The 57671-nt window shown below is 63.7% G+C and carries 52 protein-coding genes (1 of these 52 running past the window's edge); 37 read left to right on the plus strand and 15 right to left on the minus strand.

Annotation, left to right across the window (positions count from 1 at the left end; all coding sequences use genetic code 11):
• Window positions 1–654: sigma-70 family RNA polymerase sigma factor (locus ACW73L_RS04435; RefSeq protein ID WP_498920234.1), on the plus strand; the 654-nt coding region annotated here is incomplete at its 5' end.
• Window positions 655–1308: 654 nt separating this feature from the next.
• Here the strand turns inward: ACW73L_RS04435 and ACW73L_RS04440 are convergent.
• Window positions 1309–2505, minus strand: a complete 1197-nt coding sequence (locus ACW73L_RS04440) for a glycosyltransferase family 4 protein (protein WP_498920236.1) — start codon at window positions 2503–2505, stop codon at window positions 1309–1311.
• 262 nt (window positions 2506–2767) lie between these two features.
• On the opposite strand from ACW73L_RS04440, the gene ACW73L_RS04445 reads away from it, so the two are divergent.
• The 4 genes from ACW73L_RS04445 (at window position 2768) to ACW73L_RS04460 (ending at window position 4632) form a co-directional block, all read left to right on the plus strand.
• Window positions 2768–2938 carry a rubredoxin gene (locus ACW73L_RS04445; protein ID WP_498920237.1) on the plus strand — a complete coding sequence of 57 codons (171 nt, stop codon included), beginning with the start codon at window positions 2768–2770 and terminating at the stop codon, window positions 2936–2938.
• A gap of 409 nt (window positions 2939–3347) precedes the next feature.
• Complete coding sequence (locus tag ACW73L_RS04450) at window positions 3348–3683, plus strand: hypothetical protein (RefSeq protein ID WP_498920239.1); 336 nt, start codon at window positions 3348–3350, stop codon at window positions 3681–3683.
• Between the two features lie 160 nt (window positions 3684–3843).
• On the plus strand, window positions 3844–4167 hold the full coding sequence (locus ACW73L_RS04455) for a hypothetical protein (protein ID WP_498920240.1): 324 nt from the start codon (window positions 3844–3846) through the stop codon (window positions 4165–4167).
• A gap of 303 nt (window positions 4168–4470) precedes the next feature.
• Window positions 4471–4632 (plus strand): hypothetical protein, encoded by a 162-nt coding sequence (locus ACW73L_RS04460; protein WP_498920242.1) that lies wholly within the window; start codon window positions 4471–4473, stop codon window positions 4630–4632.
• Between the two features lie 661 nt (window positions 4633–5293).
• Here ACW73L_RS04460 and ACW73L_RS04465 read toward each other — a convergent pair.
• The 3 genes from ACW73L_RS04465 to ACW73L_RS04475 form a co-directional block, all read right to left on the minus strand.
• Window positions 5294–6160, minus strand: coding sequence for an IS4 family transposase (locus tag ACW73L_RS04465; protein ID WP_498920244.1), 867 nt, complete (start codon window positions 6158–6160; stop codon window positions 5294–5296).
• 21 nt (window positions 6161–6181) lie between these two features.
• The gene (locus ACW73L_RS04470) at window positions 6182–6565 is read right to left on the minus strand and encodes a transposase domain-containing protein (RefSeq protein WP_498920699.1); all 384 of its coding nucleotides are present in this window, start codon (window positions 6563–6565) and stop codon (window positions 6182–6184) included.
• Window positions 6566–6767: 202 nt separating this feature from the next.
• Window positions 6768–7856, minus strand: a complete 1089-nt coding sequence (locus tag ACW73L_RS04475; RefSeq protein ID WP_498920246.1) for an Aq_1264-related membrane protein — start codon at window positions 7854–7856, stop codon at window positions 6768–6770.
• Window positions 7857–8155: 299 nt separating this feature from the next.
• Here ACW73L_RS04475 and ACW73L_RS04480 point away from each other — a divergent pair, with 299 nt between their 5' ends.
• The 13 genes from ACW73L_RS04480 to glmS all read left to right on the plus strand — a co-directional run bounded on the left by ACW73L_RS04480 (window position 8156) and on the right by glmS (window position 20020).
• On the plus strand, window positions 8156–8941 hold the full coding sequence (locus ACW73L_RS04480) for a ParA family protein (protein ID WP_498920701.1): 786 nt from the start codon (window positions 8156–8158) through the stop codon (window positions 8939–8941).
• A 5-nt stretch (window positions 8942–8946) separates the two neighbouring features.
• The gene (locus ACW73L_RS04485) at window positions 8947–9801 is read left to right on the plus strand and encodes a ParB/RepB/Spo0J family partition protein (protein ID WP_498920247.1); all 855 of its coding nucleotides are present in this window, start codon (window positions 8947–8949) and stop codon (window positions 9799–9801) included.
• 80 nt (window positions 9802–9881) lie between these two features.
• Window positions 9882–10244: an ATP synthase subunit I gene (locus ACW73L_RS04490; RefSeq protein WP_498920249.1), complete on the plus strand. Its 363-nt coding sequence runs from the start codon at window positions 9882–9884 to the stop codon at window positions 10242–10244.
• A 9-nt stretch (window positions 10245–10253) separates the two neighbouring features.
• Window positions 10254–11030, plus strand: coding sequence for a F0F1 ATP synthase subunit A (atpB, locus tag ACW73L_RS04495; RefSeq protein WP_498920250.1), 777 nt, complete (start codon window positions 10254–10256; stop codon window positions 11028–11030).
• Between the two features lie 38 nt (window positions 11031–11068).
• Window positions 11069–11314, plus strand: coding sequence for a F0F1 ATP synthase subunit C (atpE, locus tag ACW73L_RS04500; RefSeq protein WP_129884306.1), 246 nt, complete (start codon window positions 11069–11071; stop codon window positions 11312–11314).
• A 51-nt stretch (window positions 11315–11365) separates the two neighbouring features.
• On the plus strand, window positions 11366–11839 hold the full coding sequence (locus ACW73L_RS04505) for a F0F1 ATP synthase subunit B (RefSeq protein ID WP_129884307.1): 474 nt from the start codon (window positions 11366–11368) through the stop codon (window positions 11837–11839).
• A 6-nt stretch (window positions 11840–11845) separates the two neighbouring features.
• Window positions 11846–12382, plus strand: coding sequence for a F0F1 ATP synthase subunit delta (locus ACW73L_RS04510; RefSeq protein WP_498920253.1), 537 nt, complete (start codon window positions 11846–11848; stop codon window positions 12380–12382).
• 14 nt (window positions 12383–12396) lie between these two features.
• Window positions 12397–13938, plus strand: a complete 1542-nt coding sequence (gene atpA / locus ACW73L_RS04515; RefSeq protein ID WP_129884309.1) for a F0F1 ATP synthase subunit alpha — start codon at window positions 12397–12399, stop codon at window positions 13936–13938.
• Between the two features lie 11 nt (window positions 13939–13949).
• Window positions 13950–14813 carry a F0F1 ATP synthase subunit gamma gene (gene atpG / locus ACW73L_RS04520; RefSeq protein WP_129884310.1) on the plus strand — a complete coding sequence of 288 codons (864 nt, stop codon included), beginning with the start codon at window positions 13950–13952 and terminating at the stop codon, window positions 14811–14813.
• 39 nt (window positions 14814–14852) lie between these two features.
• Complete coding sequence (atpD, locus tag ACW73L_RS04525; protein ID WP_498920255.1) at window positions 14853–16235, plus strand: F0F1 ATP synthase subunit beta; 1383 nt, start codon at window positions 14853–14855, stop codon at window positions 16233–16235.
• 21 nt (window positions 16236–16256) lie between these two features.
• A complete protein-coding gene (locus ACW73L_RS04530; RefSeq protein WP_139556167.1) occupies window positions 16257–16676 on the plus strand; it encodes a F0F1 ATP synthase subunit epsilon in 420 nt (139 codons plus the stop codon).
• Between the two features lie 136 nt (window positions 16677–16812).
• The gene (glmU, locus tag ACW73L_RS04535) at window positions 16813–18186 is read left to right on the plus strand and encodes a bifunctional UDP-N-acetylglucosamine diphosphorylase/glucosamine-1-phosphate N-acetyltransferase GlmU (protein WP_498920257.1); all 1374 of its coding nucleotides are present in this window, start codon (window positions 16813–16815) and stop codon (window positions 18184–18186) included.
• Window position 18187: 1 nt separating this feature from the next.
• On the plus strand, window positions 18188–20020 hold the full coding sequence (glmS, locus tag ACW73L_RS04540) for a glutamine--fructose-6-phosphate transaminase (isomerizing) (RefSeq protein WP_498920258.1): 1833 nt from the start codon (window positions 18188–18190) through the stop codon (window positions 20018–20020).
• 350 nt (window positions 20021–20370) lie between these two features.
• Here the strand turns inward: glmS and ACW73L_RS04545 are convergent, their stop codons facing one another.
• On the minus strand, window positions 20371–21078 hold the full coding sequence (locus tag ACW73L_RS04545) for a DUF4410 domain-containing protein (protein ID WP_498920259.1): 708 nt from the start codon (window positions 21076–21078) through the stop codon (window positions 20371–20373).
• Window positions 21079–21866: 788 nt separating this feature from the next.
• Here ACW73L_RS04545 and ACW73L_RS04550 point away from each other — a divergent pair.
• Together ACW73L_RS04550 and ltrA are read left to right on the plus strand one after the other, a co-directional pair.
• A complete protein-coding gene (locus tag ACW73L_RS04550) occupies window positions 21867–22874 on the plus strand; it encodes an IS110 family RNA-guided transposase (RefSeq protein WP_498920261.1) in 1008 nt (335 codons plus the stop codon).
• 787 nt (window positions 22875–23661) lie between these two features.
• Window positions 23662–25218 carry a group II intron reverse transcriptase/maturase gene (ltrA, locus tag ACW73L_RS04555; protein ID WP_498920263.1) on the plus strand — a complete coding sequence of 519 codons (1557 nt, stop codon included), beginning with the start codon at window positions 23662–23664 and terminating at the stop codon, window positions 25216–25218.
• 195 nt (window positions 25219–25413) lie between these two features.
• On the opposite strand, the gene ACW73L_RS04560 is transcribed toward ltrA, so the two are convergent.
• A complete protein-coding gene (locus ACW73L_RS04560) occupies window positions 25414–25920 on the minus strand; it encodes a pilin (RefSeq protein ID WP_498920265.1) in 507 nt (168 codons plus the stop codon).
• A gap of 415 nt (window positions 25921–26335) precedes the next feature.
• On the opposite strand from ACW73L_RS04560, the gene ACW73L_RS04565 reads away from it, so the two are divergent.
• The gene (locus tag ACW73L_RS04565; RefSeq protein ID WP_498920267.1) at window positions 26336–28474 is read left to right on the plus strand and encodes a hypothetical protein; all 2139 of its coding nucleotides are present in this window, start codon (window positions 26336–26338) and stop codon (window positions 28472–28474) included.
• A 157-nt stretch (window positions 28475–28631) separates the two neighbouring features.
• Here ACW73L_RS04565 and ACW73L_RS04570 read toward each other — a convergent pair whose 3' ends face one another.
• On the minus strand, window positions 28632–29009 hold the full coding sequence (locus ACW73L_RS04570; RefSeq protein ID WP_498920703.1) for an Rpn family recombination-promoting nuclease/putative transposase: 378 nt from the start codon (window positions 29007–29009) through the stop codon (window positions 28632–28634).
• On the minus strand, window positions 29010–29141 hold the full coding sequence (locus ACW73L_RS04575; RefSeq protein WP_498920269.1) for an Rpn family recombination-promoting nuclease/putative transposase: 132 nt from the start codon (window positions 29139–29141) through the stop codon (window positions 29010–29012).
• Window positions 29142–29242: 101 nt separating this feature from the next.
• Between ACW73L_RS04575 and ACW73L_RS04580 the strand changes: the two genes are divergently transcribed.
• Window positions 29243–29968 (plus strand): hypothetical protein, encoded by a 726-nt coding sequence (locus ACW73L_RS04580; RefSeq protein WP_498920271.1) that lies wholly within the window; start codon window positions 29243–29245, stop codon window positions 29966–29968.
• Window positions 29969–30376: 408 nt separating this feature from the next.
• Here ACW73L_RS04580 and ACW73L_RS04585 read toward each other — a convergent pair whose 3' ends face one another.
• A complete protein-coding gene (locus tag ACW73L_RS04585; protein WP_498920273.1) occupies window positions 30377–30970 on the minus strand; it encodes a Uma2 family endonuclease in 594 nt (197 codons plus the stop codon).
• 314 nt (window positions 30971–31284) lie between these two features.
• Between ACW73L_RS04585 and ACW73L_RS04590 the strand changes: the two genes are divergently transcribed.
• Window positions 31285–31728 (plus strand): hypothetical protein, encoded by a 444-nt coding sequence (locus tag ACW73L_RS04590; RefSeq protein ID WP_498920275.1) that lies wholly within the window; start codon window positions 31285–31287, stop codon window positions 31726–31728.
• Between the two features lie 1102 nt (window positions 31729–32830).
• Here the strand turns inward: ACW73L_RS04590 and ACW73L_RS04595 are convergent.
• Together ACW73L_RS04595 and ACW73L_RS04600 are read right to left on the minus strand one after the other, a co-directional pair.
• Entirely contained in the window at window positions 32831–33649 is an 819-nt protein-coding gene (locus ACW73L_RS04595; RefSeq protein WP_498920276.1) for a hypothetical protein, read from the minus strand.
• 1180 nt (window positions 33650–34829) lie between these two features.
• A complete protein-coding gene (locus ACW73L_RS04600) occupies window positions 34830–37307 on the minus strand; it encodes a response regulator (protein WP_498920278.1) in 2478 nt (825 codons plus the stop codon).
• Window positions 37308–37605: 298 nt separating this feature from the next.
• On the opposite strand from ACW73L_RS04600, the gene ACW73L_RS04605 reads away from it, so the two are divergent.
• Genes ACW73L_RS04605 through ACW73L_RS04620 form a run of 4 tightly spaced genes read left to right on the plus strand, consistent with a single transcriptional unit; the run spans window position 37606 to window position 43302 of the window.
• Window positions 37606–39963: an ATP-binding protein gene (locus tag ACW73L_RS04605; RefSeq protein ID WP_498920279.1), complete on the plus strand. Its 2358-nt coding sequence runs from the start codon at window positions 37606–37608 to the stop codon at window positions 39961–39963.
• Entirely contained in the window at window positions 39960–42251 is a 2292-nt protein-coding gene (locus ACW73L_RS04610) for an ATP-binding protein (RefSeq protein WP_498920281.1), read from the plus strand. The genes ACW73L_RS04605 and ACW73L_RS04610 overlap by 4 nt, the downstream gene beginning before the upstream one ends.
• Window positions 42248–42691, plus strand: a complete 444-nt coding sequence (locus ACW73L_RS04615) for a response regulator (protein ID WP_139556146.1) — start codon at window positions 42248–42250, stop codon at window positions 42689–42691. The genes ACW73L_RS04610 and ACW73L_RS04615 overlap by 4 nt, the downstream gene beginning before the upstream one ends.
• On the plus strand, window positions 42688–43302 hold the full coding sequence (locus ACW73L_RS04620) for a biliverdin-producing heme oxygenase (protein ID WP_498920283.1): 615 nt from the start codon (window positions 42688–42690) through the stop codon (window positions 43300–43302). The genes ACW73L_RS04615 and ACW73L_RS04620 overlap by 4 nt, the downstream gene beginning before the upstream one ends.
• Window positions 43303–43363: 61 nt before the next feature.
• Here the strand turns inward: ACW73L_RS04620 and ACW73L_RS04625 are convergent, their stop codons facing one another.
• Window positions 43364–44389: a lytic transglycosylase domain-containing protein gene (locus ACW73L_RS04625; RefSeq protein ID WP_498920285.1), complete on the minus strand. Its 1026-nt coding sequence runs from the start codon at window positions 44387–44389 to the stop codon at window positions 43364–43366.
• A gap of 301 nt (window positions 44390–44690) precedes the next feature.
• Here ACW73L_RS04625 and ACW73L_RS04630 point away from each other — a divergent pair, with 301 nt between their 5' ends.
• From ACW73L_RS04630 to ACW73L_RS04640, 3 genes are all read left to right on the plus strand, one after another.
• Window positions 44691–45389: a hypothetical protein gene (locus tag ACW73L_RS04630; protein WP_498920286.1), complete on the plus strand. Its 699-nt coding sequence runs from the start codon at window positions 44691–44693 to the stop codon at window positions 45387–45389.
• 119 nt (window positions 45390–45508) lie between these two features.
• On the plus strand, window positions 45509–45913 hold the full coding sequence (locus tag ACW73L_RS04635) for a DUF4332 domain-containing protein (RefSeq protein WP_129884333.1): 405 nt from the start codon (window positions 45509–45511) through the stop codon (window positions 45911–45913).
• 36 nt (window positions 45914–45949) lie between these two features.
• Window positions 45950–46345, plus strand: coding sequence for an MAPEG family protein (locus tag ACW73L_RS04640; protein ID WP_498920288.1), 396 nt, complete (start codon window positions 45950–45952; stop codon window positions 46343–46345).
• A gap of 31 nt (window positions 46346–46376) precedes the next feature.
• Here the strand turns inward: ACW73L_RS04640 and ACW73L_RS04645 are convergent, their stop codons facing one another.
• Window positions 46377–48068 carry a M14 family metallopeptidase gene (locus ACW73L_RS04645; RefSeq protein WP_498920290.1) on the minus strand — a complete coding sequence of 564 codons (1692 nt, stop codon included), beginning with the start codon at window positions 48066–48068 and terminating at the stop codon, window positions 46377–46379.
• A gap of 249 nt (window positions 48069–48317) precedes the next feature.
• Here ACW73L_RS04645 and ACW73L_RS04650 point away from each other — a divergent pair, with 249 nt between their 5' ends.
• The 5 genes from ACW73L_RS04650 to ACW73L_RS04670 all read left to right on the plus strand — a co-directional run bounded on the left by ACW73L_RS04650 (window position 48318) and on the right by ACW73L_RS04670 (window position 53654).
• Window positions 48318–49157 (plus strand): L,D-transpeptidase family protein, encoded by an 840-nt coding sequence (locus ACW73L_RS04650; RefSeq protein WP_498920292.1) that lies wholly within the window; start codon window positions 48318–48320, stop codon window positions 49155–49157.
• A gap of 325 nt (window positions 49158–49482) precedes the next feature.
• A complete protein-coding gene (locus ACW73L_RS04655; RefSeq protein WP_498920294.1) occupies window positions 49483–50871 on the plus strand; it encodes an L-serine ammonia-lyase in 1389 nt (462 codons plus the stop codon).
• A 104-nt stretch (window positions 50872–50975) separates the two neighbouring features.
• The gene (mltB, locus tag ACW73L_RS04660) at window positions 50976–52115 is read left to right on the plus strand and encodes a lytic murein transglycosylase B (protein WP_498920295.1); all 1140 of its coding nucleotides are present in this window, start codon (window positions 50976–50978) and stop codon (window positions 52113–52115) included.
• Window positions 52116–52678: 563 nt separating this feature from the next.
• The gene (locus ACW73L_RS04665) at window positions 52679–53227 is read left to right on the plus strand and encodes a hypothetical protein (RefSeq protein ID WP_129884338.1); all 549 of its coding nucleotides are present in this window, start codon (window positions 52679–52681) and stop codon (window positions 53225–53227) included.
• Between the two features lie 184 nt (window positions 53228–53411).
• Window positions 53412–53654 carry a DUF6489 family protein gene (locus tag ACW73L_RS04670; protein WP_498920296.1) on the plus strand — a complete coding sequence of 81 codons (243 nt, stop codon included), beginning with the start codon at window positions 53412–53414 and terminating at the stop codon, window positions 53652–53654.
• Between the two features lie 121 nt (window positions 53655–53775).
• On the opposite strand, the gene ACW73L_RS04675 is transcribed toward ACW73L_RS04670, so the two are convergent.
• The gene (locus tag ACW73L_RS04675; RefSeq protein WP_498920298.1) at window positions 53776–54993 is read right to left on the minus strand and encodes an amidohydrolase family protein; all 1218 of its coding nucleotides are present in this window, start codon (window positions 54991–54993) and stop codon (window positions 53776–53778) included.
• A 209-nt stretch (window positions 54994–55202) separates the two neighbouring features.
• On the opposite strand from ACW73L_RS04675, the gene ACW73L_RS04680 reads away from it, so the two are divergent.
• Window positions 55203–56162 carry a helix-turn-helix transcriptional regulator gene (locus tag ACW73L_RS04680; RefSeq protein ID WP_498920300.1) on the plus strand — a complete coding sequence of 320 codons (960 nt, stop codon included), beginning with the start codon at window positions 55203–55205 and terminating at the stop codon, window positions 56160–56162.
• Window positions 56163–56438: 276 nt separating this feature from the next.
• Complete coding sequence (locus tag ACW73L_RS04685) at window positions 56439–57509, plus strand: 3-deoxy-7-phosphoheptulonate synthase (RefSeq protein WP_498920302.1); 1071 nt, start codon at window positions 56439–56441, stop codon at window positions 57507–57509.
• 108 nt (window positions 57510–57617) lie between these two features.
• Here the strand turns inward: ACW73L_RS04685 and ACW73L_RS04690 are convergent, their stop codons facing one another.
• Window positions 57618–57671, minus strand: partial view of a cysteine rich repeat-containing protein gene (locus ACW73L_RS04690; RefSeq protein ID WP_498920303.1) — the 3' portion only. 195 nt of this gene lie beyond the right edge of the window; the window shows 54 of its 249 coding nt (coding positions 196–249); its start codon lies off the right edge, out of view — the gene reads right to left on this strand; its stop codon occupies window positions 57618–57620.

Raw genomic sequence — 57671 nt, forward strand, 5'->3', positions numbered from 1 at the left:
GGCCTGGACCTGCTGGACCTGATCGAAGAAGGCAACCTGGGCTTGATGCATGCGGTCACCAAGTTCGAGCCCGAGCGGGGCTTCCGGTTCTCCACCTACGCCGCGTGGTGGATCCGCCAGGAGATCGAGAAGGGGCTGATGAACCAGTCGCGGACGATCCGCCTGCCGATCCATGTGGTGAAGGAACTGAACACCTATCTCCGCGCCTACCGCGAGCTGGCCATGAAGCTGCCGCGGGATCCGGAGCCGAAGGATGTCGCTGCCCACGTCGGCGCGTCGGTCGAAGCCGTAGAGCAGCTGCTGCACCTGAACGAGAAACTGACCTCGCTGGACACGCCGGTGAAGCTGGGCTCCGACCAGATGATGGTCGACACGGTCGAGGACGAGGCCCAGATTGACGTCACCGAGCAATTGCACGAGACGGCGATCGAGCGTCAGCTACCGGTCTGGCTGGCCAGCCTGACGCCGGTGCAGCAAGAGATCCTGAGCCGTCGTTTCGGTCTGAACGGCGGCGACGGCGAGACGCTGGAGGCCATCGGCGCCACGGTCGGGATGCCGCGTGAGAAAGTGCGCCAATTGCAGAACGCCGCGCTGAAGCAACTGAAGCGGCTGGCGCAGGAACAGGGCTATGACGCCGAGGTGCTGTTTCACTAAAACAAGGAGGGTGTGGCGCCTACTGGCGCAGCTATCACCGAAGTATGTGACTGACGCGCCCCCACTGCTGGGATGCGCGGTAGACGGGATGCCCGGGCCGAGTTAGGCCTGCAGTGTGCCACCGCACACGTCCCAACAAGCGGCCACGAACCTCTCAAGACTACGGATTTCATCATGTTTAAACATTTTGCCAATCAGCTCGGAATGATCATCGAACGGCTGTTCGAGGCGGCGCTGGGAGCGATTGCACCCGCGTTGCAACACAAGACAAAACAACGGTGATCAGGATACGGCTGTCAGCGCATCCTCGCGCCGTGGGATAAGTCGCTAGCGCTGGCCCTGACGAGAGAGCGATGACACCGCCCTCTTGCCGTTCCCGGCCTGGCCCGTCACCGATGGTCTCGCATCAGATGCCGACAACCCGGGCATCTGGGTGCGGTGAGGTGGCTCAGCCAGACCAGCAGCGCAAAAGGTAAGAAGCAGACCATCGCCAGGAATCGCAGGCTCTTGACCAGCCCTTCCCGTTGACATGCATCGCAGTCACGACAAACGAAGTGTCTTGGCATTGTGGTATCTGTAGCGGGTCGATCGGTGACTGCATGCGTGGCCGATGGGGCACCGTGTCTGACGGCGATAGACCGGGACAGCCTCGGTTCATGGCCTTGGGAATAGGAAGACGAACCCCAGGGTAACGATCAAAAAGGGGTAAGCGAACACCGGTTCAGGAGCAAGAAACGCCTGTCCCAGCACGCCGACCGCGCAGAACAGAACATTGAGGCTCAGCAGCGTCAGCGTCGTGCAACTGGGCGTCCTGCCGGAATCGAGCAGGAGGTGATGCAGGTGATCGCGGCCGTCCGTGAACGGGCTGACGCCATGGCGTAATGGCCGTTGCACCATTACGCGCAGGGTATCCAGGACGGGGAGTCCGACGATCCAGAGGAGAGCGGCTGGCGTGACGACGCGGTCTGTGCCCTGACTGAACTGGATGGCGTACCACGCCAGTCCGGTGCCGAGCAGCATGCTGCCACCATCCCCCAGGAAAGCCTTGGCGCGCGGGTTGACCGGGTGTCGGGCATTGACGGCGAGAAAGCCGACCAGGGCCGCGATAAACAGGGTGAGTTCGGGCGGCACCACGCCGCGAGTTAACCAGCACGCAAAGCCAAGAGCACCCAGACTCGTGGCGACCAAGCCGCCCGCAAGGCCGTCCACGCCATCGGCCATGTTGATGGCATTGATCAGTCCAGTACCGCAGAGAACTGTGAACCCCAGGCTGGCATAGCCAAGGTTCAAGGTGCCGAAGCCGAGCAGATGGCCGAGGTCAGTGACCCTCAGACCCGTCGTCCAGGCCATCACGCAGAACATGGCGGCCATCAGTCCCAGCCGCGCCCGGGCGGATAGCCCGTGGGCGTCGTCAAGCGTGCCCACCAGTGCGGCAAACGCCAGAAACGGCAGCACGCCGTTCGGACAACGAGTGAGACAGGCCAACAGGATCGTGCTGCCTAGGATGGCCAAGCCCCCGGTCAGTGGGGTCGGCTGCGCGTGGGCTTTCCGTCCGCCTGGGACATCGACCAGCCCCAGTCGGACAGCGGGTGCAGCGAGCAGCAGGGTGAAGGTCACCGTCAGCGCCGCGGCGGTGACGCTGCTGATCCAGAGCGGCGGCGTTAGACCCTGTAATCCGAGTAACGCGGCGCTGAGTCCGTAGAGTCCCGCCCGGAACGGGCTGGGGAGCGCGTACGAACGCGTGTAGGCGGCACGCCGGCTGGAGGACCGGTAAAATCGGTCCGAAAAACGATGGCTGGCAGCCGAGCGTGCGCGAGCGGACGTTGACTTCCGAGCAGCAGACTCCGACATTAGTAATAATCCCCCGATTATTTGACGAAAATACCATGCGTTCCGCGACACTAGCATTCGCGTCTTGCTGCGGTATTACAATGATCGTCTACACAGCATTTTATTGGATTGGAAGGATCGCGTATTTAGGGATTTAAACTAAATCAGAATAAGTAAAATCCTTAACTCAGATTCTAGGTCCTATCGAAAAATCTCAATCTCGACTTACAGCACACAAAGATGCTGATAGAAAAAATAGCTTGGCGAATTTAGTGGTTTATTGATGAGCAACAATAGCGTTCTAATGTGCCGCCACTGCGGCTACCTTTACGATGAGTCACGCGGCATTCCGGAGCAGGCGATCCCCGCAGGGACTGCGTTCGATGAACTCCCGGAGAATTGGCAGTGCCCGGAATGTGGCGCGGAAACAGAAGATTTCTATCGGATCGTCTAAAACCCCGTTGACGGCGGTCATCGTGGCAGTTGGCGGATCAGCCAGCCTGATCTGGACAAACGCACGGAGTATCCCTAAGCTCGACGACGCCTAGCGCGTTCCTAGGATCTTCAGGCGAGCCAGTGTCCATCCGCACCACCGTACAGTGGTCATACGGAAGCTCTGGGTTAAGGGTACAACTGGCTGACGTGACCGGCTGGGTAAGCGCCCGGCTCTTGGAGAGGTTGCAGTGGGTGCCGGCCGCATACGGCACCCGCTCCCGTCACAACGGGGCAGCGAGCATCGGACCCAGTAGGCGCAGACGGTCTGGAAGGTTGTTTCGGCCGCCCCACCGCTGATACTGGCAAGTCGCAGGTCATGCACCACGGTGCATTGGTACGACCGTCGTGGTCACGTACCACCGCACTGAGTGACATCGCGCGGTTATCTCGACAAGCCCGGCTCGTGCGCCTCAATGGTCACGCGTGCTGAAGGTCTCATCGTCTGCATCGAGATCGAACGGGTGCGCAGTCCATGGCTCGCCCACTCCGTTCTCTTCTTCCTCAAACTCACCGTATTCGGCCAGGAAATCTTCGGGGAGATCGTCGTTCAGCCAATCAGGCTTGGTTTTAGTGCCCATTGTGCCATCTACAGCTATGTCAAAGTGCAGGGTACCGAAAGCCGTTCGCCGATGGTGAACTACGGGGCGCTGGCGCCATCGTTGACATTGGATCGACGCTTCGATCCATCGGCTTTCGATACATGAAAAAAGCTAATGGCCCGCGTGGAACCCGTCAATCAGGAAACGCTGCATACCTGTAAGTTTTTGACCGATATACACCCAAACCCTGACATCGTTCATCAGCCCCTGTTTCACTCAGTTGCACGATGGAATCAGTCGTCACCACACGAACCGGCGCCACCGCATGCACGCCATTACTAAACGCGCTATCGACCCTGCAGCGGGGCTTCGACCAGCCGATACACGGTCGCTGAACTCGGTGGAGGGCGTCGATGCGCGTGCTACTCTCCTGGATGACATTCCAAAGACTCTCTATGTCCAGCGGTTGAGCACCGCCAAGGGCGATGTAATTCAGGTCCAGACCGCAACAGGCGTTTCAGTGGACGCCTTCCAGTTCAACTTCATGCAGCTCCTCAAGGTAACCGAGAATGAACTCGACGCTCTCCGCGATGGCGGCTACTGGGCTGCGGAGGGACCTCACCCTCCTTCAATCCCCAAGGCTGCCTGATGCCGCGCTAGCGGCTCACCCTAGCAGCAACCAGAGCCGAAGCGCTTTCTATACTTCCAGTTGCTCCATGCTCTCCTGAGGAGACGGGAAGCCCGGATGAAAATGCCGGTGAACCGCGAGCGGGGATCGTTCTTCCCCGCCGGGGTTTTGTTTTGCACTCCCCTCATCCCGAATCGCTTCGCCGAACCGCAAATCAACTGTCCCGGACCGCGACGACTCGGATGCCTTTCGTCGACTCGTCGTAAGTAGCGCGGATCTGCGCCTAGCCTACCCTGATTGAGGCTACACGCTACCTCTGCGACCGTGCCGCAATACGCCTGGGCCGGCTGGAACGGTCTCACGGCGAGCCTGGGCTGGGCCCACAACTCGCAGTGGTACACCGACACGCTGGAAGGCCGGACTACCGTCGAAATCACAATGTCATCCGATGACGCCAACATGTACCCCGCCTTCAGTGTTTGGTAGACCAACGGAACCTGTTTCGGAAACAGGCGCTTGTCGTATGCCTACAATCAGGTCTCGCTGGGTGGGTCGAGCGAATGGCTGAGGCAGACGCCACCGAATACAGACGGCGCGACCGCGTTCATCGGTTACGCCAACGCGGGCACCGATTCACCAATGGCAACGGCGCGAACGTTGGGAGGGGTAGTTCGGGAATTTCCAGCCGCCGTGTCAATGCCTCCCGCCTCGCCGTTACGTTGGCTGCGGGACAACACCTGATCGCAGCAGGCGGCAGCTGCAACACAGCAAACTGCGGGAACCCGTCACCCAAACCTTTCACGCTTAGGTTTCAGTGGCTTCCGTTCCAGCCTTAGGCGTACCACGTCGGGACCGGGTGCGTGGCCGGCGCTGACCCGCGTAGGCTACCGCGCTACCGGCGGGTCACCAGCTGACCCATACCCCTTTCAGGCGAGGATCCTCGCCGCCGCTCAACCGCGCTCGGCCAAACAGGCGCGGCTGACCTGACTTCGCTATGACTACGCACAGACCGAGCATCCCGCCTCGTGGTCCTCGCTTCTCTCATGGCCATTTCCCGAATGAACCGGTCGACTATGCTCCGCGAGCGGACTGTTTGCCCCACCCGCAGCGGCCCCTCGCCCAAACCCCAATGCCTTTAAGTTAGTGGCTACTTGTACTGTCGCCTGGGTCGTGGGTTGACCCGATGCAGCGGTCTGGGTGCGGAGCGACCGGGTCGCCGGAGTTGCAAGGTATTTCCGGCCAGTTCCAGTAGGGTCAGGACCTGTTCCGGCGAGACGCGCTGGATGAGCCAGGCGAACAGCGGCTTCAGGGACTGCAGGAGGTGCGTGAGATTGGGGCGATAGCGTTGGGCCTGGTCCGCGGGCAAGGCTGCATGGCTGGCGCGGGCCAAGGCTTGGGCGAGATTGGCGGTGAAGACCTTGGCGTGGAAGTCCTGGCGGATGCTTTCGGGCAATTCGCCGGTGAACTGTTCCAGGTGCAGGCGATGTTTGAGGAGCTTGAAGGCTTCCTCGATGGTCCAGCGGGCGTGATAGAGGTCGGCGAAGGCGGTGGCCGGATAGGTTTCGGCGTCGGTCAGTGAGGTGGCGAGGACTTCGACGGTGCCATTGGGCATGACCACCTTGAGCAAGCGGAACGTCAGGGTGTTGTCGGTCACGGTTTGGCCCGCGGCCGCGGCTTGTTTCCGGGCTTCGGCACCGACGCAGCGGGTCACGACGGTGTCATCTTGTCCCGAGCGCAGGAAAGCGTCGACACACGGCCACTGGGTGCCGTCGAGACGGGCCAGGAACGGGAGACCGCGTTGTTGCAACAGCGTGAACAGCCAGACGGCGGGGAAGCCACGGTCCATGAGAAGCAAATCCGTGCTTTCCAGGTGCGGGAGCAGTGTGGCCAACAACGCCCGTTCCCCGGTGAGGTAAGGCGCCAGGGTGGCCTTGAGCATGAGTCGGGCGTCGGTAGCGTACAGACCCAACGCGCGGGCCAGGACATAGGGCTGGCCGGCGGTGTCGTGCTGCACGTCAAACTCATCCTGATTTTCCTACCAGTTCGGCAGGCGCAGGGTGGTCGAATCGGTGGCGACGAGGCGCAGCCCCTGCCAGCGGGGTTCAGGTTGCAACGCGGCCAACGAGCACAGTAGCCGCTCGTTCAGCGCCTCGAAGACGGTGGCCTTCAGCTTCTGTCGGGCTTGCGATAGCGCGCTCTTAGTCACGGCGCGCACGGCTGCGGCATCGAGCGTGGCGAAGAGTTCATCCAGCAGCGTCTGCAGTCCGCCCTTGAAGGCGCACAGCAGGAAGCTGACGAGGACCGGAAAGGTGAGGATGCGTTGACGGGTGAAGGCCCGGTCGTCGGTACGATGGGCGGCGATGAAAGAGGGGGCGCGGAGCAGCCGAGCGAGGATTGCGGCATGGACCTTCCTCAGAATCGAGCATCAGTTTACCCTTTTCTTTCAAAAAGTTACACCGATATTTTATCACAAGCGCTTAACTTAACGGCATTGGCCCAAACCCCACGACACCCTGGTCGCAAGTTCGCTCGCAAATTCCCAGACAGCAACCTACTTGACGTCGCGACATAGTGAATGAAGCGCGTCGTGTCAGGTTTGCCACCACCTCCGACGGCCGAGCTCAATAGCTCTGCTGATGCTTGAGTTCCAGCCCGCGGCAGACCGTCTCCAACTCCTCAAGCGTGCCAAGGCGGCAGCGGGCGCCGTCCGGGTCGCGCAACTCCCAGCCCTCGGGCAGTTCGGTCAGTTCGTAGCCGAGTTCGGCCAGAATGCCGCAACACGCTCGGGCCCGCGTTCCGGCGGGGGCCCCGGCGGGGATCGGGTGCACGCGGTGGAACCACATCTGATAGAGGCTTACCAGGATCTGCGCGCCCATGGAGATGCCCATCAGCGCACCTGCTGCGACGACGACGTAGGCAAAGCCCGGGATCGACTTGGTGATATACCAGGCCGCGACGTCCAGCAGCATTGCCACGAACGGAATCGCGACGGTGATTCGTTTCACGGTCACGTTCATTTCCGCAAGGATGAAGATGCGGCCAATGAAATACAGGATGAATGCAATGCCGAACAGGTGGATGTGCGATACGCGAATCAGCGCGGGCAGCGTTGCCCCGCTCGATTTTGCCGCGACCTCCGACACGCCGGCATAGCGCGTCAGGTCGGGGAGGTTGGGGTTGATGGCCGGTGTATGACACACCACGCAGTCACGGTTCAGGATGGGGGCGATCAACGCGTGATACTCGGCTTCGCCGGCTCCGGAATGGATCCATTTGACGATCACTTCCTTGTCACTCTTGTATTTCAGGTTCGGTTCCATGATGCCGTTGATGGCGACCTCCAGCCGGGTCCGATGGGTCGAGCCGTGGTAAGCGATCATGACGTCCTGAACCGACAGGCCCCGCCGGCCGTCGCGGGCCTGATGGGTGTAGTAGAGGTTCGCGAGCGCGAACGCATAGCCGATACCGATCGTCAGTAGAAACGCGCTGTTCAGGATGCGCTCGCTAACGGAAATGTCGTAGAAGCGACGGTAGCGAAAGGGCATGTTTTTCTCTGGCTGGTCGAAGACGTTGCGGCAGGCCGGCGCCACGGCCTGATCGGCGCGGCCGTGCGGAACCGTAATTATCGGTTGCGGCTGAGCGTGCGTCACGTCGCGCGGCGGCAGGTCCGATCCCGGTCTATAATCGTGCGCCGCCCATCGGGTAACCATTCATCCTGCTGCCTTGTTGGGTAGTGGGAGCGGGCCGGGAGGGCGAGACCGGCTGCGGGCGGGAACCCGCAGCCGAGCCTCCAGGGACGGATTCACGGCGTGTCTCGGCTTCCCGGACCGCTCCCGCGAGGGGGGGCGTGAACGGTTACGCCCATCGGAGGCGGTCGTTCGCCGGTGCGCTGGACAGCTTCGTCGTCCGGCCTTACTCTCGACGGCTTGCCGGATCTTTCACGGATGGGGCCGATCAGGGCGATTCACGGCTCGAGTTTTCCACCGAAGCGCAAATGAAACAATCACGTATGGCAAAGATCATTGCGGTGGCGAACCAGAAGGGCGGCGTCGGCAAGACCACGACGAGCATCAATCTCGCCGCCAGCCTTGCCGCCACGAAGAAGAAGGTGCTGCTGATCGATCTGGACCCGCAGGGCAACACCACGATGGGGCTGGGCGTCGACAAGAAGGCGCTCGAGGCCTCGGTGTACGAGGTGCTGATCGGTGAGTCGGCCTTCGACGCGGCCGTGGTCAAGCTGCAGGCCTTCAATCTGGAATTGCTCCCTGCCAACGCCGATCTCGCGGCCGCTCAGGTCCAGCTGCTCGAGAAGGCATCTCGCGACCGGGTGCTGTCGAATGTGCTCGAAGCGGCCCGGGACCGCTACGATTTCGTGCTGATCGATTGTCCGCCGGCGCTGAACATCCTGACGGTGAACGCCCTAGTGGCGGCGGACAGCGTGCTGATCCCGATGCAGTGTGAGTATTACGCGCTGGAGGGCTTGTCGGACCTGATGGACACGCTGCGGAACGTGCGCGAAAGCGTGAATCCCCGGCTGCGCATCGAAGGCCTGCTGCGCACGATGTACGACGCGCGGAGCAACCTTGCCAAAGAGGTGTCCGACCAGTTGACGCAGCATTTCGCCGATGCGGTGTTCCGCACCGTGATCCCGCGTACGATCCGGTTGGCCGAGGCGCCGAGTCACGGTTTGCCGATCATGCTCTACGACAAGAGCTCGAAGGGCGCCACCGCCTACCTGTCCCTGGCCGGCGAACTGGTTCGCCGCAACAAACCCGCCGTTTCCCTCGCCTCGTGAACCTGATGACAACCAAAAAACGTGGATTGGGTCGCGGCCTGGACGCTTTGCTTGGGCCCGCCGAAACACAGCCTGTGGCCGGCGAAACCTTGCGTGTGGTGCCGGTCGAAGCGCTCCGCGCCAGTCCGTACCAGCCGCGCAAGGACTTCGATCCGGCGCGCCTGCAGGAACTGGCCGATTCGATCAGTGCCCAGGGCGTGGTCCAGCCTGTTCTGGTTCGCGCCAGCGGGACCTTCGACTACGAGATCATCGCCGGCGAGCGCCGCTGGCGTGCCGCCCAGCTAGCCGGTCTGCGGGACATCCCGGTCATCATCCGCGATGTCCCCGACCAGAGTGCGATGGCCATCGCGCTGATCGAGAACATTCAACGGGAAGACCTAAACCCGCTCGAAGAAGCGGAGGCGCTCCGTCGCCTGTCGGAGGAGTTCGACCTGACCCACCAGCAGATCGCCGATGCGGTCGGAAGGTCGCGCGCCACCGTGACCAACCTGCTGCGTCTCAACGAACTGCACCCCGAGGTGAAGCTGCTGCTGAGCGCCGGCAGTCTCGAAATGGGCCACGCCCGAGCCATCCTCGCGCTGCCCTTCGAACAGCAGGCGCCGGTTGCGCAGCGTGTTGCGTCGAAGCAATTAACTGTGCGCGCTACGGAAACACTGGTCCGGCGGCTGCTTTCCGCGCCGCCGTCGCAGCCCGTCGCGCGACGCCCGGATCCGGACATCACTGCGCTGATGAACCGGCTTGGCGAGACTTTCGGCGCCCATGTGCAGCTCCAGCAGGGCCGCAAAGGGACCGGTAAGCTGATCATCAACTACGCCAGTCTGGAGCATCTGCAGGGGATTCTGGACCGGCTTGAGCGCTAGCTTCGTCGTTGATTTCCCGCAACCCCGCTGATAGACTCCGCGGGGTTTTGAGTGGAGGCGCCGACCTCGGAGGACCGTAAGTGTTCGCGGCCGTCCGACGCGTCCTGCACTGGCAGATTGGAATCATCGCTTTCTCCGTATCGCTGTCGACAGCCCTGGCCGGCTGGCCCGCAGGGCGTTCGGCGCTGATCGGCGGCCTGATTGGATTCGTGCCGAATGCGGTGTTCGCGCTGCGGTTCGGAAAATCGGCGGCGAGCCGATCCGCGCAGGAGATCGTGAGGGCCTTCTACGCCGGCGAAGCCAGTAAGATGGCGATGACGGCCGTTCTCTTTTTCCTGGTGTTCCAATTGCCCGATGTGCGTTATGCACCGCTGTTCACCGCCTTCATCGCGGTGCAGGGTGCATTTTGGGCCGCCCTCCTTTTTTCGGATACCGACAGCTGAGAATCAAGCATGGCGACAGAGGCACACAGTCCCGAGGGTGCAACCGGCTACATCATTCACCACCTGACGCCGCTGGCGACCGGTGAGGGTTTCTGGACTCTCCATCTCGATACGCTTTTCTTCTCCGTCGTACTCGGCGCCGTGTTTCTGGTTCTGTTCATGAAAGCCGCGGAGAAGGCGACCAGCGGCGTCCCCGGCCCGCTGCAGAATTTCGCCGAAATGCTGGTCGAGTTCGTCGATACCCAGGTAAAGGACAGCTTTCACGGCCGTAGCGCGCTGATTGCGCCGCTGGCCCTGTCCATCTTCGTCTGGGTCTGGCTGATGAATTTCATGGACCTGATCCCCGTCGACCTGCTGCCGAGCATCGGCAAGGCAGTCGGGCTCAGCTACCTGCGCGTCGTGCCCAGCACGGACCTTAACGCGACCTTCGCGATGTCGATCTCCGTGTTCGCGCTGATCATCTTCTACAGCATCAAGGTCAAGGGGCCGATTGGCTTCGCCAAGGAAATGCTGCTCACGCCATTCGGGCCGTGGATGATTCCATTCAATCTGTTGCTGAAGCTGGTCGAGGAAATCGCGAAGCCCATCTCGCTCGGCCTGCGACTCTTCGGCAACATGTACGCCGGCGAACTCATCTTCATCCTGATCGCGTTGTTGCCGTGGTACATACAGCCTGCGCTGAGCCTGCCATGGGCGATCTTTCACATCCTGATCATCACCCTGCAGGCATTCATCTTCATGGTGTTGACGATCGTGTACCTCAGTCTGGCACACGAAGACCACTGAGCCATTTTCTCTCAAACCGTTCGACTATCGGAGGACTTATGGAATCTGTATCTGGCATGACCGCGATCGCCGTGGGGCTGATCCTCGGTATGGGTGCAATGGGGACCGCTATCGGCTTTGGTCTCCTGGGCGGGAAGTTCCTGGAAGGCGCTGCACGGCAGCCGGAAATGGTGCCGATGCTGCAGGTGAAGATGTTCATCGTCGCGGGTCTGCTCGACGCGGTGACCATGATCGGTGTCGGTCTTGCGCTGTTCTTCACGTTCGCCAACCCGTTTATCAAATAAGCGGTCTGAGCGCGTCGTCCATTTCACGTCTTCACGCATGAGGAAAGCGCTGTGAGTATCAACGCCACCCTGCTCGGGCAAATGATCACGTTTGCACTTCTGGTGCTGTTCACCATGAAGTACGTCTGGCCCCCCTTGATGCAGGCTTTAGAGGAGCGGAAGAAGAAAATTGCCGAAGGGCTCGCCGCTGCCGACAAGGGAAAGCAGGATCTCGAGAATGCCGAGAAGCGCGCAAAGGTGTTGCTGAAGGAAGCTAAGGATCAGGCGGCCGAGATCGTCAATCTCGCCCAGAAGCGCGCCAACGACCTCGTGGATGAATCGAAGGATGCCGCCAAGCAGGAAGGCGAGCGGATCGTCGCTGCCGCGAAGGCGGAGACCGACCGTGAAGTCCAAGCAGCCAAGGAGGGCTTGCGGAAACAGGTCTCGACGCTGGCGATTGCTGCCGCCGAGCAGATCCTGAAGACCGAGGTCGACCAGAACAAGCACAAGGAAGTTCTGCAAGATCTGAAGAAACAACTGGGCTGATGATCGATGAGTGAACTGATGACGCTGGCCCGACCGTATGCGGTTGCGGCCTATCAGCGCGCGAAGGAAACGGGTTCCACGGGGCAGTGGGAAACCATGTTGCAGTTTCTCGAAACCGCGCTCGCGGATGCGCAGCTGCAGCAGGCGGCGAGCAATCCGCAAGCCGACAAGGAGCGTTTCCTGTCCGCCTTCTTCGATCTCGGCCAGGATCACCTGACTGACGATGGCAAGAACTTCGTCCGACTGTTGGTGCACAACCACCGGCTGGGACTGATGCCTTCCATTCGCACCCTATTTTCCCACTATCGGGCGGAAGACGAGGGGTATATCGACGTCTCGGTGGCCACGGCTTTTCCGCTCGACGCGGAAGAAGAGCAGGACATCGCCGGACTCGTCGAAAAGCTGCTGAAGCGGCAAGCCCGACTGACCGTACATCAAGACGCATCGCTGATCGGCGGTGTCGTTATTCGCGCCGGAGACCGCGTCATCGATGGTTCGGTGCGCGGCCAGCTGCAGCGGCTGGAAAAGACCCTGTGGAATTAGAGTGAGAATGAAACATGCAACTCAATCCTTCTGAAATCAGCGAACTGATCAAAAGCAAGATCGCGAATTTCGACCTCGGTGTCGAAGCCCGGACCGAGGGCAGCATCGTCAGCCTGACCGACGGCATCGTCCGCATTCATGGTCTCGCGGACGTGATGCAGGGTGAGATGGTCGAGTTCCCGGGCAATACCTTCGGCGTGGCCTTGAACCTGGAGCGCGATTCGGTCGGTGCGGTGGTCCTCGGTGCCTACGAGCACCTGACCGAGGGCGACACCGTCAAGTGCACCGGCCGCATTCTCGAAGTTCCGGTCGGCGAAGCGCTGCTGGGCCGCGTCGTCGACGCCCTCGGCAATGCCATCGACGGCCAGGGCCCGATCGCGGCGGCTGCGATGTCGCCGATCGAGAAAATCGCACCGGGTGTCATCAGCCGGCAGTCGGTCAGCCAGCCGCTGCAGACCGGGTTGAAAGCCATCGACTCGATGATCCCGATTGGCCGCGGCCAGCGTGAGTTGATCATCGGCGACCGCCAGACCGGCAAGACCGCGATCGCGATCGACACGATCATCAACCAGAAGGGCACCGGGGTTAAGTGCATCTATGTGGCCATCGGCCAGAAGCAGTCGTCGGTCGCCAACGTGGTCCGCAAGCTGCAAGAGCACGGTGCGATGGAGCACACCATCATCGTGAACGCTTCGGCGTCCGATTCGGCTGCCATGCAGTTCATCGCAGCCTATTCCGGCTGCGCGATGGGCGAGTACTTCCGTGACCGCGGTGAAGACGCGCTGATCATCTATGACGATCTGACAAAGCAGGCCTGGGCTTACCGCCAGATCTCGCTGCTGCTCCGCCGTCCGCCTGGCCGCGAAGCCTATCCCGGCGACATCTTCTATCTGCATTCGCGGCTCCTGGAGCGCGCGTCCCGGATCAATGTCGAGGAAGTCGAGAAGCTGACGAACGGTGCAGTAACCGGCAAAACGGGCTCGCTGACGGCACTGCCGATCATCGAAACCCAGGCCGGCGACGTTTCCGCCTTCGTTCCGACCAACGTGATCTCGATCACCGACGGCCAGATCTTCCTCGAAACGAACCTGTTCAATGCCGGTGTCCGCCCCGCCGTGAACGCCGGTCTGTCGGTATCCCGCGTCGGCGGCGCCGCGCAGACCAAGGTTGTCAAGAAGCTCGGCGGCGGTATCCGTCTCGACCTGGCGCAGTTCCGCGAACTCGCGGCCTTCGCGCAGTTCGCCTCCGACCTCGACGAAGCGACCCGCAAGCAGATCGAACGCGGACAGCGCGTGACCGAGCTGATGAAGCAGAACCAGTATGCGCCGATGAGCGTCGCGCAGATGGCGGTGTCCCTGTTCGCGGTCAACGAAGGCTACCTCGACGACATCGACGTCAACAAGGTCCGCGATTTCGAGGACGCGCTGCAGAACTACATGAAGACCAGCCAGGCCAAGTTGATGGACAAGATCAACGAGAGCGGCGACTACAGCGACGCGATTCAGAAGGACCTGAAGGCGGCGGTGACGAAGTTCAAAGAATCGCACGCCTGGTGAGGTAAGCGCGCATGGCCGTCGGCAAAGAAATCCGCACGAAGATCGGCAGCATCCGCAACACGCAGAAGATCACGCGTGCGATGGAGATGGTGGCCGCCAGCAAGATGCGCAAGACGCAGGACCGCATGCAGGCGACGCGTCCGTATTCCAAGAAGATCGGCCGGATCATCAAGCATCTGGCGCACGCGAATCCGGAATACAAGCATGCTTTCATGCTCGAGCGCCCGGTCAAGACGGTCGGGCTGATCGTGATCTCGTCCGACCGCGGTCTGTGCGGCGGCCTGAACTCGAACCTGTTCCGCATGTTGCTGAAGCGCATGAAGACCTGGTCCGAGGCGGGTTGCGAGATGCGCGTCGCGACCATCGGCCAGAAGGCCGCCGGCTTCTTCAACGGCATCGGTGCGAATGTCGTCGCGCAGGTCTCGCGCCTCGGCGACGCTCCGCACCTGGAGAGCATCATCGGCGTCATCAAGGCGATGCTCGACGAGTACAACGAGGGTCGGCTCGACGAACTGCACGTCGTCTACAACGAATTCGTCAACACGATGACGCAGCGCCCCAGCGTGGACCAGCTGATCCCGATCCGTGCCGAGGAACTCGGCGAAGAATTGAAGGGCCACTGGGACTACATCTACGAGCCGGATGCCAAGGAAGTGCTCGACGACCTGATGATCCGGTACATCGAGTCGCTCGTCTTCCAGGGACTGGTCGAGAACAACGCCTGCGAGCAGTCGGCCCGGATGGTGGCCATGAAGAGCGCCTCCGACAACGCCGGCAAGCTGATCAAGGAGCTGCAGCTGATCTACAACAAGGCGCGGCAGGCAGCCATCACGCAGGAAATCGCCGAAATCGTCGGCGGCGCCGCGGCAGTTTAAGCAAAACTTTAAGACCCGAATCGGGAAGAGGAATAGCGAATGAGTACGGGCAAAATCGTCCAGATCATCGGTGCCGTCGTGGACGTCGAGTTTCCCCGCGAGTCACTGCCGAAGGTATACGACGCGTTGCAGGTGCAGGGCCAGCCGATCGTGCTGGAAGTGCAGCAGCAGCTGGGCGACGGCATCGTTCGAACGATCGCGATGGGCACCACCGACGGTCTGAAGCGCAGCCTCGAGGTCACGAACACCGGTGCGCCGATCTCGGTGCCGGTCGGTCAGGCGACGCTGGGCCGCATCATGAACGTGCTCGGCGATCCCATCGACGAGAAGGGCCCGATCGGTGAGCAGGCCCGCTGGGCCATCCACCGCAAGGCGCCGAGCTTCGAAGAGCAGTCGGCGGCCAACGAGCTGCTGGAAACCGGCATCAAGGTCATCGACCTCATCTGCCCGTTCGCGAAAGGCGGCAAGGTTGGCCTGTTCGGTGGCGCCGGCGTGGGCAAGACCGTCAACATGATGGAGCTGATCCGGAACATCGCCATCGAGCACAGCGGCTTCTCGGTATTTGCCGGCGTCGGTGAGCGTACCCGCGAAGGGAACGACTTTTACCACGAAATGAAGGATTCGAACGTTCTCGACAAGGTGTCGCTGGTCTACGGCCAGATGAACGAGCCGCCGGGCAACCGTCTTCGCGTCGCGCTGACCGGCCTGACGATGGCCGAGTTCTTCCGCGAGGAAGGCCGCGACGTGCTGCTGTTCATCGACAACATCTACCGCTACACGCTGGCCGGTACCGAGGTGTCCGCGCTGCTGGGCCGCATGCCGTCCGCCGTCGGCTACCAGCCGAACCTGGCCGAGGAAATGGGTATCCTGCAGGAGCGCATCACGTCGACCAAGACCGGCTCGATCACGTCGATCCAGGCCGTCTACGTCCCGGCCGACGACTTGACCGACCCGTCGCCGGCAACGACCTTCGCGCACTTGGACGCGACCGTCGTGTTGTCGCGTCAGATCGCCGAGCTGGGCATCTACCCGGCCGTCGACCCGCTCGATTCGACCAGCCGCCAGCTCGACCCGCTGGTGATCGGCCAGGAACACTACACCGTGACGCGCAAGGTGCAGAGCACCCTGCAGCGCTATAAGGAACTGCGTGACATCATCGCGATCCTCGGCATGGACGAGCTGTCCGAAGAGGACAAGCTGACCGTGTCGCGGGCGCGTAAGATCCAGCGCTTCCTGTCGCAGCCGTTCTTCGTCGCCGAAGTCTTCACCGGCAGCCCGGGCAAGTACGTGTCGCTGAAGGACACCATCGCCGGCTTCAAGGGCATCATCGACGGCGAGTACGACGATCTTCCCGAGCAGGCCTTCTACATGGTCGGCACGATCGACGAAGCGCTCGAGAAAGCGAAGAAGCTCGCTGCGTAAGGGCTGCGGAGGAACAACGACATGGCCATGACGATTCACGTCGATATCGTGAGCGCCGAACGGGAGATCTTCTCGGGACAGGCCGAGCTGGTCGTGGCCCCGGCGGAAATGGGCGAGGTCGGCATTGCCGCACGCCACGCCCCGTTCCTGACCCGCCTGAAGCCCGGCGAAGTACGGGTCAAGGTCAATGCCCAGGACACTCAGCCGTTCTACATCTCGGGCGGCATGCTCGAAGTGCAGCCGCATATCGTGACCATCCTGGCCGATACCGCGATCCGTGCCAAGGACCTGGACGAGGCGGCCGCGATCGAGGCGAAGAAACGCGCCGAGGAGATGCTGCAGGACAAGTCGGGCCGTATCGATTACGCCAAGGCCCAGGCCCAGCTGCTCGAAGCGATGGCGCAGCTGCGGAGCATCGAGAAGCTCCGCAAAGGCCGCTGACGGCCGGGCGATTCCGCCCGAGACAAGGACCCGGTGGTTGCAGGAGTCGTACCGGACTCCCGCCCGCCGGGTTTTTTTTTGCTAGCATGTGGCTGCGCTACACGGATCGTTCATCCCCGACTTCACTGTTGTTGCCATGACTTTTCAAACCGTGATTCTCGCGGCCGGCCAGGGAACGCGCATGCGTTCGGCGCGGCCCAAGGTGCTGCACCCGATAGGCGGAAAGCCTCTGCTGGGACATGTCTACGAACTCGCGCAGGGGCTCGGCGCCGAGGCCGTATTCATCGTCTACGGTCATGGCGGTGAGCGGATTCCGGAGTCCTGCCCGGGTTTCGAGGCGACCTGGATCCTGCAGTCGCCGCAGCTCGGCACCGGCCATGCGGTCCAGCAGGCCATGCCGCACTTTGCCGACGACCGGCTCGTGTTGATCCTTTACGGTGATGTGCCGCTGCTGCGCCGCGAAACCGTCCAGGAACTGATCGCCGGAGCGGGGAACGCGACCTTGGCGCTGCTGACCATGCAGGTCGATGACCCGACCGGGTACGGGCGCATCGTCCGGGACGCGCACGGGCGGGTGCTGCGCATCGTCGAAGAGCGCGATGCGACGCCCGACGAACGGCGGATTCGGGAAGTGAACACCGGCATACTCGCATGCCGGGGCCGCGCGTTGCGCGAGTGGCTCGCCCGGCTCGATAACGGGAATGCCAAAGGCGAATATTATCTGACCGATATCATCGGTATGGCCGCCGCCGAGGGTCACGAGATCGCGGTCAGCCAGGCGCGCGAGCCGAACGAGGTGCTCGGCATCAATACCCAGTCCCAGTTGGCGGTAGCCGAGCGGGTCTTTCAGGGCCGGCAGGCGCAGAGCGTGATGGACCAGGGCGTCACCCTGCTGGACCCGGCCCGCTTCGATGTCCGGGGCACCGTCGCGGTCGAAGGGCAGGAGATCGAAATCGACGTCAACGTCGTGCTGGAAGGCTGCGTTCGGCTTGGTCATCGTGTGAAGATCGGCGCGAACGTCTACCTGAAGGACTGCGTGCTGGGCGACGACGTGCAGATCCTGCCGAACTGCTATCTGGAAAATGCCGAGATCGGCAACGGCAGCCGGATCGGCCCCTTTGCCCGCATTCGGCCGGAAACGCGCCTCGCCGATCATGTGCACATCGGCAATTTCGTCGAGGTGAAGAACTCGACGGTCGCGAGCGGCTCCAAGATCAACCATCTGAGCTACGTAGGGGACACAGTGGTCGGCCAGCGCGTCAACATCGGCGCCGGCACCATCACCTGCAATTACGACGGCGCCAACAAGTTCCAGACGATCATTGAGGACGGTGCCTTCATCGGCTCCGACACGCAACTCGTCGCTCCGGTGCGGGTAGGCCGCAATGCCACGATCGGCGCGGGTTCCACGATTACCAAGGACACGCCCGAGGACACGCTGACGCTGAGCCGGTCCAAACAGCTGAGCATCGACGGTTGGCAGCGCCCGGTCAAAAAGGAGAAGAAATAGCATGTGCGGCATAGTCGGCGCGATCGCGCACCGGACGGTGACGCCCGTCCTGCTGGAAGGGCTGAAGCGTCTCGAGTATCGAGGCTATGACTCCGCCGGGATCGCGGTATTGGACCAGGACCACACGCTGCTGCGGACTCGCCGCATCGGCAAGATCCTGGAACTCGAAGCTGCGCTGCAGCAGGCGCCATTGGTTGGCAGGATCGGCATCGCACACACGCGCTGGGCCACGCACGGCGTGCCGTCCGAGCGCAACGCGCATCCGCACGTGTGCCGCGAGCGCGTGGCCGTGGTCCACAACGGGATCGTCGAGAACTACGAAGATCTGCGCGGCGACCTGCAAGCCAAGGGTTACGAGTTCACTTCGGAGACCGACACCGAAGTCATCGCGCATCAGATCGATGTCTTTCTGGAGCAGGGCCTGCCGCTACTGAAAGCCGTGCAGGCGACCTGCGGCGTACTGCGCGGCGCTTTTGCGATCGGCGTGATCAGCAGCGCCCATCCGCGCGAGCTGGTCGCCGCCCGCCAGGGCAGCCCGCTCGTGGTCGGCCTCGGCGACAGCGAGAACTACATCGCTTCGGACGTGTTCGCCTTGGTCGCCGAAACCCAGCGCTTCCTGTTCCTGGAGGACGGCGACACCGCCGTGCTGACCACGGACGGCGTCGAGATTTACGATGCGGCCGGGAATGCCGTCGAGCGGCCGGTGCACGAGACCCGGATCGCGGCCGATGCCGTCGAGCGGGGCGAGTACCGCCATTACATGCAGAAGGAGATTCACGAGCAGGCCATCGCCGTCGAAAAGACGCTGGACGGGCGCTACCAGGGCGAGCGCCTGCTCGACGACGCCTTTGGCGACACCGCGGCTGCCATCTTCGATCAGGTCCGGAACGTACAGATCGTCGCCTGCGGCACCAGTTACCATGCCGGGATGGTGGCGCGTTACTGGATGGAGGAAATCGCCGGCGTGCCCTGCCAGGTCGAGGTCGCCAGCGAATTCCGGTACCGCAGGCACGTCGTGCAGCCGGGCACGCTGTTCGTGACCATCTCGCAGTCGGGCGAGACCGCCGATACGCTGGCAGCGCTGAAGCAGGCGAAGCTTATCGGTTACACGCACACCCTGGCGATCTGCAATGTGCCGGAGAGTTCGCTGGTACGCGAATCCGAGCTGGCACTGATGACCCGCGCTGGTCCCGAGATCGGCGTTGCCTCCACCAAAGCCTTCACGACCCAGTTGACCGCGCTGCTGCTGCTGGTGATTGCGATTGGCAAGCGGAACGGGATCGGCAAGGAACGGGAAGTCGCGATCGTGCGAGAGCTGCACCGGCTGCCCTCGCAGATCGAACAGGTGTTGCGGCTGGAGCCCGAGATCGTCAAGTGGGCCGAGAATTTCGGCGACAAGAAGGACGCGCTGTACCTGGGCCGCGGCATGCACTACCCGGTTGCGATGGAAGGCGCGCTGAAGCTCAAGGAAATCTCATACATTCACGCCGAGGCCTACCCGGCCGGGGAGCTCAAGCACGGACCGCTGGCGCTGATCGACGACCAGATGCCGGTGATCGCGGTAGCGCCGAACAACGAGCTGCTGGAAAAGCTCAAGTCGAACCTGCAGGAAGTCCAGGCGCGCGGCGGCGAGCTCTACGTGTTCGCGGACGTCAACGCGCCGCTCGAGAGCATGGCCGGCGTCAAGTTGCTGCGCGTCGCCGAGGTCAACGACGTGCTGGCGCCCATCATCTACACGATTCCATTGCAGTTGCTCGCCTACCACGTCGCCCTGATCAAGGGGACTGATGTCGACCAGCCGCGCAATCTGGCCAAATCGGTCACGGTCGAGTAGGTCGGGATTTATCCCGATCTGCGATACGGTGTGGCGGTGATGTCGGGTCGAAACGCGACCTACGGGCGCACGTTTTGTAGGTCGGAATTTATCCCGACACGGTCTTGGTGTCGGTGCGGCAGGAGCGGCCGGACCGCACCCTGTAGGAGCCCGGCCCTCCGGGCGAACAGACCACCGCCCTGATCACCGCGCGTTCGCCGAGAGGGCTCGGCTCCTACAAAATAACCGACGCCCTACCCTGTAGGAGCTTGGCCCCCTGGGCGATCCCACTTGGCCTAGTCGGTTACGTTCGAGTCGGTCGGGATTTATCCCGGCGGGGCGATTCCGGGGTGCCGGAGTGCCCCGGTCCGTCAGATCCAGCCCAATTTCCTGAATTCTTCCTTCATGGCCTCGGCGAGGTCGTCGGCGGTCTTCTTGGCCTGGCCATCGATCGTCTCGGAGCCTTTGGCTTCCCCCATTGCCTTCGATGCGCCGCTGACGATAAGGCCTACCGGATTCCCGGTAGCTGCCAAGGTAGCAGCCCCGACCAGCAGCCCGGGTTTCTTGCCGCCGCTGGAGTCGGTGGCGCTGCGGCTGAACAGGCGTAATCCCGTTGGTGTCACTTCGTAACCCTCGACGGCCGCTTTCAGTTCCGCGGCGCCCTTGCCGAATCCGACGAGAACGCGCTTTTCGGCGCTTCCCTGATCGACCGAAAGGAAATAGCCCTTGATGACCAGGTCACCGACGACGGGTTTGGGACCACCCGTGCCTCGGACGGCCGGCAGGCCCATCTTGCGGATCTCCGCGACCAACTCCTCGGCGACTTCGGCACCCAGTTTGCGGCCCGCGGCCACCTGCTCGGAGGTCTGTGGTGTGCCATGGCTACTGACTTTGCCCTGCAGGCTCGATCCGGCGTCGATGTCGTCAGGGGTTGCCCCGAAGTCGTAGACGAGGATGTGATCCGGCCGCGGCCGTTTGGAGCTCGCATAATTCTGATGCGAAGTGACCGAGCTACCCGCACAGCCTGCCAACAGGCTGAGCAGGCAGGCACCAAAAACGCTTCGACCGATGACGCTCATGACGCATCTCCTCTGAAATGGATCGTTGAAATTGGCCACCATGGCCTGCGACACGTTCCCCGAGCGCAATCGCGGCGCCATTATTTCGCATTCCGGGCCCTCCGTGGAGTGCTGCCAGGCACCCAGCCCCCTGGGCGAAAGAACCACTGCCCCTGATCGGGCGCCTATTCGCCGAGAGGGCTCGGCTCCCACAAATGACCTGATGCCCCGCCTTTAGGAGCCCAGCCCTCCGGGCGAACAGGCCACCGCCTCCGATCGGCGCGTATTCGCCCGAGAGGGCCCGGCGCCTACAAATGACCCGCTGCCCCGCATGTAGGAGCCCAGCCCTCCGGGCGAACAGACCACCGCCCCCGATCGGCGCATATTCGCCGAGGGGGCTCCGCTCCTACAAATGACCTGATCCCCCGCCTGTAGGAGCCCGGCCCTCCGCGCGAACGAACCAGCGCCCCCGATCGGCGCGTATTCGCCGAGAGAGCCCGGTACCTACAAATGACCCGCTGCCCCGCATGTAGGAGCCCAGCCCCCTGGGCGAACTGACCACTGCCCTGATCATTGCTGATTCGCCGAGAGGGCTCGGCTCCTACAACAAGAGGGAATGCGCATTCGGATCAAGCGAGTTTCAGCAGGAGATCGAGGCGATGGGCGGCCGACGCGCCAGAAATGTTCCACAGGGGCGGTCAGGACCGGCGAGAGATGGTGTGGAAAAGTAACCTGATAATCCTCTAGCCAGCCTCCTCGGGTCAGTGGTACCAGTGACCTGGCAAACGAGAGAACGTGAGGAGGCTGTCATGGCACTTTACTGTGGTATCGATCTGCATTCCAACAACCACGTGGTAGTGGTAATCGACGAGGAAGACCGCCGGATTCTGGAGCGGCGTTTGGGGAACGATGTGACACTGACGTTGCAGACACTGGAGCCATATCGCTCGGAACTGGCGGGCGTCGCGGTGGAATCGACCTTCAACTGGTACTGGCTGGTCGACGGCCTGCAGGAAGCCGGCTATCCGATGCGACTCGTGAATACGACCGCAGTGCAGCAGTATGTCGGGTTGAAGTACACGGACGACCGTTACGACGCTTACTGGCTGGCGCACTTGATGCGGTTGGGCATCTTGCCGACCGGGTACATCTACCCGAAGGAGCAGCGCGCCACTCGCGACCTTTTACGGCGCCGGATGCAGTTGGTGCAGGCGGCGAGCACGCAACTGATCAGCGTGCAGAGCCAGATCTGGCGGGAGACGGACGAGCGGATCGCCACGCGTCGGCTCAAGCAAGCGGATTTCGTGGTGGACCTGCCGGGCGCCGCCCAGCGGCTGTCGGCGCAGAGCGCGGTCCTGGTCTATCGTGCCATCCACGACCAACTGACATTGCTGGAAGAGGTGTTGTTGCAAGTGGTCCGACCGCGGCGGGACTCCCAGCTCTTGACCACGATCCCAGGTGTCGGCGCCATTCTGGGCATGACCATCGCGCTGGAGACCGGCGATATTGGTCGCTCTCCCGGCGTCGGTCACTACGCCTCCTATTGCGGCTGCGTGCGGAGCGAGAAAGTCAGCAATGGCAAGAAGAAAGGGGAAGGCAACGCCAAGAGCGGCAACAAATATCTGTCGTGGGCCTTTACCGAGGCCGCCCATTTCGCGGTCCGTTACCAGCCCTTGGCCAAACGTTTTTTTGACCGCAAGCAGCGCAAGACCAATGGCATCGTGGGCATCCGGTCGGTGGCCCACAAGCTGGCCAGGGCGACCTATTTCATGCTGCGCGATCACGTGCCGTTCGATGCGCACCAGCTGTTTGCCTGAGTTGGGCGACCGTGGCGAGCCCATTAAAAGGGTTGGCATAACCATCTAACCTGATTGGACGCCACGGTGAGCCCTGGATGGACATCGTTCGCCCATGCCGTGAGCCACCTGAGGGGTGGACGGCCGCGAGGCCGAACCACATGATCTCTGAACACGACTTGGACACGGCATGGAACCAAGATTTTTCTGGGGCGCCTGGCGCCAGGGGCAGACGGTGGGGCCACTCACCGCCGCGCCTTGATCCAGATGGGTGACCGGTGCGGATGATTCATCCGACGCCTACGTACTGAAATAACGGGCGCGAAGCGGATGTGAGTCAGGACTGTGGGTGGTAACGCTGAAAATGCTGATGTTATCGGCAGGGTATGGCTTCGGCTGTTGTTTCCGGCTGGCTAATGGGTGACCCCTTTCTTGCCCCTTGGAGAGCTTACGAGCAGGTGCTGTGAAGTCAAGGGCTGACCCTATCGACTCCTATTCGGAACTATGCTGGCTTTTTCCCTCTCCGCCTTGAAACCGTGGTCTGTGATGCGCCAAGCTAACCTGGCAAGAGGTAGTCGATGCGAGTTCGATACGAAGAGAAGTGGCGATTCGATTCGGCCCCGAGTCATGGGGGTTAGGCTGCGAGGCGTAGCTCCAAGCGTTGACAGGGGAAACCGACAGGCCAGCCATTGAGCCGAGAAATCACAACTCCGGGATGCCGACGCCGTACAGACAGGCGGAAGGCAGGACGGCTGCGGGCGTTAATCGCAAGTTCGCAGACGATCCCGCGCGGTCGAAGACCCTGAGCATGTCGGGAAGCCTTTTGCATGGGACCTGGGAGATCTTGTCCGTACCCGGCGGAGACCGGGTGGGGTGGGGAAGGGCAAGCCGTAAGCCCACCATCGACGCGGACGAGAAGTCGGATGCACCCATCGTACCGGAGAAGCGGCCGAACAACGGGGACTGCCCGGCGGAGGCGGTGGAGGGAAGGGGTGCAGCCGGGGGAAACGCCGGAGAGACAGCCACGCACCGGACACAGAGCCGGGGTCGCGTGTCGAGGGGTCTGGACGGCGTACGCGAGGCGGCCCGCCGGTATCGGCGGGCTCGGTTCACGGCACTGTTGCACCACATCACGCCCGAGCTGCTGGAGGCAAGCTTTCAGCGGCTGCGCCGGGACGCGGCGGCGGGGGTGGACGCGGTGACCTGGGCCGGCTACGAGGAGGATCTCGACAGCCACATCCCCGACTTGCACCGGCGGATTCACACCGGTGCCTACCGAGCTACCCCGTCGCGGCGGGTCTACATCCCGAAGGCGGACGGTCGGATGCGCCCGTTGGGCATTGCTGCGCTGGAAGACAAGATCGTGCAGCAAGCGGTGGTCACCGTCTTGAACACGATCTACGAAACGGACTTCTTGGGGTTCTCCTATGGCTTTCGACCCGGCAGGAGCCAACACCAAGCGCTGGATGCGCTGTATGTCGCCATCGACACCAAACCGGTGAACTGGGTCCTTGACGTGGATATCCACTCGTTCTTCGACACCCTCGAGCACGAGTGGATGCTGCGTTTCCTGGAGCACCGCATTGCGGACCAGCGCATACTTCGCCTGATTCGCAAGTGGCTCAAAGTTGGCGTCATCGACGAACAGGGACAGCGGTTGCCCGGGGAACGAGGCACCCCGCAGGGTGCGGTGATCTCGCCGCTATTGGCGAATATCTACTTGCACTACGTTCACGATCTTTGGGCGCATCGGTGGCGCCGACGCAACGCACGCGGTCAGGTTATTCTGGTCCGCTACGCTGACGATAGTGTGTATGGATTCCAGCACGAAGCCGAGGCGCGGCGATTCCTCGCCGCGTTGCAGGAGCGCTTCGCGCACTTCGGGCTGGAGCTGCATGCGGACAAGACGCGGCTGATCGAGTTCGGCCGTTTCGCGGCTTCGAATCGCAAGCACCAAGGATTGAGCAAGCCGGGGACCTTCGATTTCCTCGGCTTCACGCACGTCTGCGGTAAGACCCGGAAAGGACGATTCGCGCTCCGGCGCCTGACCATCAAGAAACGGATGCGGGCGACTCTGGCGGCGATCCGGGCGCGTTTGCAGGAGCTGCGTCACGCGCCGATACCGGAGCAGGGAGCCTGGCTCCACCGCGTTCTGCGGGGCTACTTCAACTACCACGCGGTGCCGGGCAACCTCAAACGCCTGGACGGCTTCCGAGCGGAAGTCACCCGCGCCTGGCGGCAGTCCCTGATGCGGCGCAGTCAAAAGCACCGGATGCACTGGTCGAGGTGTAACAAGCTGGTTCGGAAATACTTCCCGTCGGTTAAGCAGCGTCATCCGTATCCGACGGTGGGCTTCGCGTCATGACCTGAGGCAGGAGCCGTATGCGGTAGTTCCGCTCGTACGGATCTGTGCGGGGGGCGGGGAGTAATCTCCGTCCCTACCGCGACCCCCGTTTTCTGCCCGTTTTCGGTGCGCGGCTAAGGCAAAGGGCGGACTTCTTTGAGAAGGCCGCCCTTTTTGCAGTTCCAGACTCAAGGACTAAGGGGTTTTTTCAAAACGTTAGGTACCACCACCTGCGGGCGGATCAGCTGGAGGAGCAGCCGCACCAGCTCGGCAGTTGGCCGGTACGAATTTATTCAACGTCGAGTCGCTAACAGCGCAACTCCAAACGATACCGCCGCCATTATCAACAGGCGTAAGTTTAATGTTACCTGCATCCAGGTTTGTATCGATACCTTTTGTCACTACAGTGATTATACCGTCTGCTACCGTGACTGACGTCACGTTGTTTGCCTTCAGGTCAGTAGCAGCAGCCAGGCCGGCGGCAGCGTTATCTGCAGGGTAGCTTCCAGTAGCCTGATAGGTTTCCGCAACTGCATTCTTGGCCATGTCCGCGAACCCGAGAGCTTCTGATACTCGAGCACGCTTCGTATAATCCTGATACGCAGGAATCGCGATGGCTGCCAAAATACCGACGATCGCTACGACGATCATCAATTCGATAAGGGTGAAGCCCTGTTGACCGGAGGTAACCGGCGGGCGTTTCAATTGGGATAGTGCGTTCATGGTCGTCTCCGGTTGAATTTTGTTTGAATGGGTGTTTGTACTCCCATGCCCTTGGTACTCAGGAACCGTGCCAAGCGACGTTTTGTCCGCCTCCCCTACGCTGTAAGCCGCATGGCCACTGGCCTAGCGCTTTCGCAATCGACACCGATGGTTTGATTTGTCCGGCACTTTGCTGGCCGGGGCCATCGACCGGCTGGGTCAGGAAGTGACGCTTTTCGTCACCCATTCGGCTGGATGTCGTCCCCAGCCCGAACGCAAGCGATGGGGGCCGGGATTCGCGCGCGGCGACTCTGCAGCTGCAGTCGCCACTCACCATCACCGCCTTCTGCCGTTGCCGGCTGCTATCCACGTCGCCCCATGCAGCGACTGGCTGCTATCTTCCTATCCGTATCCGGTCACGACCGCAAGGAAAGCCATGAAAACCCAGCGCTATGATTTGCTGTATTTCGGCGTTGCGGAGCAGGAAGACGCTCGCGAACTCGCGGCGCTCGGACTGGCGCGTCTGCTCGGCATCGAGTTGCCGCAGGCCGAGGCCGTGTTGAACCGGCCCAATGTGATCCTGCGGCAACAGCTTCTGGAAGAGGAAGCCAGGGCCCTGCAGGCAGCGCTGTTCCGTATCGGCATTCGCAGCAACTATCAGCCGGCGTCGCGGGGAACTCATCAGTTCGAATTGGTCCCGCTGGAAGAAGAAAAGGCGCGGTCCGAGACCCTGGTCTGCCCGAACTGCGGGACAGAGATCACCACCGAGCCGGGCGAGGCCTTGCCGGAGGTCTGTCCGTCCTGCGACATCGTGTTTGCGAAATACGGGCAGTACACGCAGGAGCAGAAGCAGCGCGAGCGCCTGCGCCAGCGTCTGCTGTCCAAGATGAAGGCCGAGGAGGCGGAGGCCCGGGAGGAAGCGGAACGCATCGCGCGACAGGCGCTGGCGCGTCAGGTCGAAGACGAGGTCTGCCGCGAGCTGGGTTTACCGTCGGTGATCAACAGTCGCGCCCGACTGGCGGGCGCAGCGGGCGGGCTGCTGTTGGCCGGACTGCTGGTCGGGCTCGGCGCATCGCAACTCGCCGCCCGGTTCGGCGACCAGGGCGCGGATGCGGCCGAGGCCTTCGCGGCAGCCGACACGGTGGCACCGGCGGTGGGCGGGGGCATTCCGGCTGACCCCGGAATGGAACTGGTCACCGCAATGCAGGGGGATGGGGCGGCCGATCCGGAGGTTTCGTTGGCGGCCGGGGCTCAGGGCCTGCCGGCCGATCCGCTGGCCGTCATCGCGATGCCGTTGAACGGTGCCAAGGCCGTCGCGACAGACCCGGCGCTGTCTGATGCTGCGGCGGCCGGTACGGCGCTGCCGGCTCAGGGTGGTGAGCGCGTCGTCGCCAAGCCGCCACGTTCCGCGCTCGATCCAGCCGTGGTGCGGGCGGCGATGATAGCGGACGCAAGCGCTGCGACCGATCCGCTCGAAGCGCTGGGGCAACTGGCGCTGCATTTCCTGGCCCTGCGCGATGCGAGCAAGGCGGCGGCAGTAGCCGCCGAAATGCAGGAACGGGCTGCGAGCGGGGTGACTGGACTGCCGGCAGTGAATGCGGCCGCGACGCTGGCCTATGTCCGCTTCGTGTTGGGGGACCGGAAGGGGGCTGACGAGGCTTTTGACCGCGGTCTGGCGCTGGCAGCTCAGTTGCCGGATGCCGCCGGACGCGGCGCCGGTCTGGCAGCGCTGGCCGTGCAGGCGGCTCGGGGGCTCCGGCCCGACGATGCCGATGCGCTGTTCCGCAAGGCCAATGCCGAAGTCCTGGGGCTGCGTAATCCGGCGGACCGGCTGCAGGCGATTTGCGCGCTGGCCGAGCGTTATGCGTTGGCGGGCCGGCGCGCCAACGCGCTGGGAGCGCTGGATCATGTGGCGCGGCAGTTGGCGGCTCTGCCCAATACGGACGCGCGGGCGAACGTCGGGGCACGCCTCGCGCTGGCGCACGCGGCGCTCGACGATTTCGGTGCGGCCTGGGATGCCGTCCGGCGCCTGCCCGCGGGGCCCGGGCGCGATGCAGCCGTGTTCGCGCTGGCGCGGACGGCGTTGAACGGGGATCAGTTGACCTGGGGTGCGGAACTCGTGGATCGGCTGATGGCGCCGGGATATGCCGCCGGGGGCCAGGCCTGGTTGGGGCTGGCGCGGACGCGGGTGCGACTCGATGGCGCGGCAGCCTTCGCTCAGGCGGATGCGCGCTCGCGCGAAGTGGCCGATCCGGCGGAACGGGCCGAGGTGCTCGGGCGGCTCGCGGCGGCGCAATTCCTGGCCGGGGATCGCTCCCGTGCCGATGGCTATGTCACGGATGCGCTGCGCGCGGCGGAACGCATCGCCGCGCCGGACGAGAAGGACCGGGTGCTGACTGCCGTGGTCGAACGCCTGGCCACCGCGTTCATGAGCGATGCGGCGGCGACGGTGCTGTCACAGATCGGAGGCGCGGGGTTACGCGCGGCTGCCGAGCGGTCCGTGGCCGCGTCGCAGCGATTGGCGGCCATCGTGCTGCCACGACCGGTACCGGGCTCCCCGCTGCGCTCCAGATAACAGAGCTGCGCGGGGAGTGGGGTTACGGTACGGAAGGAAACTCGCTGTCAGCGACGCCCGGGTCGTTCCGGGTGGGACCCCGGAACCCAGTGGTAGGGCGGATAAGCCTGACGGATTATCCGCCCTACGGTCCGCCAAATGGCGCGGCCCCGAGCGCTCAGTCGGCCAGCGCGGCTTCCAGACTGGCGGCGTCCAGCACGCGGACCGCGTAGTCTTCGAGGCGGGCGAGGCTCGCCGTTTGCAGTCGTGCGTCGACCCACTCGGGCAGGCCGCCGAAGCGGCTGGCGAGCAATCGCTTGACCAGGGCCGCGGCTTCTTCGCGGCGTCCTTCAGACAGTCCTTCCCTCAGTCCTTCTTGCCGCCCTTCGCGGACCCATTCTTCTGCGATATCGAGTGCGATGCGCCGTTCGGGGTAGCTCTTGTGTTCAAACAGCACGTAGACATAACCCGGCTTGCCGTTCAGCCAGCGCACGGCATAGAGCAGATCGGAATGATGTTCCGCGAGTTCCGGATCGACAAAGCTGTCCTTGCGAATCTAGAGGCTGTCAGGCTGTATCAGTCCGGAGAGGTCAGCCGGCAGGTGATGACGCAGGATCGAGGCGGCGACATCCTCGCGACTGAACGCCTCCTTGAAGAACCGTTCGTGTGGATTGACGGACTGTGCCATGTGCCGATCATGCCACCACGGGGGCCAGCGCAGCCTGGTCCGGTACAATGACCGCGACGGCAGATCAGGCCGCAAGCCACTGAACCCATGCCAAGCCTTGCATGAAACAGCCGAGCGAACCCGAGTCCTCACGCCGCTGGCGCTTCGGTGCCGAGGCGGCCAACAACATCGTGCAGACGGTAGCGATCGTCGCGGCGGGCGCCTGGGCGGTGTACACGTTCATTTACCAAGCCAAGATCGCGCCGAGCCAGGAGCCGCCCAGCCTGTCGGTGACGAGCACGCTGGCGGAGGTGGGGCACAAGGGCGATCAGGTAGCGATCCGCTCGACCGTGACGCGGACCAATGTCGGGCATACCGGCGTCCGCCTGCTGGCGCTGACCTACAACCTGATCGGCAGCAAGGTCGCGTTCGCTGACAAGATCTGGCCCGGCCCCGAGCCGGAGCTCGAGCTGAGCCGCTCGAACCGGATTACGGCGGCACGCTATTACTCGGCGCCGGAGCAGGAAGTCATCTTGCGCCATGGGATTCTGTTCAAGGGAGCGGCGCAGTTGGATGACGGGCAAGCGGTGGGTGAGTCGGTGCTGTTTCCCGGCGAATCGATTTCCCGCGACATGATCTTCTACGCCGACCGGGAGAAATTCGATTTCGTGCACTTCCAGGTGCAGCTGACCTACGCGAAGGAATCGGATCCGCCCGTGCCGCTGAGTTTCCGGCTTGGCGAACAGCAACAGATCGAGGCGGTGCCGGTCACGCCTTGCCGGCCGGCCGACGATGAATGCACACCGGTCGTGACGACCGATTTCGCGACCGATCTGTCGTTGTGGTGAGTGCCGCCGCGCCGGGTTTTTGTAGGAGCCGGGCCCTAACGGCGATGGGTCGTTGATTGGTGCGGTGGTTGGTTCGCCCAGGGGGTTGGGCTCCTACCGGGCGGGGCAGCGGTTTTTGGTAGGAGCCGAGCCCTCTCGGCGATGGGTCGTTGATTGGGGCGGTGGTCTGTTCGCCCAGGGGGCTGGGCTCCTACAGAGTGGGCAGCGGTTTTGTTGTAGGAGCCGAGCCCTCTCGGCGAATGGGTTTTGGTCGGGGCGGTGGTTGGATCGCCCATGGGGTTGGGCTCCTACCGGGCGGGGCAGCGGTTTTTGGTAGGAGCCGAGCCCTCTCGGCGAAGCGGCGTTGATTGGTGCGGAGGTTGGTTCGCCCAGGGGGCTGGGCTCCTACAGGGAAGTCCAGAGGTGGTCTCAGAGTTCCGGCGTGGGCAGACGCTCCGCAAGGTCGTCCCAACCGATCGACACGCCGGCCAGCACGCCGACCGGAGTGGTTCCCTTCATCTCGTAGATCTCCGGCTTACCGTATTCGCTTCCGTTCAGCCGGTAGACCGAGATCACACGGTCGGTCGGGTGGGCCAGCCAGTATTCCTGCACGCCGGCGCGCTCGTAGACCGCGCGTTTCAGGAGTTGATCGTGACTGGCAGTGGATGGCGACAGCACTTCGACGACCAGATCCGGGGCGCCCCGAACGCCGCGGCGGTCGAGTTTCGACTTATCGCAGACGACCAGCACGTCGGGCTGCACGACCGTGTCGATCTGTTCATCTTCCTCGTCCCCCTTCGGGAGCCGAACGTCGACCGGCGCGATGAAGGCGCGGCAAGGTTTGCCGACGAGGAAGTTTGCCAGCTGGCGGAAAATTTCACCGGCCACCTCCTGATGATCGAGCGTCGGCGCCGGCGCCAGCAGGTAGGCGTCGCCGTCGATCAGTTCGTACCGGACATCGTCCGGCCAGTGCAGGTAGTCGCCATAGGTGTGGCGTTCGTGATCGCGCAGTGCGAGGCCCATGACCATTCACCTCATGAAGTCGGATCACCATTCTAGCTGAAAGCGATGACGCGGGTCCGGCGGCCCAGGGCACGAAGTCGTGCTCATCGCAGCCCCGCCGATGCCGTCGCCTTTCGCTGGCGTCGGCCATGAGCTACCATCGATTCGGACGTTCGTTTCAGGTGCGCGCGGCAGCGGGGGGATCGTTTAGGTCGGTCGCTGTGCTTGTGTGATGCGTCCAGATGGCGGGTAAACAAAAACTATAAGAGCAGGCCGGGGGTTGACCGAAGCGGCTTCCCGTTCCGTCCTCATTCATTCAGGAGGTTCATCGGAAAATGAGCAAGACCATCGATCTGGGGCGGTATTTCCGCGAAGGACTGCTGCCCGACATGCCGAATTTTCCCGATGAGGTCGAGGTGTACACGACGACCGACGTGCATAGCCTCGCCCGGGCACTGGTGCGCTACACGGAGATACTGAGGGGCAAACCGCAGAACGTGCCCGATCTGATCCATGGCGGCAAGCGGGGCCCGCGGGTGCACCATCCGGTGGTGCTGGATACGCTATGGCATTTTGCGACCGTCGGTCCGCAAAGTCTCGATTATTGGCAGCAGTATGTTGCGTCGTCGCTGGTGCATCAGCGCGTCGCGCACGAAGCCGAGCAGCTGGCGCTGATCGTCGGTTTGCCGATGATCGTCGACGGGTGCGACCGCGATTCGATGATTCAGGTGTTTGAGCGGGTGCCGGGCATCGACCTGAACAAGTTCGAATCGTTCTGAGGTTTACTCGGTGGTCTGTTCGCCCAGGGGGCTGGGCTCCTAGTGCGCTCGTGGAGGCGCACACATCGCACGGTGGAAGTCCGTGTCGGGGGAAGCCATGACCCCGTAGCTGAAGGTGACTGCGTCGTCGTGAGGCGGGGTGGGGAGCAACTGGAGGCGAACTGGCAGTCCGCAGGAAGACGAACTCGATGCGGCGGGGCTACGGCGGCGAGCCTGCCAGGAGAGGGTGAAGCCTGAAACACATCGGACACGTTGGGGATGGCGATGGGAAACGATGTCCGGGCCGGCCACGTGGTGGGAGGCGGAATGTTGGGAGGTGTGTGCGAGAGAAGCGAGGAGACCTGGCCCGCGGACGCGAAGCGGGTCAGGAGTCAGAGCCCGCATCGTACCGAGGCGGCGCGAGCCGTGAGAGGCGCGGAGAGCAAACCGGGCTGAGGGAAGGCAGGGCAGGAAGGTAGAGGCGTGACGCCAGAGACCTGCAAGACAGCATCGACAGTGCCGAGCGAGGCTAAACGAGAGGCAGAAGCCTGCGGAATACCCGGGGTGGAAGCGACGATTTGGACGGAGCGTATGGTTTCGGCGCTGGTGAACGGCGTCGCAGGAGGCCAATGGTACAGCCTGATGGACAAGGTCTGTGCGCCCAAGACACTGGCGTTGGCGTGGGCGAGAGTTCGGGCCAACGGCGGTACGGTCGTGGGCGCTGTCAGGCCGACCATCAACGCTGGCCCAAGGCCTTCTTCGCCGCTGCCGGGTTGTTCGCACTGTATCCCGCCTGGCAGACGGAGAGAAACTCCCGATGAGGAAACTACCGACTGGAGAGCCGTGTGCGGGAGAACCGCCTGCACGGTTCGGAGGGAGGGGAGACAACCGTCTTCCCTACCCCTATCAGAGTGGGCAGCGGTTTTTGGTAGGAGCTTCGCCCTCTCGGCGAAGCGGCGTTGATCGGGGCGGTGGTTGGTTCGCCCGGAGGGCCGGGCTCCTACAGGGTGGCTGCCGTTTCCACGGGCCTGCTGCTGCCCCAGCCGTACTTGTCGGCTGTCCTCAATCGGGCCACCCGCCGCGCTCGAGGTGAATCTCTGGTGCGGCGGGTTTTGATATACCCTCAGTCCTTGTGCGCCGCGCGCACTTTCAGGTGATAGGTCACTTCGGTCTGGAAAAACGGGAGGCCATCCTGGCTGGCATCGCAGCCAGCACCATGCAGGGTCAGCGTATGTTTACCCGGCCGCAGCGGTGGCAGCATGACCCAGTGGCCCTCGGCGATCTGCCTACCGGTCTTTCCAGCCGGCAACGGCTTGTTGGGATCGCTCGCATCGCAACCTCTGATTAAATTGTTCTTCGGCAGGTAAGTAGAAAACCTCGGCGATTGGGTTCGAACCACGGAGATGCCCGATGCGGTTACGGGTATGCCATCGAGCGTGCTGCTCATCTGGCAGGCGGGATCGCCCCCGATGGTGAAATTGACCAGTATCTCTCTGACCTCTTGATCGGTGAGCGCTTCATCCGCGGTTCCCGGACAATCGGTCCAGATGGAATTCACCACTGGATAGAACAGCTTGCGATCCGCTGGAATCGTGCAACTTCTGACAACGGCAGGCCCGCCAAAGGTGCCGGCGAGGAACCAGACATCATCATTGGGTTGGCGGAGTCCGCAGAGTTCGCCGGTCGTGTCCTGCACGCTATTATTGCCGTCGGCTCCGGAGTATGCCCACTGCCACCAGCGGGCAGAAAGGCGCGCATAGCTATTGTTGTTCGAGTGCCAATGCCCGTGCGCGCTCTGTGCGGACGCCGCGCGGACGGTTTCCGGTCCGACTCTGGCGGCTTGTGATACTGCGGCGGAAGGCGGCAGCGTCCCTGCCCAACAAAGAGAAGCTGCCATCAGCAGGGCGGGTGTCAGGCAAAAGGTCACGGGTGTCGTTCTCATTTTGCTCTCTCCATTTGATTCTTGAGGCTTCTATCGACGAGATAGGCGTTCCGTGATTTGGAACGAAACCACGCCGGCTTTTACGGAGCGCTATTGCGGGAACATTACCTACGCTTGCCTCGGGCTGTTCAGTTCTTGTTGCGGGTGTATCGTAGATCGGCCTTCAAATAGGTGTCAGCTCGTGCGAGAAAAACCATCTTGCGCGGGTATTCTTAGTCATCCTTGATAACCAGGGCGAGGCAGGTTTCCCGCGCGAGAACCATACGCAGCGCCCAAAGGCATGTAAATACGTAGTTCCACGTAGTGGCCGAGACTTCGGCAGACAGGAACAACACCAGTGTGTCGTCGCCGTCACCCGATGCCCTCGTTGCCTATCGCTTGGATCGCCGATACCCGATCACGACAGCAGTCTCTTGTCGTGGCTCGATGTACGGCAGACAAGGCATAGGCATGCTTACCGGGTGAAACGTTGCGCGTGATCCGGTTTGTCGGTCGGGATCCGACCGCCGGATTTGCGGGTCGCCGCCGCTACCTTTTTCTGGGCTTTGCCATGAGCTGCCGTCAGCCGGGAATATCCGTATGCCGGCGTATTCGGATTCTGGCGGGTTAGCGCGATTCGGTTGGGTTTGGGTTACCCGAAAGCTGGCTCGGATCTATGCGAGCGGTCCCACGCCGGATGGCGGCTACGGCAACAATCAGGCGGGTCGGGTTCGGCGCCTCCCGCTCTGTGCCCTGTCCGTGACTCATATGGTGCGCTTTTGAGTTAAAGGCTGACCTTCCCGGCGAGTCGGTGTTGATCAGGGCAGTGGTTGGTTCGCCCGGAGGGCCGGGCGCCTCCAAGGTGGGTGCCGTTTTGATGTAGGAGCCGAGCCCTCTCGGCGAATCGATGTTGACCAGGCCGGTGGCTGGTTCGCCCGGAGGGCCGGGCTCCTACAGGGTGGTGCGTTCTTGTTGAAAGAGCCGAGCCCTCTCGGCGAATCGATGTTGACCAGGGCGGTGGCTGGTTCGCCCGGAGGGCCGGGCGCCTACAAGGTGGGTGCCGTTTTGATGTAGGAGCCGAGCCCTCTCGGCGAAGGGGCGTTGATCAGGGCGGTGGTTGATTAGCTCGGAGGGCCGGGCGCCTACAAGGTGGGTGCCGTTTTGATGTAGGAGCCGAGCCCTCTCGGCGAATGGGCTTTGGTCAGAGGCGGTGGTTGGTTTGCCCCGGATTTGTATCGGCCTCGTCGAGCCACTTGAGCAGGGTCGCGTAGAGCACCGAGGGCTTGACCGGTTTACCGAGAAAGTCGTTCATGCCGGCTGCGAAGCAGCTTTCCCGGTCCTCGTCGAAGGCATTGGCGGTCATTGCGATGATCGGGACGGTGTCGCCGTGCGGAAGCTGGCGAATGGCCCGCGAAGCCTCCATCCCATCCATCTCGGGCATCTGCATGTCCATCAGGACCGCGGCGTAGCGTTGGCGCCGCGCTCGTTCGACGGCCTCTGCACCATGTTCAGCAACCTCGACGTTGAGTTCCACCGCGCGAAGCAGTTCGGTCGCGACCTCGCGGTTGATCAGGTTGTCCTCGGCCAGCAGGATGGTTTTGCCCGAGTGGCGGCGGGCCAACTCAACCGCGGGATCGAGGTATCCCGGATCGTTCCGGGCTAGGACCGCCCCGGCCGGAGCCGCGGTTCGCGCCGAACTTTTCGGCAGCAGTGCCGTGAACCAGAACGTGCTGCCGACTCCCGGCTGGCTCGTCACGCCCACGTCGCCGCCCATCAGCCGTGCCAGCCGGCGGTTGATTGCCAGTCCCAGGCCGGTGCCGCCAAAACGCCGCGTTGCGGACTTGTCGGCCTGCTCGAACGCATCGAAGACCCGCCCGACGTCGCGCGTGTCGATGCCGATGCCGGTGTCCTGAACCTCGATCCGGATCAGCGCCGCGTCCGCGCGATCCTCCGCTACCGTTGCCCGGACAGTGATAGCGCCGCGGTCCGTGAACTTGACGGCATTGCCCAGAAAATTCAGGAGCACCTGTGAAATCCGGGTGGGATCACCGAGCAAGGGCCCCAGCGCAGCCAGTCGCGGGTCGGTCTCCCGTCTCAGGCTCAGGCCTTTGGCCCGCGTCCTCTCCGCCACCAGTTCGCAGCGCTCCTCCACCAACTGGACGAGATTGACGTCGGTCCGGTCGAGAACCATTTTCCCCGAGTCGATCTTCGACACGTCCAAGATGTCGTTGATGACACCGAGCAGATGTTCCGCAGCGCCCGCGATCTGCCGCAGCCGCTTCCGGTCGCCCGCGTCGCGCGCGCGGTCCAGCAGCAGGTGAGTGAGCCCGACGATCGCATTCATCGGCGTGCGAATCTCATGGCTCATGGTCGCCAGGAAAGCACTTTTTGCCTCGTTCGCGGCCTCGGCCGCGATCTTCGCCGTGGCGAGCTCGACATTGGTCCTTTCGAGCTCGGCAGTCCGCTCCGCCACCAGTTCCTCGAGGTGGTTACGGTGTCGCTCCAATTCCAGTTCGGCGTAACGCCGCGCCGTGAGATCCTGGTCTAGGCCACGATACCCGATGAGCTGTCCGGTGGCGTCCAGGATGGGCACGCCGTTCGTCAGCACGTGCCGCACGCTGCCGTCCTTGTGCAACATCTGGTTGGGCAGATTGTGGATCGGGGCCCGCAGCACCGCGAATTGTTCGAACACCGATCTGACGCGCTCGACCTCCCCGGCCGGCATCAGGTCGAAGGCCGTTCGCCCGATGATTTCGTCCGGTCGATACCCGAGCAGCGTTTCGACGTTGTCGGACGCAAAGGCGTAACGGCCCTCGCGATCGGTTTCCCAGACCCAGTCCGCGGTTGCGTAGACGATGTCCCGGAAGCGCTTTTCGCTCTCCCTCAGGGCGTTCTCGACCGCGCGCTGGCTGCTGATGTCGCTAATGACCAGAACGGCCCCCAGGATGCCGCCACCTTTCGCGCGGATCGGTGCACTGTTGAGTTCGATCGGCGTTTCGCGGCCGTCGCGCGACACCAGCATACTGGCGCGTGACGCCGCGTTCTGATTGCGCTGCGCCACCGACTTCAGATCGAAGGCCATCATGCGGGCCTGGTCGTCGAGTAGCGTCAATACCTCGGCCAAAGGTTTGCCGAGAGCTTCCGTCTCGGGCCATCCCGTCAGGGTTTCCGCTGCCCGATTCAGAAAACTGACGCAGCCTCTGGGATCGGTCGCGATGACGCCACTGCCGACGCTGGCCACCACCGCCGCGATCCATTCCCGCTGTCGATGCAGCTCTTTTTCCAGCGCTGCCTTGTCGATGGCATTCGCGATGGCTCGCCGCAGAGCGATCGGCTCGGCGCGGGACTTGTCGAGAAAGTCGATGGCGCCATGCTTCAGCGCCGCCACGGCCGTTTCGGTGTCGGCGTTCCCGGTCAGCAGGATGACAGGGCAGTCGCCCAAGGCACCGGCCGCGTGGAGTTCGTCGAGCACTTCAATGCCGTCCATGTCGGGCAGACGGTAATCGAGCAGGATGCAGTCGGGCCGCGAGCCCTGCCACAGGCTGAGGCCCTCGGCGGCATTTTCCGCCTCAAGGATGCGAAACGCTGGTTCCAGCTGATAGCGGTAGACGATCCGGTCTTCCGGCGAATCGTCGATGATCAGGACGGCGGGAGAATGGCGTTCGGCGACGGCGTTCACAGCGGGGATTTCATCCCTTTTGGCGGCATTGGGATTCGGGTTTCGGCGTTGGACCGCGCCAAGCGGTCAGTCTATGCCTTTTGGGATAATCAGGGAAACCCTGAGCCGAGCCGCGCCCCGCCCCGGTCGGCCTGGCGGTGTCGCTTGAACGGCGCGGAGCCCTGTGCAAACATCCGAGACTCCGATTTCGAAGTCAATATCTCAGACACCGGATCATCGCCGATGTTGCCGCATCCGGTCTACTACCGGAGGGCGCCGTTCTTCACCGGGACTGTGATCGAGCAACTCGTTAAGGACCATGACTGAGTCTCCATCAAAGGCAAACACCACAACCGGGGCGTTGAACGTTTCGGCTGAGGCGGTCGATCTGAGCAACTGCGATCGCGAGCTGGTTCATCTGTGTGGTGCAATCCAGCCGCACGCTGCATTGCTGGTTTTGCAGGAGCCCGAGCTGACCATACTGCAGGCCAGCGGCAACACCCAGGACATGCTGGGCGTCGCAACGGAGGCCTTGCTCGGACAGTCCGTCGAAACGGTACTGGGCCGGGACCCAACGGCTGCCCTGCGGGAGCGAATCCGGCGTGATGATCTGAACGATGCGCTGCCGCATGTGCTGTCGGTGCCTCGTCTATGCGGTAAAGAGACCGCGTTCCACGTTTTTGGACATCGCACCGCGGACGCACTCCTGCTGGAGTTCGAACCTGCCGCGCCTGCCGATCTCGCCCGTTCGGCCGAGATACACTCCGACGTCAGAGCCGTCCTGAATCGGCTGCAGAAAGCGCCTTCCCTGCAGTCCTTCCTGTCGCTCGCGGTCGACGAGATCCGTGCCTTGACCGGCTTCGATCGGGTCATGGCCTACCGCTTCAGTGCGGATGGCAGTGGGCAGGTGGTCGCCGAATCGCTCGAACCCGGGCTGGATCCGTATCTCGGCCTGCATTACCCCGCCAGCGACATCCCTGAGCCGGCCCGGCGCTTGTTCCTGCTGAACTGGGTCCGCCACCTGCCGGACGTCGACTATGTGCCCGTGCCGCTGGTGCCCGAGTCGAACCCGCAGACCGGCAGTCCGACGGACCTCAGCTATGTGTCGTCGCGCAGCGTATCGGTCATGTACACCGGGTACCTGCGCAATATGGGCGTCCAGTCCACGCTGGTCATGACCTTGCTGAGCGCGGGGAAGTTGTGGGGCCTGATCTCGTGCATGCACCACCGGAGTCCCAAGGCGGTGTCGTACGAGATACGGCTCGCGTCCGAGTTCTTCGCCCACATGGTTTCGCTCTTGTTGAGCGAAAAGGAAACGATAGACCACCAGGCCTACCGGGCGCGGTTGAACGGTGTGACCGAGGCTCTGCTGGCTGCCATCCGCAAGGCGGCGACGGTGCAGGACGCCCTGGCCGGGACCGAGCCGAACATGCTTTCCGTCATCGATGCCGCCGGTTCCGCCGTGGTGACCGAGGAGGGGGTCCGCCTGCTGGGACAGACGCCTCCGGAGGCGTCTGTCAGGGCGCTGGCCGAGTGGCTGGCGCAGCGCGGCGAAAGCCGCTACGCGACCCATGCGCTCACGGACGATTTTCCGGAGGCCGCCGCATTCGGCCCCTGCTGTGCCGGTTTGCTGGCCATCCGCCTGTCGCATGTGGCTGCCGAATATCTGATGTGGTTCCGGCCTGCCACCGTCGAGGAAGTGAACTGGGCCGGCGATCCGCGTAAACCGGTCGAGATCAGCGAGACCGACGGCGAGTTGCGGCTGCAACCCCGCACCTCCTTCGCCCTATGGAAACAGACCGTCAGCGGTCGCGCGCGCCCGTGGCTGACCTGCGAAGTGGACCATGCCAGCCAGCTGCGCAGCGCGATCGTCGAAGTGATCGGCGAGCGGGCCCGCACGCTGGCCCGGATCAACGAGGAACTGGAGAAGAGCAACCTCGAACTGGATTCGTTCGCCTACGCCGCGTCCCATGACCTGAAGGAGCCGCTCCGAGGCATCAGCAATTTCGCACGCTTTCTGCAGGACTCCGAACCCGGGCTGACGGAGGAAGGCAGGCAGCGGATCGAGACCATCGTCCGGCTGACCAAGCGCATGCATGACTTGCTGGAGTCGCTGCTGCACTATTCGCGGGTTGGTCGGAGTGAACTCGATCTTCAGGCGACGGCCATCGATGAACTGATCGTACAAGTCGTGGCGATGCTGAGATCGGGCAACCGCTCGGCGCTGGACGTCGACGTGCGCGTCCGGAGCCCGTTGCCGACGGTTTTGTGCGACCGCATCCGGGTCACGGAGTTGTTGCACAACCTGATCGGCAACGCGATCAAGTACAACGACAAATCCGCAAAGTGGGTCGAAATCGGCTGCGATCAAGCGCTGCATCCGCCGGTCTTCTTCGTGCGTGACAACGGCATCGGGATCCCCGAGCAGCACTGGCAGCGCATCTTTGAGCTGTTTCGCCGCTTGCACGGCCGCGACGCGTACGGTGGGGGCACCGGCGTTGGCCTGACGATCGCGAAGAAGGTCGTCACTCGCCATGGTGGCCAGATCTGGCTCGAATCCAGGCCGGGTGAGGGGACCACCATTTATTTCACGCTGGAGGCTCCTGTCGACGACGAGGCTGTCGACCCCGGAGCACAGCCGGGAGAGCGGAGCGCACCCGGGGGAGGTAAGGCGTGACGAGCAGGTCCTTCGCCGAGGGCGCGCTGACCGCTGCTCAGCCAGCGCCCGGGGCTGCTGCGCTCGACGCTAGCGCCTGCGACCGGGAGCGGGTCCAGTTTCCGGCGGCGATCATGTCGCACGGCCTACTATTCCTGCTTTCGCCCGGCGATTACCGTCTGTTGGGGGCGAGTGCCAACGCGATCGCCCGTTTCGAAGGTGAGTACGGGGTGCGGGCCGGGGCCCGGTTCGCGCAGCTCATCGCTGCGGACGCGTGGGCGGCGCTGGAAACGCAGCTCGCGCACTTGGGGGAGCCGGGCCCCCCGCGCCATCTGGGACGTTTCGGGATGCCGTCGGGCGGTGCCGCGTTCGAGGTGTTCGCCCACCGCTCGGCAGACATCATCATCGTCGAATGCGAGCCGGCCGCCGCCGACGTAGGGAGGGCCGCGGACATTGGTGGCTTCGAGGCGGTTTCTGGCGCCATCGCCGCGGTGCAGGCCGCAGCCAACTGGCAGGATGCCCTGGGCGTTGCCGTGGACCACCTGAAACGGCTGACCGGTTTCGATTCGGTCTCTGCGAACCGGTTCCTGTCCGACGGATCGTCCTGGACGGTCGCCCAGTCGCGTGAGCCGCACGTGCTGGACCTGCTCGGCAAGCGTTTTCCACGCTCGGACATTCCGGAACCGGGGCGCCGCCAAATGCTCCTGATGCCCTTCCAGTATTCCCCTGACCTCGGCGACGAGCCGGTGCCGCTGGTCTCATTCGAGCCGGAGCTGGACCTGGCGACACTCGACCTGGGCTACGCGTCGCTGCGCAGCATCTCGCGCATGTGCAACCGGTTTTATCTGAACGTCGGCGTGCGGGCCCGGCTGGTGGTGACGCTGGCGCAGCAAGGCGAGTTGTGGGGCTTTTTGTCGTGCTGGAACTCGGCACCGCGTGCGTTGCCGTATGCCGCTCGCCTGGCCTGCCGGGTCTTGGCCGAAACCTTGGCGCTGCTCGTGGTCGAAAAGGAGGCGGCCGAACGTCAGCGCGAAACGCTGGCCGCCAAACGGCGAATCGCCGACCTGATGCGGGCGCTGTCCGTAGAGCCATCGCTCGACGAGGGTCTGGCCGGCTTGCCGGCTCGACTGATCGAAGCGATGGATGTGACCGGAGCCGCGCTGTGCGACGGGCAGCGAGTGATCCTGGCCGGCAACACCCCGCCCGCCGATCTGATCGAAGCCATGCGCCCCTGGCTGGAGGCGCAGGCAGAGTGTTTCACGACCGATCGCCTCCCGTCGCTCTACCCGGCGGCTGCCGCGTATGCCGACCGGGCAACCGGCCTCGTCGCGGTGCGTTTGCTGGAGCCGGGTCAATTCGTATTGGGCTTTCGTCCCGAGTGGGTGCACGAGGTCGAGTGGGCCGGGAACCCGCAGAAGCCGGTCGAGATCGATGTCACCAGCGGCGAGGCGCGCCTGACGGCGCGCGGCTCCTTCGAGGTCTGGAAGCAGGAGGTTCGCGGCGCGGCCAGGCCCTGGGGTGAGGCTGAACGCGAGGCAGTGGCTGACCTGCAGCGCGCACTGATTCCCTGGCAGCAAGCCGAGAAGCTGCGCCAGTTGACGGTGCGGCTGGAGCGCAGCAACGCCGAGCTGGAAGCATTTGCGCACACCGCGGCGCATGATTTGCGTGAGCCGCTGCGCGGCATCCGCAATTTCTCCTGTTTCCTGCGTGATGCCGCCAACGAACGGCTGCAACCCCAGGAACTGGCCTGGCTGGATACGATCAGGACGCTGTCGGGCCGCATGAGCAGCCAGATCGAGGCCTTACTGCATTACGCGGAGATCGAACGACAGGACCTCGCCGTCCGGATGGTCGACCTGAATCAGTTGCTCCGCACCGTCTTCGAGAACCTGTCCGCGCAGATCACCGAATCGGCGGCGCGGATCGAGATTCCGCGACCCCTGCCGACGATCGCCTGTGATCCGGTCCGGACCGCGGCCGTGTTCGAAAATCTGATCACCAACGGCATCAAGTACAACGATCGGTCCGATAAGTGCATCGAGGTGGGCTATCTGGACGGAACCCCCCCGACCTTCTTCGTCAAGGACAACGGGATCGGCATCGCCGAACGGCACCGGGACGCCGTTTTCCAGATCTTCCGCCGCCTGCATCCGCGCGATGCCTACGGTGGCGGGACCGGTGCCGGCCTTGCCATCGTCCGCAAACATGTCGATCAGCAAGGCGGGCGGATCTGGCTGGAATCGGTGCCGGGCGAGGGGTGCCAGTTCTACTTCACGCTGGCGCCGGGCGGCGCAGGACGAGGAACATGAGACGCAACGTGCCGCTATTGATCGTCGAGGATTCCGACGAGGACTTCGAAGTCACCTGTTGGGCGCTTCGCAAGGTCGGCGTGGAAAGGCCGATCATTCGCTGCACCTCGACCGAGGGCGCGCTGGGCTATCTGCTGCCCCCGGAAAAATCGCCCGACCCCGCGCCGCCGCTGCCGTGTCTGGTCTTGCTGGACCTGAACCTTCCGACCGGCGACGGACGCCAGCTGCTGGAAGATCTGAACCGGTTGCCGCGGCGGCCCCCAGTGCCTCTGGTGATTCTGTCGACGTCGAGCAACCCGCGCGATGTGGTCGCCTGCTACCGGCTGGGTGCCTCGGGTTATCTCAGCAAACCCCTCGATCTCGACGATTTCGTCGAAAAACTCCGCGTTTTCGCAGCGTACTGGTTCATGGCCGTGACGCTTCCGGAGGGCGAGGGTTGAGCGCAGCTCCCGTGGTGCGCGATGCGGCGGCCGAGGCGCTCTGGAACCGGTTCAAGATGGCCACCGCCGCGCAGCATCGGCGTGTCGAACGGACGTTCCCGATTCTTGAGCCGACCCTGACGCGGGCGGATTATCGCTTCTGGCTGGCGCGCCTCCATGGGTTCTACGGGCCGCTGGAAGCTGTGCTGGAGCCCTGGGCGCCGGAGATGGCCATCGACTGGCCGGCGCGGCGCAAGGCCCTCCACCTGCAAGCGGATCTGGGGCATCTCGGACTATCGGCGGAAGCGATCGCCGCCCTGCCGCACTGTGCCGCCCTGCCCGCGGTAGGTGACCTCGCCGCGGCCTTCGGCGTGACTTATGTCCTCGAGGGCGCGACCTTGGGCGGGCGCCTGATCGCGCGGCAGTTGTCCGCCCGGCTGGGCGTGGCGGCGGGAGCCGGTGCCGATTTCTTCAGCGCCTACGGCGATGAGGTGGATGCGCGCTGGCTGGCCTTCCGCCTCCGGCTGGCGGCTGCGGTGGCGGCGCCGGCGCTTGAGGCGCGCGCCATAGACGCGGCCTGCGACACTTTCGATGCGCTGGGGAATTGGTTGCACGCGGGATTAACGGGATGAGAGTCCGGCGCGGTCGCGCCATCCGGCCCGCTTACCGCCCACGGGGCTGCAGGGCAGCCGGCTAGCCCAGGCCCGGGACGCCGACCTTCTGGATGTGGACGGCGTTGTTGCCTTCTTCGTACTTCGGCAGCCTGCCTTCGGTGCGCCACAACCGATAGGCCAGCGCGGCCGTCAGCACGCGCACCGGATAGTCCCGGGGCAGATGTTGCAGGTAGGGCTGTATCGTCACGAAATCTCGGGCGTGGTACTGGCTCATGATCGACAGCAGACCGCCGTTGCGCGGACCGATGTTGTAGGCCAGCAGGCCCAGGAACAAATCTCCCTTCATTTCCGCGAGATAGTGGCTCAGCGTTGCGGCAGCCACGAAGGTATTGTGCCGATGGTCCCGCAGGTCGACCGTCGTGGCGTCGAGATGCTTACGGGCCTCGGCCATGGCTGTTTTTGGTGGCGCGGTGATCTGAAACAGCCCGCGCCCGCCATCCTTGCTGTCGCGTGGTCGGAAGGACGATTCGGCCGCGCCGACGCCGACCAGGACGTCTTCATCGACGCCGTAGATCTTGGCGGCCTCCTGAATGAACGGGAGATAGGCGCCCGCCCTCTCCCACATCAGCTGGTACTGGTACAGGTCGGCGCGCCGGTAGGCAGCGAACACCTGATGGGCCAGGGTCGTGCGCTCGGCTTCCGCGGTGCCGCCCACCAGCGTCCGGAAATTGGTGAGCTGGCGATGGTAGGCGTCCCGTGACGCAAACCAGCCAGCCCAGGCGGCCAGCAGGCAAGCCGCAAGCGCCGGAAGGAACGGCTTCAGCCGCAGCAGCCACGACCGGCACAGGCGCCAGACCTTGAGTGCCACTGTCGTCGTCAGGGCCAGTCCCAACACGATCGCGGCGAAGGGCAGCAGGCTGGACATCAGCCCGGTTCCGGCGAAGCGCTCGGCCGCGTGGCCGAGCGCTGCGATGATCGCCACCAGGGCCGCCGCGATCAGTGCGGCGGTCTCGACACTCAGGATCAGCGCTTGCTGCCAGGTCAGGCGGGCCGGCAGGCTCCGCGGCGCGGGTCGCCGTGCCGCGCTCCGCTTCCGCGTCGCCATGGGCTTGCTCTGGCGACGCGGGCTTCGGCCGGGTTCGGTAGCGGACAATAAAGGGCTCCCAGAGAGCGTTGACTGGACCGCAGGATGGTAGCAGAGGGCCGCGCGCCGTGCCTGCTTCGGCTGCCGAACGCTCAGGTGCAACACGCGGCCCGGCCGTTGCTCGACTGTGACCGGCGCGGCGGTTCGGCTTCCTTAGTCCCCCGCCTCGTAATACGATATGGCACGTCAAACACAGGGGCATTGCCCGGCGTCGATCCGGCATCATCCGCCCGGACCGTCTTTTTTTCAGGAGACTTGCATGATGAACGTGAATTTGCGATGGCTGCAATGGCTCTGCCGGGCGGGGTTAGTGACGATGGTCGTGGGCAGCCCGGCGGTGGTTGCGCAGACGACCGCGGTCGCGCCGGCGAAGGCGATGCCGGATGTGGTTCCGGACACCGCGCCGATTCCCGCTCATGTGAAGCAGCGGATCCTCGACCATATGAAGCAGACGGATCTGCAGCGCTTGCACGGGTGGCCGGGCATCGTGTTCTACTGCCCCGTCGAGGAGGCCAAGAGCGATGCCATCAAGACCGTCTGCAATCGCATCAACGCGGAAGTCGGGTCGATGATGGCGGCATCGAGCATCAAGTTCCAGATTGCCAAGAATGCGTTCGACCTGCATTTCCTGCCCCATATGACCGGCCGATTGTTGCTGGTCGTCGACATCGTGGCGACGGGGCCGGAGAGCCCGGCTGCGGCGCTGTCGGCCGATGTCGAGGCGCTGGCGCATTACGCGCATGCGGTGAACTGGTCGTCCGAGCTCCATCCGTTACAGGAGGCCGGCGACGGACGGAGTCCGCTCGAGGTGCCCCAGCATGTCAATGCCGTGCTGTGGGAAAGCAAGCTGATCGTCGCCGGCACTGGCGGGCTGTCCTCGTTGGAAGAAGCGCTGTACAAGGGCGTTCATGAGCGGATTGCCGCGTTCCTGGCGGAATTCGGGAAGGTCAACCCGAAATAGCCCTGTGGGTCCCGAGCGAGGAGCGATGGGCCGGGGATGCTGCAGCGGCCCGGGATCCGTGCGCCGCGGGGCGCGCGGCTGGTAACCCGTCAGACGATTCAACCGTAAGGAGTGATGAAATGGCGAAAATCGAGGAAATCGAGGGCATCGGCCCCGCGTATGCGGAAAAGCTGGCTCAGGCGGGTATTGGCGACTGCGCCGGCCTCTTGGAGCAGGGCGCCACGGCGGCCGGACGACAGAAGATTTGTGAGTCCACCGGCATCAGCGCCAGTCTCGTGCTGCGCTGGGTCAACCATGCCGACCTTTTCCGGGTCAACGGCATCGGCCCCCAATACGCCGAGCTGCTCGAAGCGGCCGGCGTGGATACCGTGGCGGAACTGGCCCAGCGCGTGCCGGCCAATCTGCATGCCAAGCTGACCGAGGTCCAGGAACAGAAAGGGCTGACCGGTCGTGTACCGGCCGCGTCGTTCGTCGCGGATTGGGTCGAACAGGCCAAGCAGTTGCCGAAAGTCGTCACTCATTAGCCGGCTCGGGATCGTCACGTTGACGACGGCACACCCTTGAACCCGGTCATCGTTCCCGTCTACGCGGCGATTCTCGCGCTGGTTTTCGTGGCGCTGAGCCTCCGGGTCATACGATGCCGGCGCCGCGACCGGATTGCGGTCGGTCACGGCGAGTCGGCCGAGCTACTCAGGTTAGCCCGCGTCCAGGGCAACTTCGCCGAATACGTCCCGTTGGCGCTGCTCCTGCTGGCGTGGGTCGAGACCCGTGGCTTTCCAGGCTATCTGGTCAACGGGCTCTGCCTGATCCTGCTCGCCGGACGGGTCGCCCATGCGTTCGGCATGAGCCAGTATCCCGAGGATTTCCGCTTTCGCGTCGGCGGCATGGTCGCGACCTTCTTCGTGCTGTCCGGAGCGGCCTTGCTATTGCTCGGGGCGGCCGTTTATCCCAGGTGAACGGTTCGGGGCCCGTCGCCTGCGGCTGGCGTCAAAGCGTCACGACAGTCCGTACCCGGCCGGCGCGCGCATGGCGTGCCGTCAACGTGAGGGTATCGCCGGCTTTGGCGCGCACGACCCACTCCGCCTTGAGGCGCTGGTTGGTTTCGTCACCACTCCACCCTGCCCAGCTCGATGAGGTGACGGGCGTGTAGGCCAGCCCTTCGAGCTCGCCGTGCGAGGAGCGAGGCTCTCCGACCAGCAACTGCGCCCCTGCAGGGAGCTCGATCTCGCAAATCACCCCCGGCGTCAGCCGTTTCTCCAGTGCCAGCTTGGTGACGTAGCTCGGCAGCCAGCCGGTATTGTCGACGACCAGCCGGACGCGCCAGGTGCCGTCGCCCAGGGGTTCGGCCGTCGCGGCCCGCAGTTCGAGCCGGGGCGAAATCAGCAGATGCCAGACCAGCCAGTCCGGGAACTTGGCGATTTCCCGTTCCAGCAGAGCCGGAGGCGGATTGCTCCATGAGTACAGCGTATCCCAGCCCCCCAGTTCGATCGGTCCCAGTTGCGGATGCTCGTAGGGATACCAATCGACGAAGGCCTGGCCGCCCAGCACCTCATCGTTCCACTTCAGCAGTTTCAGATCGTCTTCGATCGGATGCTCCCGGTACCACTCGATGAACCGGTAGTCGGTGATGCCGGCTTCGCGCTGGGGACTCCAGATCTCGACGGTCCAGGCATAGCAGCCGAGGTGCTCGAACACCCAGTCGTCGAAGGTGCCCGTGATCACGGATTTCGGGTGATAGCGGAAGTCATGAAACACCGAAATCGCCGGATAGCCGGTCAACTCGGTGCCTTTGGCGCCGATTTTCTGGTAGGTCCATAGATCCTCCGCATGCAGCGTGTCGTCAGCCCGGTGTGAGTACGGTCGCAGCAGCACGCCGCTGAAGGTGTGGAATGTGACGGCACCGGTGATGTTCGGGTGGTCGCTGACGAAGCGGACCGCGGCATGGACCTCGGGTTCGGATGCCGGGAACGGGCCGGCGCCGTGCTGTTCCTGCTCTGGACGCCAGTTGGCGGGGTAGTTGCGATTCAGGTCCAGCTGCGTGTGCAAGGGCTGGAGCTTCAAGCGCACGCCGTCATAGTCCTCGATCGAGCCCTCCGGCAACAGGCGGTAGTAGCGGCCGCCGGTTTCGGTCGGTTCGCGGCGCACGAGCAGACGCGGATCGTGTTCGCTGCTCTTCCAGGGGCCGGTGGGGTCGGGGATACGCATCGTCAGGATGCGACCGTCGCCATCGATGTCCTCCCGCCGCAAGCCGCCCACCGGTTCTTCCTCATAGGGGTAGGGCCGCGTGCTCGAACGGATGAAGCGTGGCACATCCGCCAGTGCGAGTTCGGCGCCATCCGGATTGAGCCGCGGACAGATGTAAAATGCGCGCGAGTCGAGACAGCGGGTCACATCGGCATCCGTGCCGTAACGCGTGACCAGGTGCTGGATGAAATAGAGGCAGGCCATCGACGCGGTGACTTCGGTCGCGTGGATGTTGCCGTCGATGTAGAGTGCCGGTTTGTCGCGGTCCTCCCCAGTGTCGAAGCGCGTGACCGCTGCCAGCCAGATGTCCCTGCCTTCATGGCTGCGCCCGATGCTGTGCAGGCGCAACAGGCCGGGATGATCGGAGGCGAGCCGTTCCAGCGCGCGGGTCAGTTCGTCGTGGCGGTAGTAGGTGTCGAAGGGGAGCGCTGTCATGGGGTTATGTGGGCGAGAGGGTTGAAATGCCGGCGACTGGCACTCTAGCATGGACCGGCGGTCGGTCGTCAGGCGGTGGACTGTGGTATTTTGCGCAGGCCTTTCCGGGCAGTTATGGCGAACCACTTGACAATGCCGTGTTGTTGGCGTTATACCGAGCACCATTGCGATCCAAGCAACATTGTGACGTAGACGCGACACCGAACGGCGCAAGGCCCCCGGCAAGCACTTAGACGTGGACGAAGAGAGATGAAGACGACGACCTTGTTTCCCCTCCTCGCGGCGGCCCTGGCGGTCTGGCTTTCGGGTTGTAGCACGCGCACCGTTCAGCCCCAGCCGGTCGCGGCGGCGCCCGTGCCAAAGAAGCACTTCGAACCCCGCTATTTATCGCGAATTCCCGTGCCCGAGATCCCCCTGAACTTCTCCGGATCGCGCTCGGTCTCCGATGTATTGCATATCTACGGCCCGGAGTCCGTCGAACGTCTGGTGCCGTATTTCAAGAAGGCAGGCGTCGACTATCCGCCGCGCGAGGTTACGCTGCTGGCCTTGAAGGCTGAACGACGGATGGAAATCTGGGCCCCTGACCGCCGCGGCACGAACAAGCTGATCCGCTCCTACGACATCCAGGCGGCCAGCGGAACCCGCGGTCCGAAACTGCGTGAGGGCGACCGGCAGGTGCCGGAAGGCGTCTACCGGCTGGTGTTGCTGAACCCGAACAGCAATTACCACCTGTCGATGAAACTGGACTACCCGAACAGCTTCGATCGCTATCAGGCCCAGATGGAAGGGCGCAGCCGCCTCGGTGGCGAGATCTTCATCCACGGCAAGGCGGTGTCCGCGGGTTGTCTCGCGATGGGTGACATGACCATCGAGGAACTGTTCGTGCTCGTTGCGCATGTGGGCAAGGAAAATGTCAAGGTCGTAATCGCGCCGCACGATCCGCGGCAGAAAGCCTTGATGCCTGCCAGCGGCGACCTGCCGGAATGGGTGCCCGAACTGTATCAGACCATCGCCTACGAGGTCGGACAATTGCAGCCGCGGAAGCAGGCCAGTGCGGAAGCAGTCACCACGACGGCTCGGCGCTTCTAAGGTACCGCTGACCGAACGCCGCCCCGGCTTCGTCGTAGCGGTTGAGCCGAAACGCAGTTTCGGCGCACCTTAACGGCTAGAACATTTGCCACATTTGATCGCGGGAAGCCCAGCATAAGTCAGGGCTTCCCCGCGGCGCCGTGCTGTGCCACCGGCCCCGAGTGTCTACCGGCGCTCCACCCTGATCGCCAAAACGGATTGTTCGGTATTCGGCTCTGTTCTGATCCGGAGCCGGCCGTTATCCTCACTGCATGCAGTCAGCCCCGGACGGGTCTTGCCCGCTCCGGGGTTTTTTGCAGTGGCTTCGTGCTGGGGTAACGCGCTCATGTCGATCAGCGTCTTCGACCTGTTCAAGATTGGTATCGGTCCCTCAAGCTCGCATACGGTGGGCCCGATGCGGGCCGCGCGCCTGTTCGCACTGCGACTGGAACGGCAGGGACTGCACCCACGCGTCGTGCGGGTGCGGGCCGAGTTGTTCGGCTCGCTCGGAGCGACCGGGAAAGGCCATGGTAGCGACAAGGCGGTCCTGCTCGGGCTGGAGGGCGAGGAACCGGAGCGCGTGGACACCGCCACGGTGCCGGAGCGCCTGGCTGCGATCCGGACCGCCAGGACGGTTACCTTGCTCGGCCGGCACCCCCTCGCCTTCGAGGAAAAGACTGATCTCGTCTTCAACCGCCGGCAGACCCTGCCCTATCACCCCAACGGACTCACGTTTCAGGCGTTCGGCGACGACGGCGCGTTGCTCCACGCGCGTACCTATTACTCGGTTGGCGGCGGGTTCGTAGTCGACGAAGACGCGGCCGGTGCAGACCGCATCAAGGAAGATACGACCCGCCTGCGTTTTCCGTTCCGGTCCGGTACGGAACTGCTCGCGCTGTGCCAGCGGCATGGGTCTTCCATCGGCGACCTGATGATGGCGAACGAGCTGGCCTGGCGGAGCGAAGCCCAGGTTCGCCGCGGGTTGCTGAAGATCTGGCACGTCATGGAGGACACGGTGAGGCGGGGTTGCCACCATGCGGGGACCCTGCCGGGAGGACTGAAGGTCAAACGCCGGGCGCCCGAATTGTTCCAGAAGCTTTCCGGCAATCCCGAATCGGCCCTGCGCGACCCGCTCAGCATCATGGACTGGGTCAATCTCTACGCACTTGCGGTCAACGAGGAGAATGCGGCGGGCGGTCGGGTCGTCACCGCGCCGACCAATGGCGCGGCCGGCATCATCCCCGCCGTGTTGCACTATTGGGCCCGTTTCGTTGCGACGGACCGCGAGACATTGGAAGACGGCGTCGTGCGCTTCTTGCTGACTGCCGGCGCGATCGGGCTGTTGTACAAGGAAAATGCGTCGATATCCGGTGCCGATGTCGGTTGCCAGGGGGAAGTCGGCGTGGCCTGCTCGATGGCAGCCGGTGCGCTGGCCGGCGTGCTGGGTGGAACGCCGGAGCAGGTCGAGAATGCCGCCGAGATCGGCATGGAGCATAACCTCGGCCTGACTTGCGATCCGGTTGGGGGGCTGGTGCAAATTCCGTGTATCGAGCGCAACGCGATGGCCTCGGTCAAGGCGATCAATGCCGCCCGTATCGCTTTGCGCGGTGACGGCAAGCACCATGTGTCGCTGGACAAGGTCATCAAGACCATGCGTGAGACCGGCGCCGACATGAAGAGCAAGTACAAGGAAACGGCACGCGGTGGTCTCGCCGTCAACGTGATCGAGTGCTGAGCCTTTGAGCGTCACACCGCGCCGCGTATCATAGGCGGTCACGATCTTATCCGCCGGGCGTTCCGATCTCGGTGTATTGCGGGAGCACGATGATGGAGTTGGCGATGGAGACGAAGGCGAAAGGGCTGGTTGCGGCGACACTGAGCGTCGTGGTGGCCTTGGCCGGGTGCGAAGCCCACCGGGCTCCGCCGCCGGCACCGGCGAAACCGATCGCGACCGTGGTCCCCAAGCCGGAAAAACCCCGTGTGCCGGCGCAGCCCGAGCCCGTGGGCGCTTATTCCGCCCCGTTCGTGACCGGTGACTTCGGCGGCCAGCCGGCGGTCGATCGCTTCATCGAACGCATGGTCGCGGAGCATGGATTCCGCCCCGACTACCTGAAGGGGCTGCTGTCCGAGGCGCGCCGCAAGGAGTGGACCATTGCCTACATGAACCGGGAGGCGCCTAGCGTCAAACCGAAGCCCGGCGGCTGGTCGCGCTACCGCGCGAAGTTCCTGACCGAAAACCACATCGCCAAGGGTGCGGCGTTCTGGCATCGCTACGCGGGGGCGCTGGAACGCGCCCAGGCCCGCTTCGGCGTGCCGCCTGAGTACGTGCTCGGCATCATGGGCGTCGAAACGATCTACGGTTCGAACGTCGGTAAGGACCGCGTGCTGGACGCGCTGGCGACCCTGGCTTTCGACTACCCGCGTCGCGCCGAGTACTTCACGGACGAATTGAAGAGCTTTCTGCTGATGACGCGAGCCGAACGCATGGATCCGGCTTCGCCCCGCGGATCGTTCGCGGGTGCGATGGGGCTCGGTCAGTTCATGCCCTCGAGTTTTCTCGAATGGGCCGTCGACTTCGACGACGACGGGCGCAAGGATCTGTGGGCGCCGGTCGATGCGATCGGCAGCGTCGCGAATTACTTTGCGCGCCACGGTTGGCAGAGCGGTGGTGCCGTCGTCACGCCGGCATTGGCCGACGGGGCGTCGGCCGCCGAACTGGAATCGGGTTTCGACACCCGCTATACCCTCTCCGCGCTGGCCAGACATGGGATACACCCTTCTGGCGTGCTGCGCGTGGCCGCCGAGCCGGTCGCACTGCTACGCCTGAGTACCAACGACGGCGACGAATACTGGCTCGGCTACCAGAACTTCTACGTCATCACCCGCTACAACCACAGCACGCATTACGCCATGGCCGTCCATGATCTGGCGCAGGCCGTCAAGAGCCGGTATCGCAGCACCTTCTCGGCCTCGCGCTGAGCGCGATTCGGTGCCCCGGAGTGGCTCGCTGCCCGCCCGGGATCCCGCTGTCGCGCCGGGACGGGGACAGCCGAGGCAGACCCGCGGCGTATTTCCCACCGAGCGGCGAACTTGATACCATTCGGCGGAACAGCAGCTTGTGTCGCAACGGATGCTGCACAAGCGCTGTGCCTGTCGACGGTTGCGGGAGCAAGCCCATGGCATCGAGGAGCGTGGATAGATGGGGAGTTGTTTCCGCGGGCTCTTGCGGTGCGGTGCGGGTGGTGAAGGGGCGGAAATTCAGAAGCTGGCTTCAAGCCAGCCGGATGCGAAGCGCGCCGTCCTGCGCGTCCATTGGTTTCATCGTTCCGGAGCCGTGAGCGTCGCCGGGCCACCAACGGTGAGCCCCAGCCATGTTGCCCGACAGGGGGCAATGCAGGGCGCGATCGCTGGGTCGACGCGCGCTGCCGGACCGCACCGTCGACTTGTGGACGTCTGGCGGGTCTGAGTCGCGCCGGGTCGCAGACCACTCCACTCCTGTCCATCCCTTCCACCCAATTTAACAAGAAGAAAGAGGTTTCGTAATGAGTGCACTTCCGAAGGCCTGTGAGCAATGCCAGTGCGAGCGCATAGCGATCGGCAAGCGGTTCTACACGCTGTCCCCGTGGAGACGCTATGGCGGGGCCATCCTGATCTACCTGCCGCTATTCGTCTCGCTGCCCTTCGTGCTCATCGGGGCGGGGGTGCTTTGGGCGCATTTGCGCGTCTTGGGAGCCGAGAACATCAAGTCTTACTGGGACTTCGTTCCGGGGTGGTCGACGCACCGCTACAACAAGTTGTCCGACCAGATCACCTTCAAGATGGACGCGACCGCTCCCTGGGTGAACTCCAAGCTGTTCTGGATGTTCAACTGCAACTTCTACTGCCCCCTTAGCGTAGGCCTATATGAGTGGTCAGCTTACCTCGTCAAGACGGTAGAGAATTTCTGGTGCCCGTTCTTCCACGAGCGGAAGTCGGAATACACCGGTTCGGCCATCGACCAGTCGTACTGGCACATCAAGCCGGAAAACGCCGCGCAGTTGCACCCGGAAGACCGCAGCTGCGAGATCTGGAACGAGGACGCGAAAGCCTGAGACCCGTACCGGGGAGGCGCCGCACCCTGATTCCGAGCATCGGGTCGGGGGACGGCGCCGTACGCTGTCCTCGGGTAAGCACGGCACCTCCGGTCGGACGGTGCACAATGGTTCGGGCGCGAGAGGCGTCGCGCGTCGCGGCGCGACTCTTCCACTTTAAACGGCTCCATCCCGCAGGTGACCCATGCACATCAAGCTCGACATCGACGTGACGCCCCAGGAACTGCGGACTTTCTTCGGCTTGCCGGATGTGGAGCCGCTGCAGCAGGAAATGCTCGAAACCCTGCGCCGTCAGATGGCTTCGGGCGCCGAGGGGTTCGATCCGATGGTCCTGATGAGGCCCTGGTTGCCGCCGCACCTGCAGTCGATGGAAGGCCTGTATGGGCTGTGGCAATCCTTCCAGAAGGGGGCGGCCAAGCCTGAGTGACACGAGTGTCGCAATGCGAGCTTCGAATTGAGGGCATTTTGGTCCGGGCGAGCTTACCTGCGTCGCCCGTCACGGTGGCGGGCTGGCCGGCGCGATGCGCGGCAGCCCGCATTCACTGGCCCTACTGACCTGCCTTACGCTGGATAACGATCCGGCCATCCTTGATCACAACGCGCGGAAATTCGAGTTCCTTGAAATTGGCGCGCGGGTCGCTGCCGATCACGATCAGATCGGCGGGTGCGCCCGGTACGATCCGTCCGAGCGGAGCGAGGCCGAGGTAGTCACCGGCCAGGCTGGTCGCCGAGGCGAGGGCCCTGGCAACGGCATCCGGGAACGGGAGGCCATTGTGCATGCCGGCGTGGATGCCCATGTGAATCTCCTGCGCGTCGATGCCATGGGGGATGTCGGGATGCCCCATGTCGGTCGCGTAGAAGATCTTCGCGCCCGACGCAAAGAGCGCGGCGGCATTCTCATGCACACCCGTGCATTGCACGGCGGTGTCGATGGTCGTGTCGATCGCAACACCCTTGGCTCCCGCGCTGGCGATCACGCCCGGCGAGATGGGGTCACAGGGCATGTGCGCCCATTCGTCCACGCCGGCGGCAAGCGCTCGCTGCGCCGACGCCTCCGAGCCGAAGTAGGCCACGACGCGCAGGTGATGGACGTTGTGGGCCTGGTCGACGATGGCCTCGAGCTCGCCCTTCGTCAGCGTCGGCCAAGGCGGGGGCGATGCCGGCATGTGCCATTGCCATGCGGCGCCTACCGATTCGCCCGTTTCGAGCGACAGCGCGATGATGCTGGCGCCGCCGGCTGCCAGTTCGTCCACTTTGGCCCGCACATTGGTTTCGCCAGCGATCTCTACCCCTGAACCTGGAAATACCACATTCGGATAGCCGCCCGGCGCCGAGATGATCTGTCCCGACAAGGGCTGCCGCAACTGGTACGGTTTGTCGATGGTGGCCGGAGTCAGTGGCCCGCCGAGGTCGCGCGCCGTGGTAACACCATGCTCCAGAATGCGCCGCGGCGGCACCTGCTGGACGAGGTGGTGGGTGTGCATGTCGATGAAACCGGGCAGAATCGTGCCGCCCTTGACGGTCACGACCTTGGCGCCGTCGGCCTTGATCTCGCCGGCCGGCGCCACCTTGACGATCTTCCCCTGCCGGATCAGGACGGCCTGCCCGGAGAGAAACTGGGTGCCGTCGAACAACACATCGGCCTTGATCAGCAGGGGGCCGCCGGGATGCCAGTTGTCCGCCTTTGCGTTGGCGGTCTGGCCGGCGAGACTGGCGGCGAATGCCGCGGCAATGCCGCCGAAGAAGCGTCGTTTGGGTGTCGTCATCATTTCTTCCTGTTGTGAGTGGCTGTGCGGGTTTGCGTCGGACTGGCCCTGGGCGCAATCCCGCTCGATTGGCTCTCTCGCCCGTCCATGAGCCGTCCCGGGCGGTGAGTCGGGCCATACTGCCAACGCAAGCGCTTGTCTTCCATGGGCAAAACTATGGTAGAAGGAGCGTTTCGTATGGCACAGGTAGTTTGACGAGGGATTCCGCAATGCCTAACGGAAGCGGCCGCAGCTCATCGCGAGCGCGTGTCAGTGTCGACGACATGGCGATTCAGCGGGTCGCTGAGGGGCTCCGGCAGCCGTTGCCGGAAACCCTGGGGAAGGGTTCCACCCTGATCCGTGTCCTCGACGAAGATCTCAGCTATATCGAGACCCGCTACCAGCCGTCGCGTGATCTGGCGATCTTCAGTCAGGTGGATCACCCGGAGCCGCGTCTGGTCGTTACACTGGGCGTCCAGGGCGCGTCGCGCTTTACCGCAAACTCCGGTCCGGAGGTCATCTTCCGGGAGGGTTATTCGACCGTCACCACGTTCGCATCGAGCCGCGGGGCGCGTGAATACCAGGCCGCAATGCCCGTCGCGCAGCTGCGCTTGTCATTGACCCGGGGATGGCTGGACCGCCATTTCGGCACGGATTACTCCCCGCATCTGTTCGATCGTGGCATCGTACGGGTCGTCAGCCACCGGCCCATGTCGAGCGCGGCCCGGGTTGCTGCCGGACAGCTGTTGAGCGACGGTGCCCCGATGCAACTCCGGAGCCTGTTCGTACGCGGTCAGGCGCTGGCGATCCTGGCGGCGGAACTGGAGTGTTTGCAACCCGATTCGCCCGCCAAACGGCGGCTGTCGCCGCGGGATGTGGCCGCCGCGCATCAGGCACGCGATATCCTGCTCGAGGAGTTTCGGGAGCCACCCTCCGTGGAGCAACTGGCTCGACGGGTCGGCATCAACCAGTTCAAGCTGAAACAGCTATTCCATCAGCTGTTCCAAACGACGCCCTATGCCTTGCTGCTGGAGACGCGCATGCATCACGCCTATCGGATGCTGGAAGCCACTCGTTGTCACGTCTCCATCGCCGCTTATGCGGTCGGCTACCGTCACGCGACCAATTTCTCGGTGGCCTTCCAGAAATACTTTGGCGTTTCGCCGAAGAATGTGCGCAGCAAGAGTTAGAGCGCCCCGCGCACTGCGGGTCTTGCAGCGGGGTGAAGTCCGGCCTCTGCCTCCGTTACCTCTATGACTCAAGCGAGGCACCGGGTGTGCCGGCTGCCACCGTCCCCACCCCAGCTGTTCGCCGCCCTGACCGTAGGCTTTCTGCCATTGCCGAGCGGGGCGGGTGATCGATCGCGAACCGGCGATGCCTGGTCTCCCGGCAACTCGACGCGCTGCCCCACGCGCGGTATAAACTGGTGGGCGTGCGTTCGCGGGCGATTCAAGGGAGACACGACCATGCCACTGCGGCCGACCGAGAACCTGAACATCGACTCGTTCGAGCTGATGCCCTCCCCCGACACGATCAAGTCGCGGGAGCCGCTCACCGAAACCGCGGCTCAGACCGTGACGGCGGCGCGGGCAACCCTGCGCCGCATTCTCGACCGCGAGGACCGACGCCTCTTCGCGATCGTCGGACCCTGCTCCATTCACGATCCGGTGGCCGGCATCGATTATGCGCAGCGCCTCAAACGCCTGGCCGACGAGCTGTCGGATACGCTGGTGCTGGTCATGCGGGTCTACTTCGAGAAGCCGCGCACCTCGACCGGCTGGAAGGGCTACATCAACGATCCGCGGATGGACGACTCGTTCCGGATCGAGGAAGGCATGGGCAAGGCGCGGCGCTTTCTGCTCGATGTGGCGGAGCTGGGCCTGCCGGCCGCAACCGAGGCGCTGGACCCCATCGCGCCGCAATATCTTGGCGATCTGATTGCATGGACCGCGATCGGGGCCCGCACGTCGGAATCGCAGACCCATCGCGAAATGGCCTCGGGCCTGTCGACCCCGGTCGGTTTCAAGAATGCGACCGATGGCGATCTGGGCATCGCCATCAACGCGATCCTGTCGGCTTCGCATCCACACTGCTTCCTCGGCATCAATGGCGAGGGTCGCTCCGCGATCATCCGGACCCGCGGCAATCGCTACGGTCACGTCGTGTTGCGTGGCGGGGGCGGTCGGCCGAACTACGACAGCGTCAGCGTCGCGCTGGCCGAGCAGGCGTTGGCGAAGGTCTCCCTGCCGCAGAACCTGGTGATCGACTGCTCGCACGCGAATTCCTTCAAGAATCCGGAGTACCAGCCGCTGGTGCTGCAGAACGTGGTCAACCAGATCCGCGACGGGAATCGCTCGATCGTCGGCGTGATGCTGGAAAGCCATATCGCAGCCGGCAGCCAGCCGATCCCCAAGGATCTATCGCAGCTGCAATATGGCCGTTCGGTCACCGATGCCTGCATCGACTGGGACACGACGGAAACGGCCTTGTCCAAGGCGTGCGAAATGCTGCGGGGCATTCTGCCGGGGCGGGGATGAGAGTCCGTCGACCCCGGTTCGAAACGGCTGTCGGATCAGGCGTGAACTAGAGTTCCGACCTGGTCACGCGGCGCTCCTCGGGCCTGCGGTAAGCCGTGACCCGCAGTTTCAAGGCTTGGATTGCTGCAGTTTCTGCAGGGCCTGCGCGCAGCCGACCGACAT

The organism is Methylolobus aquaticus, assembly GCF_054172105.1.

Coding starts and splice junctions, on each gene's coding strand:
- ACW73L_RS04440 (WP_498920236.1), bottom strand. CDS start 2,505: ATGTCGGAGTCTGCTGCTCGGAAGTCAACGTCCGCTCGCGCACGCTCG.
- ACW73L_RS04445 (WP_498920237.1), top strand. CDS start 2,768: ATGAGCAACAATAGCGTTCTAATGTGCCGCCACTGCGGCTACCTTTAC.
- ACW73L_RS04455 (WP_498920240.1), top strand. CDS start 3,844: ATGCACGCCATTACTAAACGCGCTATCGACCCTGCAGCGGGGCTTCGA.
- ACW73L_RS04475 (WP_498920246.1), bottom strand. CDS start 7,856: ATGGTTACCCGATGGGCGGCGCACGATTATAGACCGGGATCGGACCTG.
- ACW73L_RS04480 (WP_498920701.1), top strand. CDS start 8,156: ATGGCAAAGATCATTGCGGTGGCGAACCAGAAGGGCGGCGTCGGCAAG.
- ACW73L_RS04485 (WP_498920247.1), top strand. CDS start 8,947: ATGACAACCAAAAAACGTGGATTGGGTCGCGGCCTGGACGCTTTGCTT.
- atpB (WP_498920250.1), top strand. CDS start 10,254: ATGGCGACAGAGGCACACAGTCCCGAGGGTGCAACCGGCTACATCATT.
- atpE (WP_129884306.1), top strand. CDS start 11,069: ATGGAATCTGTATCTGGCATGACCGCGATCGCCGTGGGGCTGATCCTC.
- ACW73L_RS04510 (WP_498920253.1), top strand. CDS start 11,846: ATGAGTGAACTGATGACGCTGGCCCGACCGTATGCGGTTGCGGCCTAT.
- atpA (WP_129884309.1), top strand. CDS start 12,397: ATGCAACTCAATCCTTCTGAAATCAGCGAACTGATCAAAAGCAAGATC.
- atpG (WP_129884310.1), top strand. CDS start 13,950: ATGGCCGTCGGCAAAGAAATCCGCACGAAGATCGGCAGCATCCGCAAC.
- atpD (WP_498920255.1), top strand. CDS start 14,853: ATGAGTACGGGCAAAATCGTCCAGATCATCGGTGCCGTCGTGGACGTC.
- ACW73L_RS04530 (WP_139556167.1), top strand. CDS start 16,257: ATGGCCATGACGATTCACGTCGATATCGTGAGCGCCGAACGGGAGATC.
- glmU (WP_498920257.1), top strand. CDS start 16,813: ATGACTTTTCAAACCGTGATTCTCGCGGCCGGCCAGGGAACGCGCATG.
- glmS (WP_498920258.1), top strand. CDS start 18,188: ATGTGCGGCATAGTCGGCGCGATCGCGCACCGGACGGTGACGCCCGTC.
- ACW73L_RS04545 (WP_498920259.1), bottom strand. CDS start 21,078: ATGAGCGTCATCGGTCGAAGCGTTTTTGGTGCCTGCCTGCTCAGCCTG.
- ACW73L_RS04550 (WP_498920261.1), top strand. CDS start 21,867: ATGGCACTTTACTGTGGTATCGATCTGCATTCCAACAACCACGTGGTA.
- ltrA (WP_498920263.1), top strand. CDS start 23,662: ATGTCGGGAAGCCTTTTGCATGGGACCTGGGAGATCTTGTCCGTACCC.
- ACW73L_RS04560 (WP_498920265.1), bottom strand. CDS start 25,920: ATGAACGCACTATCCCAATTGAAACGCCCGCCGGTTACCTCCGGTCAA.
- ACW73L_RS04565 (WP_498920267.1), top strand. CDS start 26,336: ATGAAAACCCAGCGCTATGATTTGCTGTATTTCGGCGTTGCGGAGCAG.
- ACW73L_RS04575 (WP_498920269.1), bottom strand. CDS start 29,141: ATGGCACAGTCCGTCAATCCACACGAACGGTTCTTCAAGGAGGCGTTC.
- ACW73L_RS04580 (WP_498920271.1), top strand. CDS start 29,243: ATGAAACAGCCGAGCGAACCCGAGTCCTCACGCCGCTGGCGCTTCGGT.
- ACW73L_RS04585 (WP_498920273.1), bottom strand. CDS start 30,970: ATGGGCCTCGCACTGCGCGATCACGAACGCCACACCTATGGCGACTAC.
- ACW73L_RS04590 (WP_498920275.1), top strand. CDS start 31,285: ATGAGCAAGACCATCGATCTGGGGCGGTATTTCCGCGAAGGACTGCTG.
- ACW73L_RS04595 (WP_498920276.1), bottom strand. CDS start 33,649: ATGAGAACGACACCCGTGACCTTTTGCCTGACACCCGCCCTGCTGATG.
- ACW73L_RS04605 (WP_498920279.1), top strand. CDS start 37,606: ATGACTGAGTCTCCATCAAAGGCAAACACCACAACCGGGGCGTTGAAC.
- ACW73L_RS04615 (WP_139556146.1), top strand. CDS start 42,248: ATGAGACGCAACGTGCCGCTATTGATCGTCGAGGATTCCGACGAGGAC.
- ACW73L_RS04625 (WP_498920285.1), bottom strand. CDS start 44,389: ATGGCGACGCGGAAGCGGAGCGCGGCACGGCGACCCGCGCCGCGGAGC.
- ACW73L_RS04630 (WP_498920286.1), top strand. CDS start 44,691: ATGAACGTGAATTTGCGATGGCTGCAATGGCTCTGCCGGGCGGGGTTA.
- ACW73L_RS04635 (WP_129884333.1), top strand. CDS start 45,509: ATGGCGAAAATCGAGGAAATCGAGGGCATCGGCCCCGCGTATGCGGAA.
- ACW73L_RS04645 (WP_498920290.1), bottom strand. CDS start 48,068: ATGACAGCGCTCCCCTTCGACACCTACTACCGCCACGACGAACTGACC.
- ACW73L_RS04650 (WP_498920292.1), top strand. CDS start 48,318: ATGAAGACGACGACCTTGTTTCCCCTCCTCGCGGCGGCCCTGGCGGTC.
- ACW73L_RS04655 (WP_498920294.1), top strand. CDS start 49,483: ATGTCGATCAGCGTCTTCGACCTGTTCAAGATTGGTATCGGTCCCTCA.
- mltB (WP_498920295.1), top strand. CDS start 50,976: ATGGAGACGAAGGCGAAAGGGCTGGTTGCGGCGACACTGAGCGTCGTG.
- ACW73L_RS04665 (WP_129884338.1), top strand. CDS start 52,679: ATGAGTGCACTTCCGAAGGCCTGTGAGCAATGCCAGTGCGAGCGCATA.
- ACW73L_RS04670 (WP_498920296.1), top strand. CDS start 53,412: ATGCACATCAAGCTCGACATCGACGTGACGCCCCAGGAACTGCGGACT.
- ACW73L_RS04675 (WP_498920298.1), bottom strand. CDS start 54,993: ATGACGACACCCAAACGACGCTTCTTCGGCGGCATTGCCGCGGCATTC.
- ACW73L_RS04680 (WP_498920300.1), top strand. CDS start 55,203: ATGCCTAACGGAAGCGGCCGCAGCTCATCGCGAGCGCGTGTCAGTGTC.
- ACW73L_RS04685 (WP_498920302.1), top strand. CDS start 56,439: ATGCCACTGCGGCCGACCGAGAACCTGAACATCGACTCGTTCGAGCTG.